Annotated in this window: 50 protein-coding genes, 1 tRNA gene, 2 pseudogenes and 1 riboswitch (1 of these 54 only partly in view); of the genes and pseudogenes, 28 read left to right on the forward strand and 25 right to left on the reverse strand. The window is 70.6% G+C overall.

Translation table 11 applies throughout. From position 1 onward, the window contains the following. The 8 genes from IEZ01_RS15225 to IEZ01_RS15260 form a co-directional block, all read left to right on the forward strand. On the forward strand, nt 1-767 hold a 767-nt coding region (locus tag IEZ01_RS15225; protein WP_229832968.1), incomplete at its 5' end, for a LysM peptidoglycan-binding domain-containing protein. 265 nt (nt 768-1,032) lie between these two features. Continuing rightward, nucleotides 1,033-1,204: riboswitch (cyclic di-AMP (ydaO/yuaA leader) on the forward strand. 3 nt (nt 1,205-1,207) lie between these two features. Then, nucleotides 1,208-1,906 (forward strand): LysM peptidoglycan-binding domain-containing protein, encoded by a 699-nt coding sequence (locus IEZ01_RS15230; RefSeq protein WP_019886960.1) that lies wholly within the window; start codon nt 1,208-1,210, stop codon nt 1,904-1,906. Nucleotides 1,907-2,279: 373 nt separating this feature from the next. Then, nucleotides 2,280-3,569 (forward strand): phosphopyruvate hydratase, encoded by a 1,290-nt coding sequence (gene eno, locus IEZ01_RS15235; protein ID WP_019886958.1) that lies wholly within the window; start codon nt 2,280-2,282, stop codon nt 3,567-3,569. Between the two features lie 112 nt (nt 3,570-3,681). Continuing rightward, on the forward strand, nt 3,682-4,149 hold the full coding sequence (locus tag IEZ01_RS15240) for an FtsB family cell division protein (RefSeq protein ID WP_019886956.1): 468 nt from the start codon (nt 3,682-3,684) through the stop codon (nt 4,147-4,149). A gap of 58 nt (nt 4,150-4,207) precedes the next feature. Beyond that, a complete protein-coding gene (locus tag IEZ01_RS15245) occupies nt 4,208-4,744 on the forward strand; it encodes a DUF501 domain-containing protein (RefSeq protein WP_019886955.1) in 537 nt (178 codons plus the stop codon). After that, nucleotides 4,741-5,658 (forward strand): Ppx/GppA phosphatase family protein, encoded by a 918-nt coding sequence (locus IEZ01_RS15250; protein WP_019886953.1) that lies wholly within the window; start codon nt 4,741-4,743, stop codon nt 5,656-5,658. Before IEZ01_RS15245 ends, IEZ01_RS15250 begins: the two co-directional genes overlap by 4 nt. A 380-nt stretch (nt 5,659-6,038) precedes the next feature. Further along, a complete protein-coding gene (locus IEZ01_RS15255; RefSeq protein WP_019886952.1) occupies nt 6,039-7,424 on the forward strand; it encodes an NAD(P)/FAD-dependent oxidoreductase in 1,386 nt (461 codons plus the stop codon). Nucleotides 7,425-7,586: 162 nt separating this feature from the next. Further along, a complete protein-coding gene (locus IEZ01_RS15260) occupies nt 7,587-8,888 on the forward strand; it encodes a class I SAM-dependent methyltransferase (RefSeq protein WP_028797617.1) in 1,302 nt (433 codons plus the stop codon). Between the two features lie 81 nt (nt 8,889-8,969). Here IEZ01_RS15260 and IEZ01_RS15265 read toward each other — a convergent pair whose 3' ends face one another. Then, nucleotides 8,970-11,501 (reverse strand): ABC transporter permease, encoded by a 2,532-nt coding sequence (locus tag IEZ01_RS15265; protein WP_189202110.1) that lies wholly within the window; start codon nt 11,499-11,501, stop codon nt 8,970-8,972. A 53-nt stretch (nt 11,502-11,554) separates the two neighbouring features. Next, nucleotides 11,555-12,325, reverse strand: coding sequence for an ABC transporter ATP-binding protein (locus tag IEZ01_RS15270; RefSeq protein WP_019886947.1), 771 nt, complete (start codon nt 12,323-12,325; stop codon nt 11,555-11,557). A 352-nt stretch (nt 12,326-12,677) separates the two neighbouring features. On the opposite strand from IEZ01_RS15270, the gene IEZ01_RS15275 reads away from it, so the two are divergent. Together IEZ01_RS15275 and IEZ01_RS15280 are read left to right on the forward strand one after the other, a co-directional pair. After that, nucleotides 12,678-12,759, forward strand: a tRNA-Leu gene (locus IEZ01_RS15275). A gap of 186 nt (nt 12,760-12,945) precedes the next feature. After that, a complete protein-coding gene (locus IEZ01_RS15280) occupies nt 12,946-13,851 on the forward strand; it encodes a Bax inhibitor-1/YccA family protein (protein ID WP_019886946.1) in 906 nt (301 codons plus the stop codon). A 95-nt stretch (nt 13,852-13,946) separates the two neighbouring features. On the opposite strand, the gene IEZ01_RS15285 is transcribed toward IEZ01_RS15280, so the two are convergent. After that, on the reverse strand, nt 13,947-14,177 hold the full coding sequence (locus tag IEZ01_RS15285; RefSeq protein WP_019886945.1) for a DUF4287 domain-containing protein: 231 nt from the start codon (nt 14,175-14,177) through the stop codon (nt 13,947-13,949). Between the two features lie 126 nt (nt 14,178-14,303). Between IEZ01_RS15285 and IEZ01_RS15290 the strand changes: the two genes are divergently transcribed. Next, complete coding sequence (locus tag IEZ01_RS15290) at nt 14,304-14,630, forward strand: hypothetical protein (protein WP_189202112.1); 327 nt, start codon at nt 14,304-14,306, stop codon at nt 14,628-14,630. A 233-nt stretch (nt 14,631-14,863) separates the two neighbouring features. Here IEZ01_RS15290 and IEZ01_RS15295 read toward each other — a convergent pair whose 3' ends face one another. The 3 genes from IEZ01_RS15295 to IEZ01_RS15305 form a co-directional block, all read right to left on the reverse strand. Further along, on the reverse strand, nt 14,864-15,772 hold the full coding sequence (locus IEZ01_RS15295; protein ID WP_019886940.1) for a hypothetical protein: 909 nt from the start codon (nt 15,770-15,772) through the stop codon (nt 14,864-14,866). 244 nt (nt 15,773-16,016) lie between these two features. Continuing rightward, nucleotides 16,017-17,237: an acetyl-CoA C-acetyltransferase gene (locus IEZ01_RS15300; protein ID WP_189202114.1), complete on the reverse strand. Its 1,221-nt coding sequence runs from the start codon at nt 17,235-17,237 to the stop codon at nt 16,017-16,019. A 147-nt stretch (nt 17,238-17,384) separates the two neighbouring features. Next, nucleotides 17,385-18,404 carry an SGNH/GDSL hydrolase family protein gene (locus IEZ01_RS15305; RefSeq protein WP_019886938.1) on the reverse strand — a complete coding sequence of 340 codons (1,020 nt, stop codon included), beginning with the start codon at nt 18,402-18,404 and terminating at the stop codon, nt 17,385-17,387. A 104-nt stretch (nt 18,405-18,508) separates the two neighbouring features. Here IEZ01_RS15305 and IEZ01_RS15310 point away from each other — a divergent pair, with 104 nt between their 5' ends. Beyond that, nucleotides 18,509-19,894 carry a cystathionine beta-synthase gene (locus IEZ01_RS15310; RefSeq protein ID WP_019886937.1) on the forward strand — a complete coding sequence of 462 codons (1,386 nt, stop codon included), beginning with the start codon at nt 18,509-18,511 and terminating at the stop codon, nt 19,892-19,894. A 434-nt stretch (nt 19,895-20,328) separates the two neighbouring features. Here IEZ01_RS15310 and IEZ01_RS15315 read toward each other — a convergent pair whose 3' ends face one another. After that, complete coding sequence (locus tag IEZ01_RS15315) at nt 20,329-20,730, reverse strand: hypothetical protein (RefSeq protein WP_189202116.1); 402 nt, start codon at nt 20,728-20,730, stop codon at nt 20,329-20,331. Nucleotides 20,731-20,873: 143 nt separating this feature from the next. Between IEZ01_RS15315 and IEZ01_RS15320 the strand changes: the two genes are divergently transcribed. Further along, the gene (locus IEZ01_RS15320) at nt 20,874-21,713 is read left to right on the forward strand and encodes a MurR/RpiR family transcriptional regulator (protein ID WP_189202118.1); all 840 of its coding nucleotides are present in this window, start codon (nt 20,874-20,876) and stop codon (nt 21,711-21,713) included. 24 nt (nt 21,714-21,737) lie between these two features. Here IEZ01_RS15320 and IEZ01_RS15325 read toward each other — a convergent pair whose 3' ends face one another. From IEZ01_RS15325 to IEZ01_RS15355, 7 genes are all read right to left on the reverse strand, one after another. After that, nucleotides 21,738-22,112, reverse strand: coding sequence for a hypothetical protein (locus IEZ01_RS15325; RefSeq protein ID WP_019886934.1), 375 nt, complete (start codon nt 22,110-22,112; stop codon nt 21,738-21,740). A 92-nt stretch (nt 22,113-22,204) separates the two neighbouring features. Beyond that, nucleotides 22,205-22,597 carry a roadblock/LC7 domain-containing protein gene (locus tag IEZ01_RS15330; protein ID WP_019886932.1) on the reverse strand — a complete coding sequence of 131 codons (393 nt, stop codon included), beginning with the start codon at nt 22,595-22,597 and terminating at the stop codon, nt 22,205-22,207. Nucleotides 22,598-22,688: 91 nt separating this feature from the next. Then, a complete protein-coding gene (locus IEZ01_RS15335) occupies nt 22,689-23,447 on the reverse strand; it encodes a hypothetical protein (protein ID WP_028797614.1) in 759 nt (252 codons plus the stop codon). Continuing rightward, nucleotides 23,444-23,842, reverse strand: a complete 399-nt coding sequence (locus tag IEZ01_RS15340) for a roadblock/LC7 domain-containing protein (protein WP_019886929.1) — start codon at nt 23,840-23,842, stop codon at nt 23,444-23,446. Before IEZ01_RS15340 ends, IEZ01_RS15335 begins: the two co-directional genes overlap by 4 nt. A gap of 141 nt (nt 23,843-23,983) precedes the next feature. Continuing rightward, entirely contained in the window at nt 23,984-25,342 is a 1,359-nt protein-coding gene (locus IEZ01_RS15345; RefSeq protein ID WP_019886928.1) for an APC family permease, read from the reverse strand. Nucleotides 25,343-25,453: 111 nt separating this feature from the next. Continuing rightward, on the reverse strand, nt 25,454-25,924 hold the full coding sequence (locus IEZ01_RS15350; protein ID WP_019886927.1) for an SRPBCC family protein: 471 nt from the start codon (nt 25,922-25,924) through the stop codon (nt 25,454-25,456). Nucleotides 25,925-25,997: 73 nt separating this feature from the next. Then, nucleotides 25,998-27,332, reverse strand: coding sequence for a type III PLP-dependent enzyme domain-containing protein (locus IEZ01_RS15355; protein ID WP_189202120.1), 1,335 nt, complete (start codon nt 27,330-27,332; stop codon nt 25,998-26,000). Nucleotides 27,333-27,447: 115 nt separating this feature from the next. Between IEZ01_RS15355 and hutU the strand changes: the two genes are divergently transcribed. The 6 genes from hutU to IEZ01_RS15385 all read left to right on the forward strand — a co-directional run bounded on the left by hutU (nt 27,448) and on the right by IEZ01_RS15385 (nt 35,077). Then, nucleotides 27,448-29,112: a urocanate hydratase gene (gene hutU, locus IEZ01_RS15360; protein WP_189202122.1), complete on the forward strand. Its 1,665-nt coding sequence runs from the start codon at nt 27,448-27,450 to the stop codon at nt 29,110-29,112. A 119-nt stretch (nt 29,113-29,231) separates the two neighbouring features. Further along, nucleotides 29,232-30,422: an allantoate amidohydrolase gene (locus IEZ01_RS15365; protein WP_019886922.1), complete on the forward strand. Its 1,191-nt coding sequence runs from the start codon at nt 29,232-29,234 to the stop codon at nt 30,420-30,422. Further along, a complete protein-coding gene (locus IEZ01_RS15370; protein ID WP_189202124.1) occupies nt 30,413-31,747 on the forward strand; it encodes a formimidoylglutamate deiminase in 1,335 nt (444 codons plus the stop codon). Before IEZ01_RS15365 ends, IEZ01_RS15370 begins: the two co-directional genes overlap by 10 nt. 17 nt (nt 31,748-31,764) lie before the next feature. Beyond that, nucleotides 31,765-33,012 (forward strand): imidazolonepropionase, encoded by a 1,248-nt coding sequence (gene hutI / locus IEZ01_RS15375; protein WP_189202127.1) that lies wholly within the window; start codon nt 31,765-31,767, stop codon nt 33,010-33,012. Nucleotides 33,013-34,015: 1,003 nt separating this feature from the next. Then, a complete protein-coding gene (locus tag IEZ01_RS15380) occupies nt 34,016-34,249 on the forward strand; it encodes a hypothetical protein (RefSeq protein WP_019886917.1) in 234 nt (77 codons plus the stop codon). Nucleotides 34,250-34,444: 195 nt separating this feature from the next. Further along, entirely contained in the window at nt 34,445-35,077 is a 633-nt protein-coding gene (locus IEZ01_RS15385) for a hypothetical protein (protein ID WP_189202129.1), read from the forward strand. Between the two features lie 132 nt (nt 35,078-35,209). Here IEZ01_RS15385 and IEZ01_RS15390 read toward each other — a convergent pair whose 3' ends face one another. The 5 genes from IEZ01_RS15390 to IEZ01_RS15410 all read right to left on the reverse strand — a co-directional run bounded on the left by IEZ01_RS15390 (nt 35,210) and on the right by IEZ01_RS15410 (nt 37,934). Next, nucleotides 35,210-35,617, reverse strand: a complete 408-nt coding sequence (locus IEZ01_RS15390; RefSeq protein ID WP_019886915.1) for a PIN domain-containing protein — start codon at nt 35,615-35,617, stop codon at nt 35,210-35,212. Continuing rightward, nucleotides 35,614-35,847, reverse strand: a complete 234-nt coding sequence (locus IEZ01_RS15395; RefSeq protein ID WP_028797611.1) for a type II toxin-antitoxin system VapB family antitoxin — start codon at nt 35,845-35,847, stop codon at nt 35,614-35,616. Before IEZ01_RS15395 ends, IEZ01_RS15390 begins: the two co-directional genes overlap by 4 nt. Nucleotides 35,848-35,879: 32 nt before the next feature. Beyond that, nucleotides 35,880-36,680, reverse strand: a complete 801-nt coding sequence (locus tag IEZ01_RS15400) for a helix-turn-helix domain-containing protein (protein WP_189202131.1) — start codon at nt 36,678-36,680, stop codon at nt 35,880-35,882. Between the two features lie 214 nt (nt 36,681-36,894). Further along, entirely contained in the window at nt 36,895-37,095 is a 201-nt protein-coding gene (locus IEZ01_RS15405) for a DUF397 domain-containing protein (RefSeq protein WP_019886911.1), read from the reverse strand. Continuing rightward, nucleotides 37,092-37,934 (reverse strand): helix-turn-helix domain-containing protein, encoded by an 843-nt coding sequence (locus IEZ01_RS15410; RefSeq protein WP_189202133.1) that lies wholly within the window; start codon nt 37,932-37,934, stop codon nt 37,092-37,094. Before IEZ01_RS15410 ends, IEZ01_RS15405 begins: the two co-directional genes overlap by 4 nt. Before the next feature lie 167 nt (nt 37,935-38,101). Here IEZ01_RS15410 and IEZ01_RS15415 point away from each other — a divergent pair, with 167 nt between their 5' ends. The 8 genes from IEZ01_RS15415 to IEZ01_RS15450 all read left to right on the forward strand — a co-directional run bounded on the left by IEZ01_RS15415 (nt 38,102) and on the right by IEZ01_RS15450 (nt 47,196). Further along, on the forward strand, nt 38,102-38,335 hold the full coding sequence (locus IEZ01_RS15415; protein WP_189202135.1) for a hypothetical protein: 234 nt from the start codon (nt 38,102-38,104) through the stop codon (nt 38,333-38,335). Between the two features lie 299 nt (nt 38,336-38,634). Next, a complete protein-coding gene (locus IEZ01_RS15420) occupies nt 38,635-39,996 on the forward strand; it encodes an FG-GAP-like repeat-containing protein (protein WP_229832970.1) in 1,362 nt (453 codons plus the stop codon). A gap of 293 nt (nt 39,997-40,289) precedes the next feature. Then, nucleotides 40,290-41,351 (forward strand): GNAT family N-acetyltransferase, encoded by a 1,062-nt coding sequence (locus IEZ01_RS15425; RefSeq protein ID WP_189202199.1) that lies wholly within the window; start codon nt 40,290-40,292, stop codon nt 41,349-41,351. 59 nt (nt 41,352-41,410) lie between these two features. Beyond that, nucleotides 41,411-42,658, forward strand: a complete 1,248-nt coding sequence (locus tag IEZ01_RS15430; protein ID WP_373287618.1) for a glycosyltransferase family 2 protein — start codon at nt 41,411-41,413, stop codon at nt 42,656-42,658. Beyond that, a complete protein-coding gene (locus IEZ01_RS15435; protein WP_229832972.1) occupies nt 42,655-43,464 on the forward strand; it encodes a polysaccharide deacetylase family protein in 810 nt (269 codons plus the stop codon). The genes IEZ01_RS15430 and IEZ01_RS15435 overlap by 4 nt, the downstream gene beginning before the upstream one ends. After that, nucleotides 43,464-45,635 (forward strand): hypothetical protein, encoded by a 2,172-nt coding sequence (locus tag IEZ01_RS15440; protein ID WP_189202139.1) that lies wholly within the window; start codon nt 43,464-43,466, stop codon nt 45,633-45,635. Before IEZ01_RS15435 ends, IEZ01_RS15440 begins: the two co-directional genes overlap by 1 nt. Beyond that, nucleotides 45,632-46,036, forward strand: a complete 405-nt coding sequence (locus tag IEZ01_RS15445) for a hypothetical protein (RefSeq protein WP_019886902.1) — start codon at nt 45,632-45,634, stop codon at nt 46,034-46,036. The genes IEZ01_RS15440 and IEZ01_RS15445 overlap by 4 nt, the downstream gene beginning before the upstream one ends. Beyond that, nucleotides 46,033-47,196: a glycoside hydrolase family 26 protein gene (locus IEZ01_RS15450; protein ID WP_019886901.1), complete on the forward strand. Its 1,164-nt coding sequence runs from the start codon at nt 46,033-46,035 to the stop codon at nt 47,194-47,196. Before IEZ01_RS15445 ends, IEZ01_RS15450 begins: the two co-directional genes overlap by 4 nt. On the opposite strand, the gene IEZ01_RS15455 is transcribed toward IEZ01_RS15450, so the two are convergent. From IEZ01_RS15455 to IEZ01_RS36265, 4 genes and pseudogenes are all read right to left on the reverse strand, one after another. After that, the gene (locus IEZ01_RS15455) at nt 47,193-47,672 is read right to left on the reverse strand and encodes a hypothetical protein (protein WP_019886900.1); all 480 of its coding nucleotides are present in this window, start codon (nt 47,670-47,672) and stop codon (nt 47,193-47,195) included. The genes IEZ01_RS15450 and IEZ01_RS15455 overlap by 4 nt on opposite strands. A 14-nt stretch (nt 47,673-47,686) precedes the next feature. Next, nucleotides 47,687-49,540, reverse strand: coding sequence for an RHS repeat-associated core domain-containing protein (locus IEZ01_RS36055; RefSeq protein ID WP_373287619.1), 1,854 nt, complete (start codon nt 49,538-49,540; stop codon nt 47,687-47,689). Next, nucleotides 49,532-50,053 (reverse strand): annotated as a pseudogene (locus IEZ01_RS36260) (type IV secretion protein Rhs); the annotation flags it as partial. The gene IEZ01_RS36055 and the pseudogene IEZ01_RS36260, both read right to left, overlap by 9 nt. 57 nt (nt 50,054-50,110) lie before the next feature. Further along, nucleotides 50,111-52,396 (reverse strand): annotated as a pseudogene (locus tag IEZ01_RS36265) (DUF6531 domain-containing protein); the annotation flags it as partial. A 354-nt stretch (nt 52,397-52,750) separates the two neighbouring features. Here IEZ01_RS36265 and IEZ01_RS15465 point away from each other — a divergent pair. Beyond that, nucleotides 52,751-53,323: a dihydrofolate reductase family protein gene (locus IEZ01_RS15465; protein WP_019886899.1), complete on the forward strand. Its 573-nt coding sequence runs from the start codon at nt 52,751-52,753 to the stop codon at nt 53,321-53,323. Nucleotides 53,324-53,424: 101 nt separating this feature from the next. On the opposite strand, the gene IEZ01_RS15470 is transcribed toward IEZ01_RS15465, so the two are convergent. Both IEZ01_RS15470 and IEZ01_RS15475 read right to left on the reverse strand, forming a co-directional pair. Then, the gene (locus IEZ01_RS15470) at nt 53,425-54,306 is read right to left on the reverse strand and encodes a glycosyltransferase family 2 protein (protein ID WP_019886898.1); all 882 of its coding nucleotides are present in this window, start codon (nt 54,304-54,306) and stop codon (nt 53,425-53,427) included. A gap of 207 nt (nt 54,307-54,513) precedes the next feature. Then, on the reverse strand, nt 54,514-56,101 hold the 3' portion of the coding sequence (locus IEZ01_RS15475) for a lipopolysaccharide biosynthesis protein (RefSeq protein WP_189202141.1). 584 nt of this gene lie beyond the right edge of the window; the window shows 1,588 of its 2,172 coding nt (coding positions 585-2,172); the start codon falls outside the window, past its right edge — the gene reads right to left on this strand; it ends in the stop codon at nt 54,514-54,516.

Raw genomic sequence — 56,101 nt, forward strand, 5'->3', positions numbered from 1 at the left:
CGCTCGCGGCGCAGGGCGTGGCGCCCTGGGCCACCTGCGCCCCGATCGCCGGGCTCACGGCCGGCGGTGAGGGGTCCGGCGCCGACGCGGGCGCCGAGGGGACCCTGCCCCTGCGGCCCGACGGCACCCCGGCCGAGCCCGGCGTGGACCCCAGCCAGGTGACCCCCAACGCCCCCATCGCCCCCGAGGCACCCACGGCCCCCGCCACCCCCTCCGCTCCCGCCGGCACCGGGAAGCACCGCGGTACGCCCGCCCCGGACGAGACGGCCGACAGCGGTACGGATCCGGGCAATACGCTCAACGACCGCGAATCGGGCCGCCACGCCTCGCGGAGTGACGCCCCGACACGTGAGGTGCCCCACACGGATGGTGGGACCGGTACGGGGCAGGAGGGGTCCGGAACCGGAGCGTCCGGTGACCCGGCGAACGAAAGCGGCGAAACCACCAAGAACCCTGAAACGCCTGAACCAACCGAAACTCCGGAAAGCGGCAACCTGCCCGAATCGGGCGAAAGCTCCGACAGTGCCGACAACTCCGGTACCGCCGAGGTGGACAACAAGGACAACACGGGCAAGTCCTCCGGCGCGTACACCGTTCAGCCCGGCGACAACCTCTCCGTCATCGCCGGCAAGCACAACCTCGACGGCGGCTGGACCGCGCTCTACGACGCCAATCGCCAGGCCGTGGGCGCCGATCCGGACCTCATCCACCCTGGTCAGAGCCTCGACCTCGACATCACCGTGGACGCCGGACAGGCCCAGAAGTAGCGGCGGTTCGCGGGCGTATGTCCGGTTCTGCGCGAATGAGACATGGGTCTCTTTGCCTCAACCGGCGTGTCTCGCCCGCGAACTCCTTCGTCCGCCGCTCCCACCTGCGTAAATGACCGGTCCTGGAAGGCAAGTAGGGGCGTTTTCTCCCAGATGTGCCTCTTTGAACTTCCGGGAGGTCTGTGTCTACGGTCTTCACCGCTCGCCACCGCGGGCCTCGTCGACCGGTCCGCCGAATCCTGCCGCCGGACGACGGGAACAGTCGTCGCGTCATGCGCCGAAGGCAGGAGCGGGGGACCCAAGGTAAGTGCCGGCCCCGGCCGTTGAGACAGACGGCCGACGCCCGGCTTGGGGTGAAGCCACGTGCTAGGACACGTGGCCGGGCACTCACAGCCCGAACCCGACAGCTCACCTCGTAGGCGTCGGTGAGGAGAAGTTCCATGCTGTTTTCCGGCAAGGGCAAGCACCGCCGTCCCACGATTCTCGACCGCACGACCCGTGTCGTCACGCTCGCCGGTGTCGCCGGCGCCGCGGTCGCCGCGCCGCTCATGACCGCCGGTAGCGCCTCCGCCGCCACCGCCGCCGAGTGGGACCGCGTCGCGCAGTGCGAGTCCGGTGGCAACTGGTCCATCAACACCGGCAACGGCTACTACGGCGGTCTGCAGTTCTCCGCCTCCACCTGGGCCGCCTACGGTGGCACCGCCTACGCGGCCACCGCCGACAAGGCCTCCAAGTCGCAGCAGATCGAGATAGCCGAGAAGGTCCTGGCCGGCCAGGGCAAGGGCGCCTGGCCGCACTGTGGCGTGGGCCTGTCCAACGCCGCGTACACCGGCGGCGAGGCCGCCCCGGCCGCCCCGAAGCCGGAGCGCAAGGCCGAGCAGCCGACCACCCGCAGCGAGCAGCGCACCACGCCGAAGGCCGCCCCCAAGGCCGAGGCGAAGAAGACCGTCACCACCCCGACCGGCAAGAAGGTCAAGAAGGGCGACGGCGAGTACAAGGTCGTCGCCGGCGACACCCTCAGCAAGATCGCCGAGGCGCACGGCGTCAAGGGCGGCTGGGAGAAGCTCTTCGAGCTGAACAAGGACGTCGTCGAGGACGCCGACCTGATCTACCCGGGCCAGCAGCTCCACCTGAAGTGAGCCTTCCGGCTCGCCGGGCGAGGCCTGAAGTGAGCCTTCCGGCTCCGCCGGGCGAGGCCGCCCGCGTGAGCCCGACGACTCTCCCGCGGTGACCCGGTGAGCCTGTGACCACCCCGGTCCGGCGCGTCTCCCCCGTACGCGCCGGGCCGGGGTTTCCCATGTGCGCGGGGCCTCGCACATGACGGTTACCGCACGGTAGAACTTGCGCCGTTTGCCCCGGAAAGCAGGCGCTCGGGTCCTTTTTCGTCCCAGCGGGCGGGCGCCCGGCGGACCCCGGTCCCCGCGCCGGTTAGGCTCTTGTCGCAAGGACAGAGCGACCCTGCAATGGCCCTGCACCGCATGCGTCACATCTAGCGTCACATCCCAGAAGGAGATGCTCGTGCCGTCCATCGACGTCGTCGTAGCCCGGGAAATCCTGGACTCCCGAGGCAACCCCACGGTCGAGGTCGAGGTCGGCCTCGACGACGGCAGCACCGGCCGTGCTGCTGTCCCGTCCGGTGCCTCCACCGGAGCGTTCGAGGCCATTGAGCTCCGTGACGGAGACCAGAACCGCTACATGGGCAAGGGCGTCGAAAAGGCCGTCCTCGCCGTCATCGAGCAGATCGGCCCGGAGCTCGTCGGCTACGACGCCACCGAGCAGCGCCTGATCGACCAGGCCATGTTCGACCTGGACGCCACCGACAACAAGGCGTCCCTCGGCGCCAACGCGATCCTCGGCGTCTCCCTCGCCGTCGCGCACGCCGCCTCCGAGGCCTCCGACCTCCCGCTCTTCCGCTACCTGGGCGGCCCGAACGCGCACCTGCTGCCCGTTCCGATGATGAACATCCTGAACGGCGGCTCGCACGCCGACTCCAACGTGGACATCCAGGAGTTCATGATCGCGCCGATCGGCGCGGAGTCCTTCTCCGAGGCCCTGCGCTGGGGCACCGAGGTCTACCACACCCTCAAGAAGGTCCTGAAGGACAAGGGCCTCTCCACCGGTCTCGGCGACGAGGGCGGCTTCGCCCCGAACCTGGACTCCAACCGCGACGCCCTCGACCTCATCCTCGAGGCGATCAAGCAGGCCGGCTACGCCCCCGGCAAGGACATCGCGCTCGCGCTCGACGTCGCCGCGTCCGAGTTCTACAAGGACGGCTCGTACCAGTTCGAGGGCAAGTCCCGCTCGGCCGCCGAGATGACCGAGTACTACGAGGAGCTCGTCTCCGCGTACCCGCTCGTCTCCATCGAGGACCCGCTGTTCGAGGACGACTGGGAGGGCTGGAAGGTCATCACCGACAAGCTCGGCGCCAAGGTCCAGCTCGTCGGCGACGACCTGTTCGTCACCAACCCGGAGCGTCTGGCCCGCGGCATCGAGGACGGCGCCGCCAACGCGCTGCTCGTCAAGGTCAACCAGATCGGTTCGCTGACCGAGACCCTGGACGCCGTCGAGCTGGCCCAGCGCAACGGCTTCAAGTGCATGATGTCCCACCGCTCCGGCGAGACCGAGGACGTCACCATCGCCGACCTGGCCGTCGCCACCAACTGCGGCCAGATCAAGACCGGCGCCCCGGCCCGCTCCGAGCGTGTCGCCAAGTACAACCAGCTGCTGCGCATCGAGGAGATCCTCGACGACGCCGCGGTGTACGCGGGCCGCTCGGCGTTCCCGCGCTTCCGCACCGCCTAAGCACGGCAAGGGCTGAGCACCGCCTCGAAAGCCCGGTTACGTACGTCCCCGCACTCGGTCCCGTACCGTGTGCGGGGACGTACGCACGTGAACAAAGGGGAGGCGGCAGACAGTGGCCCGGGACCGGTTCTCCACCGCGACCAGGATCCGGCTGCTCGGCGAGCAGACCGCGGCCCGTGTGTACCGCTCCCAGAACCGCAGACAGGCCCGCCGCTCCCGGCTCACCGGCCGCGCCGCCTTCCTGGCGCTGATCGTCTGCTCCCTGGTGGTGGCGCTCGCCTATCCGATGCGGCAGTACGTCTCCCAGCGCAACGAGATCGCCGAGCAGGAGCGGCGCGCCGCCGAGGCCGCCCGGCGGGTCGAGGAGCTGCGGGACGAGAAGGCCCGCCTCCAGGACCCGGCGTACGTCACCCGGCTCGCCCGCGAGCACCTGCACTACGTCTTTCCGGGCGAGACCGGTTTCACCGCGAACGACCCGGACCTGGCGCGCGAGCGCCACGGCGACCAGGGCGCGAGCGAGCGATCCTGGTACTCCAACCTCTGGGACGGCATCGACACCGCCGACCGTCCGGACAAGTAGCCCGGACCGTACCCAAGACCCTTCCCCCACGAGCCCCGACGAGAAGACAGACGCAGGCATGGAAACGCCCCCTCCGCAGACCGAACGCACCGAGCCCACCGAGGCGGACGTCGCGGCCTTCAAGGAGCAGCTCGGCCGCCCGCCGCGCGGGCTGCGCGCCATCGCGCACCGCTGCCCGTGCGGCAACCCGGACGTGGTCGAGACCGCGCCCCGGCTCCCGGACGGCACGCCGTTCCCCACGACGTACTACCTGACCTGCCCGCGCGCGGCCTCGGCGATCGGCACGCTGGAGGCGAACGGCGTCATGAAGGAGATGTCCGAACGTCTCCAGAGCGACCCCGAGCTGGCCGCCGCCTACCGCGCCGCCCACGAGGACTACATCGCGCGCCGCGACGCCATCGAGGTGCTGGAGGGCTTCCCGTCCGCCGGCGGCATGCCGGACCGGGTGAAGTGCCTGCACGTCCTGGTCGGCCACTCGCTGGCGGCCGGACCCGGCGTCAACCCGCTGGGCGACGAGGCGATCGCCATGCTGCCCGAGTGGTGGGCCAAGGGCCCCTGCGTCACCCCGTGCTCCGAGAAGGAGGACGCCAAGTGACCCGGGTCGCGGGCATCGACTGCGGTACGAACTCCATCCGCCTCCTCGTCGCCGACGTCCACCCCGAGACGGGTGAGCTGATCGAGCTGGACCGGCGGATGACGATCGTCCGGCTGGGCCAGGGCGTCGACAAGACCGGCCGGCTCGCCCCCGAGGCCCTGGAGCGGACCTTCGCGGCCTGCCGTGAGTACGCCGCCGTCATCGAGGAACTGGGCGCCCAGCGGCTGCGCTTCGTCGCCACCTCCGCCTCGCGCGACGCCGAGAACCGCGACGACTTCGTCGCGGGCGTAGTGGAGATCCTGGGTGTGGAGCCCGAGGTCATCACCGGTGACCAGGAGGCCGAGTTCTCCTTCACCGGCGCCACCGGCGAACTGACGCGGGACCAGGGGGAGTACCTGGTCGTGGACATCGGCGGCGGCTCCACCGAGTTCGTCGTCGGCAACGAGCACGTTCGGGCCGCGCGCTCGGTCGACATCGGCTGCGTACGTCTCACCGAGCGCCACATCCGCAACGACCCGCCGGCCGTGGGCGAGATCGCCGCGCTGCGGGCCGACATCAAGGCCGCCCTCGACCTGGCCGAGGAGACCGTCCCGCTGCGCGAGAAGCGCACGCTGGTCGGCCTCGCCGGCTCGGTGACGACGGTCGCCGGCCTCGCGCTTGAGCTCACCGAGTACGACTCGTCGGCGATCCACCACGCCCGTATCTCCCGCGACCAGGTCGCCGAGGTCACCGGACGGCTGCTCACCTCCACCCATGACGAGCGGGCCGCCCTGCCGGTGATCCACCCGGGCCGGGTGGACGTCATCGCGGCCGGCGCACTTGTCCTGCTGGAGATCATGGAGCGGGCAGGGGCCGACGAGGTGGTCGTCAGCGAGCACGACATCCTCGACGGAATCGCTTATTCCGTGGCCTGAGGGCCGTTCGAAGGCGGTTTCCATGGTGCTCCCGCCCCATCCCGCCGGAAAACTTCGTGAAGTTCTTCACAAGGAAAAGGGCCCTGACGGGTGCCACAACGGGGTTCCGGGCCCCCGAGGCACCGTGTCAGGGCTCTTCCGTACCTGCGAGGGACGGGCGTTGGGGTGTTTCGGTGGTGTGAACACCAGGGGCGGTCCGGCATGGAAAAGGCCTCACAGGGCCAGCTCACAGGGGGTGAACAACGTCCGTCGTTACACCCTGGTTCCTCTGCGGCGCCATGACCTCGGTCACGTGGGCGGCGGAGTGTAGCAGAGGTGCCCGAAGAGCTTGTGAAGGGGCGCACGAGCGACCCCCCCGAGGGGGGTGGATACTCGATGGCATGAGCACCACGGAGCGTCCCAGGATCCTCGTAGTAGGCGGCGGGTACGTAGGCCTGTACGCAGCTCGGCGCATCCTCAAGAAGATGCGCTACGGCGAGGCGACCGTCACGGTCGTCGACCCGCGGTCGTACATGACCTACCAGCCCTTCCTGCCCGAAGCCGCCGCAGGCAGCATCTCGCCGCGCCACGTCGTCGTCCCGCTGCGACGCGTCGTGCGCGGAGCCGAGGTGCTCACCGGTCGCGTCACCACCATCGACCAGGACCGCAAGGTCGCCACGGTCGCGCCGCTCGTCGGCGAGGCCTACGACCTGCCGTTCGACTACCTGGTCATCGCGATGGGCGCGGTCTCCCGCACCTTCCCGATCCCCGGCCTCGCCGAGCAGGGCATCGGCATGAAGGGCGTGGAGGAGGCCATCGGCCTCCGCAACCACGTCCTGGAGCAGCTGGACAAGGCGGACTCGACGACCGACGAGGAGGTCCGCCGCAAGGCGCTGACCTTCGTCTTCGTGGGCGGCGGCTTCGCCGGCGCGGAGACCATCGGCGAGGTCGAGGACATGGCCCGCGACGCGGCGAAGTACTACACCAACGTGAAGCGCGAGGACATGCGCTTCATCCTCGTCGACGCCGCCGACAAGATCCTTCCCGAGGTCGGCCCGGAGCTGGGCCGCTGGGGCAAGGAGCACCTCGAGGCCCGTGGTGTCGAGATCTACCTCTCGACGTCGATGGACTCCTGCGTCGACGGCCACGTCGTGCTGAAGAACGGCCTGGAGGTCGACTCCAACACGATCGTGTGGACCGCCGGCGTCAAGCCGAACCCGGCGCTCTCCCGCTTCGGCCTCCCGCTCGGCCCGCGCGGCCACGTGGACGCCCAGCCGACCCTCCAGGTCACCGGCACCGACTACATCTGGGCCGCCGGCGACAACGCCCAGGTCCCGGACGTCGCCGCCCGCAAGGCCGGCGTCGAGAACGCCTGGTGCCCGCCGAACGCCCAGCACGCGCTGCGCCAGGCGAAGGTCCTCGGCGACAACGTGGTCTCCGGCATGCGGGGCTTCCCGCAGAAGGAGTACAGCCACTCCAACAAGGGCGCGGTCGCGGGTCTCGGCCTGCACAAGGGCGTCGCGATGATCGTCATGGGCAAGATGAAGATCAAGCTCAAGGGCCGTCTCGCCTGGTACATGCACCGTGGCTACCACGGCATGGCCGTGCCGACCTGGAACCGCAAGATCCGCGTCTTCGCCGACTGGACCCTTGGCATGTTCCTCAAGCGTGAGGTCGTCTCCCTCGGTGCGATGGAGACGCCGCGCGAGGAGTTCTACGAGGCCGCGAAGCCGGCGCCGGCGCCCGCCGCGCAGTCCTCGGCCCCGGAGAAGGCCAAGGCCTCCTAGCCCAACCGCAGTACCCCGCAAGGGCCGTCCGCCATCCGTGGTGCGGACGGCCCTTCGCGTGTTTTGCCGAGTCGTTGCGTGCCGCTGGGACTGCAACGGCTACTTACGGTGTTTACGTGGTGACGAGCATTGCTGGGGCACGACATCACGGAGGTGTGCACCATGGCCGACGCCGCGCTGCGGCTGACCACTCTTGCCGAAGATCTGCTGGGAACTCCGCTCCCCGTGCGTCTGCGGGCCTGGGACGGCAGCGAGGCGGGACCCACCGGCGGCCCCGTCCTCATCATCAACCAGCGCCGGGCGCTGCGCCGACTGCTGTGGAAACCGGGCGAGCTGGGCCTCGCGCGGGCCTGGGTGGCCGGGGAGATCGACGTCGAGGGCGACCTCTACGACACCCTGGACCGGCTGGCCGGCCTGATCTGGGAGCGCGGGGGCGACGACGCGGCCGTGCATCCCGTACGCGACCCGAAGCTGCGGGCCGCCGCGAAGGCGCTGGTGAAGCTGGCAGGCCCGTGGCCGCCGCCCGCACCGCCGGCCGAGGAGATGCGCCGGCGCACCGGCCCGCTGCACACCAAGCGGCGCGACAAGGAGGCCATCAGCCACCACTACGACGTCGGCAACGACTTCTACGAGCTCGTCCTCGGGCCGTCGATGGTCTACTCCTGCGCCTACTGGTCCGAGAACGGCACGCTGGAGGAGGCGCAGCGCGACAAGCTCGACCTGATCTGCCGCAAGCTCGGCCTCAAGGAGGGCGACAGGCTCCTGGACGTCGGCTGCGGCTGGGGCTCGATGGCCATCCACGCCGCCAAGGAGTACGGCGCCGAGGTCGTCGGCGTCACCCTCTCCCGTGAGCAGGCCGCCTACGCCCGTAAGCGGATCGCCGAGGAGGGGCTGGCCGACCGGATCGAGATCCGCGTCCAGGACTACCGGGACGTCAAGGACGGGCCGTTCGACGCCATTTCGTCCATCGGGATGGCCGAGCACGTCGGCTCCGTGCGCTACCGCCAGTACGCCGACACGCTCTTCGCCCTCCTCAAGCCGGGCGGGCGGCTCCTCAACCACCAGATCGCCCGCCGCCCCGAACGGGACGAGGCCGCCTACAAGGTCGACGAGTTCATCGACGCGTACGTCTTCCCCGACGGGGAGCTCGCGCCGGTCGGACGGACCGTCACCCTCCTGGAGGAGGCGGGCCTTGAGGTGCGGGACGTCGAGGTCATCCGCGAGCACTACGCGCGCACCCTGCGCGAGTGGGTGGCCAATCTGGAGGCGCGCTGGAACGAGGCCGTCCGGCTCTCCTCGCCCGGCCGGGCGAGGATCTGGCGGCTCTACATGGCCGCCTCCGCGGTCTCCTTCGAGCGCAACAGGATCGGTGTCAACCAGATCCTGGCCGTGAAGACCCCCGAATCGGGGACCTCGGGCGTCAACTTGCGTCCGCGGGCCTGGACCGAGGTCGCGAAGGCCTGACCCCGGGGCCGGTGCCGACACGGCGAAGGGCCGGGCTCCCCGTGCGGGGAGCCCGGCCCTGGCCGTCGTCGAGACCGCGCGCTACTCGGTCTTGATGGCGGAGAGCATGTTCAGCTTCGCGGCGCTGCGGGCCGGCCACATCGCGGCCAGCACACCCACCAGGCCGGCGAGCAGCAGGCAGATGCCGATGGTGTCCCACGGCAGCACCAGCGCGTAACCGGGCAGGCTGTTCTTGAAGGTCTGGCCGATCGCCCAGCCGAGGAACGCGCCGAGCCCGATGCCGACCACCGCGCCGAACAGCGAGATGACCACGGCCTCCAGACGGACCATCCGCTTCACCCGGCGCCGGTCCAGACCGATCGCCCGCAGCATGCCGATCTCCTGCTGCCGCTCGAACACCGACATGGCGAGGGTGTTGACGACACCGAGGACCGCGATGAGCAGGGCCATCGCCAGCAGGCCGTACATGATGTTCAGCATCATGTTGATGGCACCGCCGAAGGTGTCCTTGATGTCCTTCTTGTCGAGGAAGGTGATCGCCGGGTTGTCGCCCAGGGAGGTGATCAGCGCCTTCTCGTTGGCCGCCGACTCGCCGCTCTCCATCTTCACGAAGATCTGCGGGATGTACGGCCGGACGTCATGGGCGTCGAGGATCTTCGCGTCGATCAGGACCGGCGAGACGAACTCGCTGTCCTTGACGATCGCGCCGACCGTCAGCTTGCCGGTCTTGTCGTCGCTGAACTTCACCGGCAGCGAGTCACCGACCTTCCAGCCCTTCTTCTCGGCCGTCTTGTCGGCGACCGCGATCTTGCCCTCGGCGAGCGAGGCGAGGCTGCCGCTGCGCACGTCGAGGTTGATGACCTTCTCGATCGCACCGGGGGTGACACCGGAGGCCGACGCGAAGTCGCCCTTCAGCTCCAGGTATCCGGCCTGCTGCGGCGAGACCGCGCTCACGCCCGGCGCCTTCTCCAGCGCGGTCAGCGCCGTCTTGTCCAGGCCCTCGCCGCTGGCCATGGTGACCATGTAGTCGGCGCGGATCTGGTCCGTGGTCGTCTTGTCCAGGGCCGTGCCGACCGTGGCGCCCAGCACCGACAGACCGGTGACCAGCGTCAGGCCGATCGCCAGCGCGGAGGCGGTGGCGCCGGTACGGCGCGGGTTGCGCACCGCGTTCTGCCCGGCGAGCTTGCCCGCCACCCCGAACGGGCCGGTGAGCAGCGGACGTACCAGCGCGATGACCGGGCGGGACAGCAGCGGGATCAGCACGATCACACCGACGAGGGTGAGGAACGCGCCCGCGCCGATGGTCATCCGGCCGCTCTCGCCGCCGGCGCCCGCGCCCATCACGATCGCCGCCGCGCCGAGCGCGGTCAGCACGCCGCCGATGGAGTTGCGCAGCACCAGCGACTTGGTGGTGGCCACCGCGTGGACGCTGCTCATCGCGGCGACCGGCGGGATCTTCGCGGCCCGGCGGCCGGGCAGCCAGGCGGCGAACATCGTGATCAGTACGCCGACGGCGAGGGCCGCGATCACCGGGGTGGCGGTGAGGACCAGCGGACCGCCGGGGATCTTCATGCCGAAGGCGGACATCCCGGAGCGCAGCGCGACCGCCAGGGCCACACCGAGGCCGAAGCCTACGGCGGAGGCGACCAGACCGACCACACCGGCCTCGGCCAGCACCGAGCGCGTGATCTGCCGGCGCGAGGCGCCGACGGCGCGCATCAGCGCCAGCTCCTTGGTGCGCTGGGCGACCAGCATGGTGAAGGTGTTGGAGATGAGGAAGACACCGACGAAGAGTGCGATGCCGGCGAAGCCGAGCAGTACCTGCTTGAGGGTGCCGAGACCCTCCTCGATCATCTGCGCCTGCTCGTCGGCGAGCTCCTGCCCGGTCCGGGCGTCGGCCTCCTCGGGCACCAGCGGCTTGACCTGGCCGAGGAGCTTGTCCGCGTCGGCGCCCTTGGCGGCGGCGACCGAGATCTCCTGGAAGTAGCCGGCCTTCAGGTAGAGCTTCTGGGCGACGGGCGTGTCGAACAGGACCAGGCTGCCGCCCGCGTTGACGGCGCCGTCCTCGGTGGTGAAGACACCGGAGAGGGTGTACTCCTTCACCGGGCCGTTGGTGGCCACGCGCACCGTGTCACCGGTCTTGTAGCCGCCCTTGTCGGCGGTCTCCTGGTCCAGGGCGATCTGGTCGGCCCGCACCGGGCCCGAGCCTTTGGCGAAGTCGTACGCCGGGTCCTTGCCGTCCTTGCCGGGGCTGAAGTTCGTGCCCTTGTTGGACCAGCCGGCACCGATCAGCTTGCCGTCCTTGTCCGGGACACCGGCGAAGCCGCTGACCCGGCCGGTGGCCTTCTCGACCCCGTCGAGCTGCCCGATCTTCGTCAGGGCCTGCTGGGAGAGGCCGGGCACCGACTTGGGGTCGTCCGGGTTGGTGACCAGGGTCACGGCGACCGCGACCTTGTCGTAGCTCTTGGCCGACTGGTTGCGGAAGGCGTTGGAGAGGGTGTCGGTGAACACCAGGGTGCCGGAGACGAAGGCCACGCCGAGCATGACGGCGAGAACGGTCATCAGCAGCCTGGCCTTGTGCGCGAGCACGTTGCGCAAGGCGGTACGGAACATGAGGAGTCAGTCCTGGGAGTGGGAGCCGGGAAGGATCGGAAGGACCGGGCGGATCAGCTCGTGCGGCCCTTGGCGTCGAAGGCCTTCATCCGGTCGAGGACACCGTCGGCGGTGGGGGAGAGCATCTCGTCCACGATGCTGCCGTCGGCGAGGAAGATCACGCGGTCCGCGTAGGAGGCGGCCACCGGGTCGTGGGTGACCATGACGACGGTCTGGCCGAGTTCGCGGACGGAATTGCGCAGGAAGCCCAGCACCTCGGCGCCGGAGCGCGAGTCCAGGTTTCCGGTCGGCTCGTCACCGAAGATGATCTCCGGTCGGGAGGCCAGGGCGCGGGCCACGGCCACGCGCTGCTGCTGGCCGCCGGAGAGCTGCGCGGGTCGGTGGGAGAGGCGCCCGGACAGGCCGATCATGTCGATCACGCGCTCCACCCACTCCTTGTCGGCCTTGCGGCCGGCGATGTCCATGGGGAGCGTGATGTTCTCCATCGCGGTCAGGGTCGGCAGCAGGTTGAAGGCCTGGAAGATGAAGCCGATCTTGTCGCGGCGCAGCTGGGTCAGCTGCTTGTCCTTGAGGGTGGACAGCTCGGTGTCGCCGATCCGTACGGAGCCGCTGGTGAAGGAGTCAAGGCCGGCCACGCAGTGCATCAGCGTGGACTTGCCGGAGCCGGACGGGCCCATGATCGCGGTGAACTCGCCCTGCCGGAAGTCGACGGTGACCCGGTTGAGCGCGACCACCTGGGTCTCGCCCTGTCCGTAGACCTTGGACAGATCCTGGGCGCGGGCGGCCACCGCGGTGGCGCGGTGGGCGTAGGAGGTGGTGGTCACGGAAGCGACTCCTGTCACAGGTGCGGTGTCTGGAAGAACACCTCCATCCTCATCGCGGAATCCGCCCGGGACGTCCGTCCGCATGCCCGTTCCTGGGGCCCTCTGGAGTCGGACCGGGGGGCTCGCCCCTCCTCCTTTGGTATGACACCGACCCCGAGAGGCGACGACTTTCCGTCATTCCCCCGGGTACGCATTTGCGGCTGCGAGCCCGGCCATCCTCCGGGAGAACGCGCTCCATCAGCGCTGACGTACCCTCAGTCGTCAATAAAATAAGACAACATCGGGCTGGTGTTCCGCTGATCGGGGGATGCGTCCGGATAGGCTCATGTGCCAACGCAGAGCCGCGCGCCATGCCCGGATGGTGGAATGCAGACACGGCGAGCTTAAACCTCGCTGCCCTCGCGGGCGTGCCGGTTCAAGTCCGGCTCCGGGCACTCATGAGCCGGGCGGAAGATCGCCCGCAGCCGACCAGGACGCACCGCCCCGGCCCCGGGGCCCGTCCCCTCCTCCCGCCGCAGGGTCACGATCGCGGAAAGATCCTCCCCGAGCACTAGGGAGATTCTTTTGCTTCCCTATTACTCTTGACGCAAGGCCGCGCAGTGCGGCCATGGAGGAGTGAGATGAGGAGCAGCAACCCGGTCTTCTCGCGACGGGGGTTCAGCCGCGACAACGGCTACGCCGGCTTCAACGCGCAGCAGCCGCAGGCCGGGGGCCCCGCCGTTGGAACCAACCCGTACGCGCAGGGCACGGCCAATCCGTACACGGACGGGGCCACGAACCCGTACGCCACCAACCCCTACGCCCAGGACGCCCAGCTCGGCGCCCCGCAGCAGGCCCGCGGCAATGTGATGACGATCGACGACGTCGTGAGCCGTACGGCCATGACGCTCGGTACGGTCGTGCTCACCGCGGTCCTCTCCTGGATCCTGCTGCCGGTCGACCCGGGCAACCTCGGCAAGTCGTACGGCATCGGTATCGGAGCCGCGCTCGTCGCGCTCGTCCTGGCGCTTGTCCAGTCCTTCAAGCGCAAGCCGTCGCCGGCGATCATCCTGGCGTACGCGGCGTTCGAGGGCGTCTTCCTCGGCGTGATCTCCAGCGTGGTCTCCACGTACATCGCCGACGGTGTGGTGCCCCAGGCGGTGCTCGGCACGATGGCGGTCTTCGCCGGTGTGCTCTTCGCGTACAAGATGCGCTGGATCCGTGTCACCCGCCGTTTCTACGGCTTCGTGATGGCGGCCGTCATGGGCTTCATGCTCCTGATGGTGGCCAACCTCCTGTTCGCCGTGATCGGCGGCGGTGACGGTCTCGGCTTCCGCAGCGGCGGCCTCGGCATCCTCTTCGGTGTCATCGGTGTGGTGCTCGGCGCCTGCATCCTGGCGCTGAACTTCAAGGAGGTCGAGGACGGCATCACCTACGGCGCTCCGCGCGAGGAGTCGTGGGTCGCGGCCTTCGGTCTCACCGTCACGCTGGTGTGGATCTACCTGGAGATGCTGCGTCTGCTCTCGATCCTGCAGGGCGACGACTGACGCGCGTGTCACGCGTCCGACGCTGACGAAGGGCCCGTCCGGCTTCCGCCGGGCGGGCCCTTCGGGGTCGGGGGCTGGTGTCCTTGGGTCGCGGGCTAGAGCAGCTTGCGGGCCGCCCGCCTCAGGTCGTACTCGTGGATGATCGCCTTCGCGTGGCCGTACGCGAGGTTGTGCTCGCCCCGGAGCCAGCTGACCTTCTCCTCGAAGCGGAAGAGGGACGGGCCTTCCTCGACGGCGCGGAGCCAGTCGGACACTTCACGACCGGTGCAGTGGGGAATGCGGGCGAGCAGATTGCGATGGGTCTCTTCGGAGAAGACGTGGGACATCGGCGCCTCCGGACGCGTATTGCTTGCGCGTTGCGTTGGGTTCCGCATCGTTGAGTTCCTTCACGCCACCGTGCCCGAGCGTTCGCCCGTTGGCAACAGTGCGGGGACGGCGCATAGGGTCGCACCGTGCTTGATACGAGTGAACTGACCGCCGCCGCAGAGCGGTTCGCCGACCGCCTGCGGGCCGCCCCGCAGAGCCGCCTCCAGCGCGGCGCGGCCGCCGAAGGGCTCGCGCTGGCACGGGAGTTGGCGGTCAGGGCGCAGCGCGTCGAGGAGCCCGGGACGCAGCCGCGGACCATGCCCGACGCGGGCGTGTTCGCGGTCGCGGACCAGCTTCTGGTCGCCGCGCACGATTGTGCCGAGGCACTGAGAACGGCCCCGGCCGGCTCCCAGGAGGAGCTGGACGAGGCCGTACGGGCGGTGCGGGAGGCGATGGCGCGGTCAGGGCTCTGAAGCCCTGAGGGAGGCTCTGGGGGGCGCCTGAGGCGCCTGCTGGGCCTGCGCGCGCGGGCGGAGCGGCCGACTGGTCACGGCGGTGCCGGCTGGTCCCGGACCTGAGGGCGCCGTGGACCGAGGCCCCCGCCGGGCCTGCTCGCGCGAGCCGGGCGGCCGGCTGGTCGTGGACCCGGCGACCGCCCAGGCGGTGGCCGACGCACCGCCGCCGGGCGGGCCCGGACTGCCGGGCGCTACAGCGACGCTATGACGCGGTCGGCGAGGATGTAGACGTTGTCGTCGCCGCGCTCGTCGGAGCCGCCGCAGGAGAACGTCAGGGCGTACGCGCCGGAGACACCGGAACCGCCGAGCAGGACCGGCGTGCGGCCCGCCCGCAGCGCCTCGGCGAGACGTTCGGCGGTCTCGCGGTGGCCCGGGGTCATGCAGAGCGTGGTGCCGTCGGCGAAGACGTACACGTCGAGCGTGCCGAGCGGGCCGGGCCGGACGTCGGCGAGGGCCGTGCCGGTCTCGGCGAGCTCCTCCAGCCGGGCCACAGTCCGCTCATGGTCGGTGGCGACCGGGGTCTGGACCGGCACGAAGTCGGGGTGCGAGGGGTGGCGGCGGCGGGCCGCGGCGAGCTCGGGGGAGTCCTCGGCGAACTCGGTGTACTCGGCGAACTCGGCCGTCTCCGGCTGGTCCGTGAAGTCGGCGAGGTCCGCCAGCTCGGCCAGCTCCGCGAGCTCCGCCAGGTCGTCGAGGCGGCCGTCGGCGTCCGGGCCCATGGACTCCAGGCCGGCGAGGTCGGCCTGACGCGGCACGAAGTACGGGCCGCCGTCCTCGGCCGGTCCGCCCAGACCGCTGAGCAGGGAGGGGGCGTCGGCGGCGTCCCGGGCCTCCTGCGCCGCCCAGAAGGCACGCGCCTCGGCCAGTTCGCGCTCCCGCTCCTCGGCCAGGGCCTCGGCGACCGCGGCGCGGATCTCCTCGGCGGGGGTCACGGACTCGGCGTCACGGGCGTGCGGCACGCTGACCGTACGGCCCGCCTCGGCGGCCGCCAGTTCGGTCCGCAGGGCGACGATCTGCTTGCGCAGCCCGTGGGCGGCGTGCAGGGCAGCGGCGCCCACGGCCGTGGCGGCGGCCGTGGTCAGCAGCAGGGCAAGAGGCATGGCGCTCACTGACGTACTCCCGGTTCCGAGTCGATCCCCCGACTTCCTACATCAGCTTGTCGTGGACCTGCGCCCCCTGTCAGTGCATTACGTCACGAAATGGACAGGTATTTGGGCCTGATGTTTAACCCCATAACTGCTGTGACCTGGGAAAACGTCTCTCCCCCGGGATGTAGGTCACATCCTGGGGGAGATTCGGTCACGGCTGGGACGCGGCGCGGTTAGGAGACCCGCTCGGGGCTTTTCAGCTCATCCGCTCGATGACCATGGCCATGCCCTGGCCGCCGCCCACGCACATGGTCTCAAGACCGAACTGCTTGTCGTGGAACTGGAGGCTGTTGATCAGCGTGCCGGTGATCCGGGCGCCGGTCATGCCGAAGGGGTGGCCGACGGCGATGGCGCCGCCGTTGACGTTCAGCTTCTCCAGCGGGATGTTCAGGTCCCGGTAGGAGGGGATGACCTGGGCCGCGAAGGCCTCGTTGATCTCGAACAGGTCGATGTCGTCGACGGTCAGGCCGGCCCGCTTGAGCGCCTGCTTCGACGCCTCCACCGGACCCAGGCCCATGATCTCCGGCGACAGGCCGGTGACACCGGTCGACACGATCCGGGCGAGCGGGGTGAGGCCGAGCTCCCGGGCCTTGGTGTCGCTCATGATGACGAGGGCGGCGGCGCCGTCGTTCAGCGGGCAGCAGTTGGCGGCCGTGACCAGGCCGTCGGGGCGGAAGACCGGCTTGAGGCCCTGCACGCCCTCCAGGGTCACGCCGGCGCGCGGGCCGTCGTCCGTGGAGACGACGGTGCCGTCCGGGGTCGTGATCGGGGTGATCTCGCGCTCCCAGAAGCCGTTCTTGATGGCTTCCTCGGCGAGGTTCTGCGACCGCACGCCGAACTCGTCCATGTCCGCGCGGGTCACGCCCTTGAGCCGGGCCAGGTTCTCGGCGGTCTGGCCCATGGCGATGTACGCGTCCGGGATCAGGCCGTCCTCGCGCGGGTCGTGCCAGTCGGTGCCCTCCTGCTGGGCGCGCTCGGCGGTGCGGGCCTCGGCGTCGGCGAAGAGGGGGTTGTGGGTGTCCGGCAGTCCGTCGCTGGTGCCCTTGACGCTCCGGGACACCATCTCGACACCGGCGGAGATGAAGACGTCGCCCTCGCCGGCCTTGATGGCGTGCAGCGCCATCCGGGAGGTCTGGAGGGAGGAGGAGCAGTAGCGGGTGATGGTGCAGCCCGGGAGGTGGTCCATCCCCATCTGCACGGCGACGATCCGCCCCAGGTTGTGCCCCTGCTCGCCGCCGGGCAGACCGCAGCCCAGCATCAGGTCGTCGATCTCGCGCGGGTCCAGCTCGGGCACCTTCGCGAGCGCGGCCTGGATGATCGTGGCGGTCAGATCGTCGGGCCGGACGTCCTTGAGGGAGCCCTTGAAGGCCCGGCCGATGGGGGAACGGGCGGCAGAGACGATCACGGCTTCGGGCATCACGGCTCCAAGGGGGCGGGATTGCGGGACTGACTGGGAAGTTACCCGCACGTATCGCGTTGGTCACGGTGCTGGGTGTGTGATGCGGGCCTCTTTTCTAAGCGAGCGCTCAGTGGGTGCGGGCCAGGGGACGTCCTGGGCCCCAGGCTACGACGCACCCCCGGTCCCCCGGCGGGCCTCCTCCTCCGTCGGCACCGGGGCCTCCGCCGTCGCGGGCAGGCGCCGACGGCGCCGGTGCTTCAGCAGTGCCCAGGGCGCACGCGCACCCGTCACCTCCGTGCCCGCCTCCTTCACCGCCTCGGCCGCCGCCTTCGCCACCGGCAGCATGCCCTCCCGGCGGTCCGCCTCCAGCCGGTCCGCCTCCGGCCACAGGCCCAGCACCGCGCACACCGTCGGCAGCACCGCCATCGCCGCCGTCGCATAGCCCTCGGCCGACGGGTGGTAGTTGTCCGCCCCGAACATCTCCCGGGGATTCGCCGCGAACTCAGGTCCCAGCAGATCCCCCAGCGACACCGTCCGCCCGCCCTGCTCCACCACCACGATCGTCTGCGCCGCCGCCAGCTGCCGCGACGCCCGCCGCGCCAGCCACCGCAGCGGCTGGTACACCGGCTCGATCGTGCCCAGATCCGGGCACGTACCGACCACCACCTCCGCACCCGCCGTCCGCAGCCGGCGCACCGCCGCCGCCAGATACCGCACCGACTGCGTCGGCGGCATGCGATGCGTCACATCGTTCGCACCGATCATCACCACACACACATCCGGCTGCCACGGCATCGCCAGCAGCAGCGACACCTGCCGCTCCAGATCGTCCGACCGCGCCCCCGGCAACGCCACGTTCCGCAGCTCCACCGGCCGCTCCCCGACCGCCGCGAGACCCGAGGCCAGCAGCGCCCCAGGCGTCTGACCCGCCCGGCGCACCCCCTGCCCCGCCGCCGTCGAATCGCCCAGCAGCGCCAGCCGCAGCGGCTCCGCCGGCCCGTACCCCTTGCCGTAGAGGCCGTCCGCACCTGGCGGCAGCGGCGCCACACCGCCCCCCACCGACCGCTTCGCCAGCTGCACCTCGGCCAGCAGCACACCGACCGCCGCGGCACCCAGCAGCCCGATGCTCCCGCCGCCGTACGCCGCGCCCGCCGCGATCCGCCGTGCCACCCTCGCCCTCGACATAGGGGCCGCCACCTCCTCTTCGCCGTTCAAGAGCTAACTGCCCCGTAACCGCCTCCGACTACGCATACGCTGGCGGCACCATTACGGAGACCCCGGAGATTACGGTGCAATTCCACGACTCGATGATCAGCCTCGTCGGCAACACCCCGCTGGTGAAGCTCAACAGTGTGACGGAAGGCCTCCAGGCCACCGTCCTGGCCAAGGTCGAGTACTTCAACCCGGGCGGCTCGGTCAAGGACCGCATCGCCGTCCGCATGATCGAGGCGGCCGAAGAGAGCGGCGCGCTCAAGCCCGGCGGCACCATCGTCGAGCCCACGTCCGGCAACACCGGCGTCGGCCTCGCGATCGTGGCCCAGCAGAAGGGCTACAAGTGCATCTTCGTCTGCCCCGACAAGGTCTCGACCGACAAGATCAACGTGCTGCGGGCGTACGGCGCCGAAGTCGTCGTCTGCCCCACCGCCGTCGACCCCGAGCACCCCGACTCGTACTACAACGTCTCGGACCGGCTCGTTCGCGAGACCCCCGGCGCCTGGAAGCCCGACCAGTACTCGAACCCGAACAACCCCCGTTCGCACTACGAGACCACCGGCCCCGAGCTCTGGGAACAGACCGACGGGAAGATCACCCACTTCGTCGCCGGCGTCGGCACCGGCGGCACGATCTCCGGCACCGGCAGGTACCTCAAGGAGGCCTCCGGCGGAAAGGTCCGCATCGTCGGCGCCGACCCCGAAGGCTCCGTCTACTCCGGCGGCTCCGGACGCCCGTACCTCGTCGAAGGCGTCGGTGAGGACTTCTGGCCCACCGCCTACGACCCCGAGGTCACCGACGAGATCGTCGCCGTGTCCGACAAGGACTCCTTCCAGATGACCCGCCGCCTCGCCAAGGAAGAAGGCCTCCTCGTCGGCGGCTCCTGCGGCATGGCCGTCGTCGCCGCCCTCCGCGTCGCCGAAGGCCTCGGCCCCGACGACGTCGTCGTCGTCCTCCTGCCCGACTCCGGCCGCGGCTACCTGTCGAAGATCTTCAACGACGAATGGATGGCCGACTACGGCTTCCTCGAGGAGACCGGCACCCCCACCGTCGGCGACGTCCTGCGCGACAAGGAAGGCGACATGCCCTCCCTCGTCCACATGCACCCCGACGAGACCGTCGGTCAGGCCATCGAAGTCCTCCGCGAGTACGGCGTCTCCCAGATGCCCATCGTCAAGCCCGGCGCCGGCCACCCCGACGTCATGGCGGCCGAAGTCGTCGGCTCCGTCGTCGAACGCGAGCTCCTCGACGCCCTCTTCACCAAGCGCGCCGACCTCGAAGACCCGCTCGACAAGCACATGAGCTCGCCCCTGCCGCAGGTCGGCTCCGGCGAACCCGTCGCCGACCTCATGTCCGTACTCGGCGCCGCCGACGCGGCGATCGTGCTCGTCGAAGGCAAGCCCACCGGCGTCGTCAGCCGCCAGGACCTCCTCGCCTTCCTCGCCAAGGACGGCGCCAAGTAGGACCGACGTGAGATTCGCGCAAACGGTACGAGCGCGACACGTACCCGCAGCACCCGCTTAACACGCGTCCGGCAGATTGATCCCTGTCGGCGTCACGGACCTCCGGAGCGGCTCCCGGACCTACGACGCCCAGGACGCGGAGACCGGCCCTGACCCGGGCCCGTGTCCCCCACGGGAACCGCCGTCGTCCCGCCCCCCGGCAACGGGGGTGCGGCGGTTCCCGTGCTTTTTTGAGGGCTCGGTTCTCCCCCTGGCTTCGCCGGGGGGACCCCCACCGGGGCGCTTTCAGCGTGCTCCGACGGTCGATCGTGCTCGGCCCCCCCCTCGTTCCTCGGGGGGCCTCCGCGCGTTCTCCCTTTCGGCGCCCGCGCGCCCCTTCGGCTCACTCGCCGAGGCGGTCGTTGTTGCCGTCAGGCAGGCGGGTCGGGGGCGTCCTAGCCGTCCGAGCCGGGGCGGCGCGGACGGCCTCCGCGGAACGCGTGGACGAAGTTCACGCCCACGATGCCCAGCCACGTCACGATCAGGCCCTCCAACTGCGCCTGATGCGCGGCGATCGCCGAGATCGGGATGGCCAGCACCAGCGAGATGATGCCGAAGCCATAACGCTCGCCCCAGTTCTCGCCGCCCGGCCCCGGCGGGCGGCCGCCGCGGGCCACCACCATCTGGTGCTCTGCCGTCTGACGCCGCACCTGGCGCTCCACAGCCCCGTCCAGACGCTGCTCGACCTTCTCCAGGAAGGACTCGATCAGCGCCGACTCGTACTCCGTACCCAGCTCACGGCGCGCGTGCAGTGTCGCGTCGAGGTCGGACTTCAGTTCGGTGTCGCGGGCATCCATGCCGCTACGGTACGAAGCCCGCCGGAGCGCTGTCAGTGGGGCTAACCCCCCACTTCGCGTCGTCCGCCCCCCGGACACTTCTTGCCCGGCTGCATATCCTCATGCAGAGTTTTGGGTGAGTGAATAGGACGAAGGGGGACGGCATGAGCGACAGCCCGGCCGGGCGGCTCCAGGAGTTGTTCGAGGGGCACCGCCTGACACCGACGCAGCGCCGGATCGCGCACTGCATGGTGCGCCGAGCCGCCGACGTGCCGTTCCTGTCCAGCGTGGAGCTGGCCGAGCTCGCCGGGGTCAGCCAGCCGTCCGTCACCCGCTTCGCCGTCGCCCTCGGCTTCGACGGCTACCCCGCCCTCCGCAAGCACCTGCGCGAGGTCACCCCCGGCGAGCCCGCCCCGACCACCGGGACCCCGTACAACGAGTACCAGCAGGCCGTACAGGCCGAGATCGAGAACCTCCGCCATCTCTGCGAGCTGCTCGCCGACCCGGCGCCGGTCGAGCGGGCCGGGCGGCTCCTCGCCGCGTCCCGGCCGCTGCCGGTCCTCGGGCTGCGCGCCGCCTCCTCGCAGGCCCGCGGCTTCGCGTACTTCGCGGGCAAGGTCCACCCCGACGTACGCCTGCTCGACGAGGGCGGCTCGATGCTCACCGACCGGATCGACGCGGCCGTACGGGCCGGGGCCTCGGCGCTGCTCTGCTTCGCGCTGCCCCGCCACCCCAGGGAGGTCGTGGAGTCGCTGCAGTACGCCCGCTCGTCCGGGCTGACGGTGGTGACCGTCGCCGACTCGGCGTTCGCGCCGGTCGCCCGCCACAGCGACCTGCTCATCCCGGCCGCCGTCGGCACCGGCCTCGCCTTCGACACGGCCTGCGCGCCGATGCTGCTGGGCCGGGTGCTCCTGGAAGCCATGTGCGACGGTCTGCCGGACGCGCAGGCGCGCCTTGAGGAGTTCGACGCGGGCGCGGCGGCGCGGGGCCTGTTCGTCGAGTAGGCCCCCACGCCGCGGCCGCCCGGCTCAGACCTCCAGCTCGGCCTCGATCTTCTTCAGCTGGTGGCGGGCCATCGCCAGGTTCGACCGGCCCTTGTCCAGCGCCAGGTAGAGGAAGAGCCCGCCCGTGCCCCGGCCCTTGAGCAGCCGGATCAGGTGGTACTGCCCGCCGAGGGTGATCAGGATGTCCTCGATCTCGTCGTTGAGGCCGAGCATCTCCATCGTGCGGACCTTGGCGCGGACCACATCGGTGTTCCCGGCGGCCGCGACCGCCAGGTCGAGGTCCTTGCCGCCGCCCGCGATACCGAGCGCCATACCGCTGCTGTAGTCGACGAGGGCGGCGCCGATCGCGCCGTCGATGGCGGTGAGGGCTTCCTTGAGGGAGGTTTCGGTGTTGGCCATGGGTCTCGCACTTCCTTTTCGTCTGCCTGTTGTCCGTCTGTCTGAGGTCCGTCTGCCTGTTGTCCGGTGGTGTCGTCGGTGCGCGGCTGGGGTCAGGAGGGCTCCTTGCGTTCAAGGGCCCCGTCGACCAGCTCGCCGATCCGTGCGCTGGAGCGCCGGGCCTCCAGATGGAGCCGGCCCACGTTGATCCGGGGCTCCGCGAGCAGCGTCAGCACCGCCGAGGCGCCCGCCGCGTACGTGGCGACGTAGCCGTGCTCGCCGCGTACGAGGAGCTCGCGGAAGCCGCCCTGGCCGGTGGTCTCGGCGAGCCGCTGTGCGACGCCGAGCGCCGCCGCGGTCAGCGCGGCCACGGACTCCGCCTCGGTGTCGACGGTGTCCTGGGCCAGGACCAGCCCGTCGGCGCTGGCCGCGAGCGCCCCGGTGAGCTGCGGCAGCCTGGCCCGCAGCCGTCTGAGCTCGCCGAGCACCTCGGTTTCTGCCGTCATCAGCTGTCTCCTCTCGGCACGCATGCGCAGGGCGCGCCTCATGACGGCGGACGGAGTGCCTGGAGGGCCGGGCGGGGGGTGGGGCGGTGGATCACAGATGTGCCTCCAGGGCGTCACGAAGCCTGCGGAGCAAGGCGATGTCCGGGTCCGCCGCCACCTCGCCCACCCAGGAGGGGAGCGCGGGCGGAGCCTCCGGCAGCGGGTCGAACGGGGTCTCGACGAGCCCGGCCGCTGCGAGCCGCCGTACGTCGAGCAGGGTGTGGAACGCCGGCCGGCCGAGGAGACGGGCGATGCCCGCCGGGGTACGTAACCCGTCGGCGGCGGCGAGCAGGGCGCGCTGACGCAGGCTCACCGTCTGCCCGGGGGCGGCCGGGCGGGGCACCACGGGCGCGGTGTCGACCGCCGCGTACGGCCAGACGCTGTCGAGGAGTTCGCGGCGGCGCAGGGTCTCGCGCTCGACGGCTGCCGTCGAGACCGGCCGTACGGTGCCGAACCAGTGCCCGACGCCGTACCGGAAGCGGGTCGGCCCGCTCGCCGGGGCCAGGGCGAAGAAGGCGGCGTCGAACACCGCGCCCAGATGGCAGATCTCCAGCTCGCCGCCGCCGAGCCGGCCGCTGTCGACGAGGAAGCGGCCCACCGCGCTGCGGGCCCCGGCCTGGTCGACGGCCTCGTCCCAGCCCTCCTGGGCGAGCCGGCCGCCGGCGGTCAGCAGGACGTCCAGGCTCGGGGAGGCGGGGCTCTCGGCGTGCACGACCCGGCCGTCGACGAGGTAGAGGGTGCCGTGGTCGCGGAGCAGGGCGCCGGTGGCGTGCTCGGCGGCGAGCCGGGCGAGCATGGGGGAGACGGTCATCCGAGGACCAGTCTCTCGGCGAGGTCGCCCAGGCGTATGCGGGCGAGGGCGAGGTTGCCGACGGAGCGGTCGAGCCAGAGATGGAGGAAGACGCTGCTGTCGAAGGACGTCTCGACGAACCTGATGACGTGGTAGCCGCTGCGGGTGGTGACGATGACGTCCTCGACGGGCGGGCCCTTGGGTAACTCCTCGCCTTCGGTCGCGGCCGCGAACGATTCGTACTCGGCCGCCGCGCGCGCCAGTTCGGCCGTCTCGGCGGCGGTGGTCTCGTGGTTGCCGACCGGCGAGTCCCCCGCGGTGCCGAGGGCGAGCCCGCTGGTCCAGTCGACCAGGGAGGCTCCGCGCGCGCCGGGCAGGGCCATGGCCTCGTGCAGGCACTCGTCGATTCCGGGCACGCGGGTTCCCCTCCCGATGAAGCGTGCGGCGTGTCGGCAGTGACGGTGACGTTACTGAACGTTTCCGCCAGGGAGGGGAGTTCTGGCAATTTCCATCGGAACATGCCCGGGAATGATTGGATGCGGCCCCGCTTCCCGGGCCTACTCCTCGCCGCGCACCTTCAGCACAATCTTGTTCACCACCCAGAGCCCGATGCCGATGGCCAGCAGGATTCCGGCCCGGATGTAGACGTCCGCGGCGCGCTCGGCCAGCGGGCTGGCCAGGATCACGGAGGTGATGGCGCCCAGGATGGGCAGAGCCGTCGGTGTCCGGAAGTGTGCGTGCGGCACCCGGTCCTTGCGCAGCACGAGGACGGTCACGTTCACCACGGCGAAGACACAGAGCAGCAAGAAGGCCGTGGTGTCGCCGAGGCCTTCGATCTCGCCCGTGGAGACCAGGGCGATGGCGATGAGGGTGACGAAGACGATGCCCGTCAGGGGCGTGCGGCGGCGCCTGAGGACGTGGCCCATGATGCGCGGCAGGACCCGTTCGTTGGCCAGGCCGTAGCAGAGCCGCGAGGCCATCATGATGTTGATGAGCGCGGAGTTGGTCACCGCGAACAGGGCGATCAGCGCGAAGAGCTTGGGCGGGAAGTCCACCCCGCCCGCCTTCACGACCTCGAGCAGCGGCCCGCTGGACTGCTCCAGCACCTCGTAGTGGACGAGCAGCGAGGACACCAGGGCGACCAGGACGTAGATCGTGCCGGTGATGGTGACGCCGAGGAAGATGGCCCGCGGGAACGCGCGGACCGGGTCACGGGTCTCCTCCGCCATGTTGACGGAGTCCTCGAAGCCGACGAAGGCGAAGAAGCCGAGCGCGGTCGCCCCGAGGACGCTGGTGATCAGCGCATAGCCGGTGCCGGACGCCTCGAACTCGCCCAGTCGCGACGGCTCCCCGTCGCCGGTGATCACGGCCCAGGCGCCGATCCCCAGGATGATTACGAGACCGGTGAGTTCCACGAGCGTCAGGACGACGTTGGTCTTCACCGACTCCGACACACCGCGCAGCGCGAGCGAGGCGAGCGCGATGATGAAGACGATCGCGAGGAGCGTGGGCGGGACGGCGTCCGTGAACTCCTGGAAGTAGTCGCCGCTGAAGGCCCGCGCGGCGGCGCTCGCGGACGACAGGCCCGAGCACATCACCATGAAGGCGACGATGAAGGTGATGAAGGGGACCTTGAACGCCTTCTGGGTGTAGAGCGCGGCGCCGGCGGCCTTGGGGTACTTGCCGACGAGCTCCACGTACGAGGCGGCCGTCAGCAGCGCCACCACGAAACCGATCACGAACGGCAGCCACAGCGCGCCGCCGACCTTTCCGGCGACCTTGCCCGTGGTGGCGTAGATGCCGGTGCCCAGGATGTCGCCGATGACGAAGAGGAGCAGCAGCTTCGGGCCGATGGCCCGTTTCAGTGGCGGCTGCTGCTCCGGTGCTGCGCCGGACGTGGACGCGGTGGTGGCCATGTGACACCTTTCCCGTTTGCCGATGGGAAGGTACCTGCCCGGCGGACGGCCCGGGATGCCCACCAGTCACCCGTACGGCCAGGTCCGGCGGGGGCGTGTGGTGCCGTGGGGTCAGCCGCCGCGGCGCTCCACCGAGGCGGCGACGTCGTCGAGGTCCTTGGCGATGGCCCGGCTGACGGCCTTGGCGCCGAGGCCGCCGAGCACCTTGGCGACCATCCCCATCGCGCCGCCGGGCGGGGTGGCCGTGAACACCATCCGCACCTTCGTCGCCTTCCCGTCGGGCCCGGCGGGCCGCAGCGTGAACTCCGATACGTATCGGGTGCGGTGGGACTCGGCCTCCACCACATAGCGGTCGGGCGGGACGCTCGCGGTCACCCACATCTCCTCGGTGGCTTCCTTGCCGAACATCCGCCGGGTCTCACGCCAGCGGGTGCCCACATCGAAGCCCCCCTCGGTGAGCACCTCGACCTTCTCCACCCCGCTGAGCACCCGCTCCATGCTCTGCAGATCCGTCAGCGCCTCCCACACCGGCCCGGGAGGCGCCTGGATCAGTCGCTCGACGACGACGCTCTTGGTAGCCATGGGTCCATGGAAGCACCGGGGTGTGACAACCGCCCGTGGTGCTGGGCCGGACCGGCACCCCTCGCCCCGCCCCCTACGGCCGCCTGTCCGACTGGTCGAGCAGCGCGTCCGGTTGGCCGCCGCCCGCCTCGGCGACGATCTCGTCGAGGCTCTGCGCGGCCCGTACGACCGAGAAACGGACGCTGCCGTCGGGGTCGATCGTGAAGCCGTGCACGGCGGGGCGCGGCAGGCTGTTGTAGCCGTAGTGACTGGAGAAGTAGTACGCGCCGGTGTCGAGGACCGCGACCACGTCCCCCTGCTCCAGCAGGGGCAGCGGACGGCCGGTGGCCAGCAGGTCGCCTGCGAAGCAGGCGGGCCCGGCCACGTCCTGGACAGTCTCCGTGCCGGACTTGGGCAGCCCCTTGGCGTCGTACGCGGCGATCCGCAGCGGCCATGAGCGGGGGTCGTGGACGGTACGGGTGGCGACCTGGACGCCCGCGTGGGTGACGGCGATCGGGCGACCGCCGGAGCTCTTGGTGTACTCCACGCGCGCGAGGATCGTGCCGTGCTTGGCGAGCAGGGCCCGTCCGAACTCGGTGACCAGGGCGTACCGCCCGTCGAACAGACCGGGCACGGTCTGCTTCAGCAGCCGTGCGTAGTCCGCGAAGGTCGGCGTCTGCTCCTCGGAGGCGAAGTTCACCGGCAGGCCGCCGCCGATGTCCACGGTGTCGATCTGCTGCCGGCCGACGGCCGCGTTGATCTCCTCGGCGAGCTCGTAGGCCTCCTGGACCCCGGACACCATCAGGGGCAGCAGGAGGCCCTGAGAGCCGGTGTGGGTGTGCAGCCGGGTCAGCCAGGGCCGGTCGGCGTAGGTCCGTACGACCTCGGCCCGGGCGCCCTCGTCGCGCAGCCCCACCCCGAACTTCGAGGTCGAGGTGGCGGTCGACAGCGCCCCGATGCTGCCGGCCCCGACCTGCGGATTGACCCGCAGGCCGAGCGGCGAACGGGTCGGCGCGGCGCCCACCAGGGCGTCGATGCGGTCCAGCTCCTGGGGGTTGTCGGCGTTGACCGCGATCCCGAGGGCGAGGGCGTCGCGCAGTTCGGCGGGGGTCTTGGCGGGAGAGTCGAGGACCGTACGGTCCGGCGGGATCCCCGCGGCGCGGGCCAGCGCCAGCTCCCCGGGGCTGGCCACCTCGGCGCCGAGCCCGGCGTCGCGCAGCAGCCGCAGGACGGGCACGAGCGGGCACGCCTTCACGGCGAAGGCGTGCAGGACGGGCGCGTCGGTGATCTCCCCGAACGCCTCGGTGAGCGCCGTGGCCGAGGCGCGGATACCGGCCACGTCGAGCAGAGCGGTGAGCGGGACGGCGGGCGGCAGGAGTCCTTGTTCGACGGCCGCGTGCACGGCCTGATCGCGACGGTCGGAAGCCATGTCGGCCAGCCAATCATCCGACGGACACCACCGCAGCTGTTGACTGAAACTATTCACCCCAGCAGTATGTGAATAACAGAACCAACAATGGATTGTCGACGGAGGAGGCACCGCCATGTCAGGACCCCGCCCCGTACGGGCCCCGCGCGGTACGGAACTGAGCGCCCTGGGATGGCAGCAGGAGGCCGCCCTCCGCATGCTCCAGAACAACCTCGACCCCGAGGTCGCCGAGCACCCCGACAAGCTCGTCGTCTACGGCGGCACCGGCAAGGCCGCCCGCGACTGGCGCTCCTTCGACGCCATGGTCCGCACCCTGCAGACCCTCAAGCAGGACGAGACGATGCTCGTCCAGTCCGGCCGCCCCGTCGGCGTCATGCAGACCCACGAATGGGCGCCGCGCGTCCTGATCGCCAACTCCAACCTCGTGGGCGACTGGGCCAACTGGGAGGAGTTCCGGCGCCTGGAGCAGCTGGGCCTGACCATGTACGGCCAGATGACCGCCGGGTCCTGGATCTACATCGGCACCCAAGGCATCCTCCAGGGCACGTACGAGACCTTCGCCGCCGTCGCCGCGAAGAAGTTCAACGGCACCCTCGCCGGGACGATCACCCTCACCGCCGGCCTCGGCGGCATGGGCGGCGCCCAGCCGCTCGCCGTCACCATGAACGACGGCGTCGCCATCTGCGTCGACTGCGACCCGCGCGCCATCGAGCGTCGGATCGAGCACCGCTACCTCGATGTGAAGGCCGACAGCCTGGAGCACGCCCTCCAGCTCGCCGTCGAGGCCCGCGACGCCCGCCGCCCGCTCTCCATCGGCCTCCTCGGCAACGCCGCCGAGCTGCTGCCCCGCATGCTGGCCGAGAGCGCCCCGATCGACATCGTCACCGACCAGACCTCGGCCCACGACCCGCTGTCGTACCTCCCGATCGGCATCGACTTCGACGACATGGCCGACGCCGCCGCCAAGGACCCGGCGGGCTTCACCACCCGCGCCCGCGAGTCCATGGCCAAGCACGTCGAAGCCATGGTCGGCTTCATGGACGCCGGCGCCGAGGTCTTCGACTACGGCAACTCGATCCGCGGCGAGGCCCAGCTGGCCGGCTACGACCGTGCCTTCGCCTTCCCCGGCTTCGTCCCCGCCTACATCCGCCCCCTCTTCTGCGAGGGCAAGGGCCCCTTCCGCTGGGCGGCCCTCTCCGGCGAGGCCTCCGACATCCACAAGACGGACAAGGCGATCCTCGACCTCTTCCCCGAGAACGAGTCCCTCCACCGCTGGATCAAGATGGCCGGCGAGCGCGTCCACTTCCAGGGCCTGCCCGCCCGGATCTGCTGGCTCGGCTACGGCGAGCGCGACCGCGCCGGCGAGCGCTTCAACGACATGGTGGCCTCCGGCGAGCTGGCCGCGCCGCTCGCCATCGGCCGCGACCACCTCGACTGCGGCTCCGTCGCCTCCCCGTACCGCGAGACCGAGGCCATGCTCGACGGCTCCGACGCGATCGCCGACTGGCCCCTCCTGAACGCCATGGTCAACGTCGCCTCGGGCGCCTCCTGGGTCTCCCTCCACCACGGCGGCGGCGTCGGCATGGGCCGCTCCATCCACGCGGGCCAGGTCACGGTCGCCGACGGCACACCCCTGGCGGGCGAGAAGATCCGCCGCGTCCTGACGAACGACCCGGGCATGGGCGTGATCCGCCACGTGGACGCGGGCTACGACATCGCGGAGTCGGTCGCGGACACCAAGGGCGTCCGCGTCCCGATGCGGGAGGGTGACCAAGCGTGACCGGGGCCGACGACGGGCTTGTGGGCAATCGTTCCGCTGGGCAAGGGGGGCACCTCCCAGGCGAAGCTCTGGGGGCGGGTGGGCGCCGCCCGGCGGAGCCGGGCCCCGGCTTCCACACCATGTGGGCGGAGCTCCAAGAGATCGGTCGGCACCCCGACACCCGCGGCTACCGCCGCTACGCCTGGACCGGCGCCGACGCCGACTGCCGGACCTGGTTCCAGGAGCAGGCCGAGGCCCGCGGGCTGACGTACGAGACCGACCGCAACGGCAACCAGTGGGCCTGGCTCGGCGACCCCGCCCAGGGGGACGCCGTCGTCACCGGCTCGCACCTGGACTCCGTCCCCGACGGCGGCGCCTTCGACGGCCCCCTCGGTGTGGTGTCCGCCTTCGCCGCGCTCGACGAACTCCGCCGCAGGGGAGCGGAGTTCACCCGGCCCCTCGCGCTCACCAACTTCGGAGACGAGGAGGGCGCCCGGTTCGGCCTGGCCTGCGTCGGATCCCGGCTCACCGCCGGACAGCTGACCAAGGACAAGGCGTACGAACTCCGGGACGCCGACGGGATCACCCTCCCGGCGGCGATGGAGGCGGCCGGGTACGACCCGGCCGCCATCGGCCCCGACCCCGAGCGGCTCGCCCGCATCGGCGCCTTCGTCGAACTCCACGTCGAACAGGGCCGCGCGCTCGACCTGAGCGGCGACGCCGTCGGCATCGCGTCCGCGATCTGGCCGCACGGCCGCTGGCGGTACGACTTCCACGGCGAGGCCAACCACGCCGGCACGACCCGGCTCGTCGACCGCCGCGACCCGATGCTGACGTACGCCGAGACCGTCCTCGCCGCCCGGCGCGAGGCCGAACTCGCCGGCGCCGTCGCGACCTTCGGCAAGATCTCCGTCGAGCCGAACGGCGTCAACGCCATTCCCTCCCTGGTCCGTGGCTGGCTCGACTCGCGCGCCGCCGACCAGGCCACCCTCGACACCGTCACCGCCGGCATCGAGGCCGCCGCCCGCGACCACGCGCAGCGCCACGGCGTCGACCTGACCGTCGTCCGGGAGTCCTTCACCCCCGTGATCGAGTTCGAGCACGCCCTGCGCGACGAGCTGAACAAGATCCTCGGCGGGGCCGTCCCCGTGCTCGGCACCGGCGCGGGACACGACGCCGGTATTTTGTCCGGCTCCATCCCCACCGCCATGCTGTTCGTACGTAACCCCACAGGCGTCTCCCACTCCCCGGCCGAGTTCGCCGCCGAGGACGACTGCGTCGCCGGGGTCCTCGCACTCGCCGACGTACTGGAGGGGCTCGCGTGCAGGTGACGTACTGGCTGGAACACGCCTGGCTCGGCACACACGTCGAGCCGGGCGTGACCCTGAAGATCACGGACGGCCGGATCGCCGCCGTACGGACCGGGGCCCAGTCCCCGCCGCCCGGCGCCGAGATCCTGCGCGGCCTGACCATCCCCGGCCTCGCCAACGCCCACAGCCACGCCTTCCACCGCGCCCTCCGCGGCACGGTCCAGGTCGGCTCCGGGACCTTCTGGACCTGGCGCGAGGTCATGTACAAGGTCGCCGCCCGGCTGACCCCGGACTCGTACCACGCGCTCGCCCGCGCCGTGTACGCCGAGATGGCGCTCGCCGGCATCACCAACGTCGGCGAGTTCCACTACCTCCACCACGCCCCCGGCGGCACGCCCTACGCCGACCCCAACGCCATGGGCGAGGCGCTGATCGCGGCGGCCGGCGAGGCCGGCATCCGGATCACCCTGCTCGACACCGCCTATCTCTCCTCGGGCTTCGGCGAACCGCCCACCTCCCACCAGCGGCGCTTCTCCGACGGCACCGCCGACGCGTGGGCCGAGCGGGCCGCCCAGCTCAAGGACCGCGAAGGCGTACGGATCGGCGCCGCCGTCCACTCCGTGCGGGCCATCCCCGCCGACCAGCTGGCCACCGTCGCCCGATGGGCCGAGGACCGCCAGGCCCCGCTGCACGTCCACCTCTCCGAGCAGACCGCCGAGAACGACGCCTGCCACGCCGCCCACGGCCGCACCCCGACCCAGCTCCTCGCCGACCACGGCGTCCTGGGCCCGCGCACCACCGGCGTGCACAACACCCACCTCACCGACGCCGACATCGCCCTGCTCGGCACCACCACCACCGGCACCTGCATGTGCCCCACCACCGAACGCGACCTCGCGGACGGCATCGGGCCGGCGGTCGCCCTCCAGCGGGCCGGATCCCCCCTCTCGCTGGGCAGCGACAGCCACGCCGTCATCGACCTCCTGGAGGAGGCGCGGGCGATGGAGCTCGACGAGCGGCTGCGCTCGCGCACCCGCGGCCACTGGACGGCCGCGGCCCTGCTGCGCGCCGCCACCGCCGACGGTCACGCCGCCCTCGGCCTGCCCGACGCGGGCCGCCTGGAGGCCGGAGCGCTCGCCGACTTCACCACGATCGCACTGGACTCCGTCAGGACAGCGGGACCGCAGCCGCGTCTGGCAGCTGAGACAGCGGTATTCGCCGCGTCGGCGGCAGATGTCCGGCACACCGTCGTGGCCGGTCGCCATGTCGTACGGGACGGGCACCACGCGCTGATCCCGGACGTCCCGCGAGCACTGACGGACTCGATCGCCGCGCTGCACGACTGAAGGAGACGTTCCACACCATGAACAGCGCCCCCGAGACCACGAACACCCCCGCGGCGACGCCCGGCCCCGCGACGGCGAACAGCGCCGTCGCGGCGGCGGCCACCGTCATCACCAACATCGCCAGTCTGGTCACCAACGACCCCTCCCTCGGTGACGGATCCCCTCTCGGCCTGATCCAGGACGCGGCCGTCGTCATCGACGGCGACCGAGTCGTCTGGGTCGGTGAATCAAGCAAAGCACCCGCCACTGACAATCGCGTCGACGCCGGCGGCAGGGCCGTGATCCCCGGCTTCGTCGACTCCCACTCGCACCTCGTCTTCGCGGGCGACCGCACCGCCGAGTTCAACGCCCGCATGTCCGGCCGCGCGTACACAGCGGGCGGTATCCGTACGACGGTCGCGGCCACCCGCGCCGCCACCGACGAGGCGCTGGAGGCCAACCTCACCCGCCACCTGGCCGAGGCCCTGCGCCAGGGCACGACCACGTTCGAGACCAAGTCGGGCTACGGCCTCACCGTCGAGGACGAGGCCCGCGCACTGCGGATCGCGGCCCGCCACACCGAAGAGGTCACGTACCTCGGCGCGCACATCGTCTCCCCGGACTACGCCGACGACCCGGCGGCCTACGTCGCCCTGGTCACCGGCGAGATGCTGGACGCGTGCGCGCCGTACGCCCGCTGGGTCGACGTCTTCTGCGAGAAGGGCGCGTTCGACGGCGACCAGGCCCGGGCGATCCTCACCGCCGGGCAGGCCAAGGGCCTGATCCCGCGCGTCCACGCCAACCAGCTGTCGTACGGGCCCGGTGTCCAGCTCGCCGTCGAGCTCGACGCGGCCAGCGCCGACCACTGCACCCACCTCACCGACGCGGACGTGGACGCCCTGGCGAACGGCCGTACGGTCGCCACGCTGCTCCCCGGCGCCGAGTTCTCCACCCGCGCCGAGTGGCCCGACGCCCGCCGCCTCCTGGACGCGGGCGTGACGGTCGCCCTGTCCACGGACTGCAACCCGGGCTCGTCCTACACCTCGTCCGTCCCCTTCTGCATCGCCCTGGCGGTACGCGACATGCGGATGACCCCCGACGAGGCCCTCTGGTCCGCCACGGCCGGCGGCGCGGCGGCCCTCCGCCGCACGGACATCGGCCACCTGAGCCCGGGCGCCCGCGCGGACCTCACCATCCTGGACGCCCCGTCCCACGTCCACCTCGCGTACCGCCCGGGGGTCCCGCTGGTGAGGGAGGTCTGGCGCAAGGGGGAGCGGGTTTCGTAGCGGGGTCGGGGCGGGCCGGACCCACCAGGAGCTCAGGACCTCCGGCCCGCGCGACCGTCGAAGAGACCATTCCGCCCGATTCGGCAGCGGCGTGCGCAGCACTGTCTCCGACAGGATCGTACGGAAGACAAGCGCGTTGGCCCCTGAGCAGCGCTTGTCGCCTCAAAGGGCGTTTCGTCCTGGCGGACGAGCAGCGGGATCAGGAGGAGGGCAGGCTGCTTCACGCGGTCGACGGTACGGAGCGGGTTGATCGGGCGCTTGAGTACGCGTTCTCGACGTGTGCCGTGGTGTCCCTCTCCGCGAGCCGCGCCCAGGAACTGTCCTGATTCCGCCAGGTGGTCGAGACGAACCGGGCCGGACGGGCCCTCCTGTCCCTTGTGCCTCGGCGATCGGGCCCAGACTCCCGGAGCCGGGACGAGTTGGTTAGCTCTTGTGCCGGGGCGGTCCCGGCTGCTACGGCCGGGGAGGCCGATATCGGTCTCTGCGATGTTTGCGCTTGCGTAGAGGGATGCCGTGCCCGTTAGCGTGTCGCTGAAGGAAGTGGGCACGTCTGGGACATCGGGGGGTGACATGACGTCGGGGCCGCATTCGGAAGCATGGCAGCGGCTGTTCGAGCAGCCCGGGCGGAGCCGGGACGGTTCGACGGCGCCGCGCATGTCGCTGGCATCGGCGGGCGGCGAGGGCGCTCCCGGCGACCTCAAGCACAGCGACGGGCCATGGACGAAGGCGGCGGGTGTCGCGGAGTCGTTGCTGACGAGCATGACGACCGCGAAGCATCGACTGACGGCCGCGCAGTCACTCCGGGAAACGAGGGACTGGCGAGTGTGGGCGTGCTGAAGTCGGTGCTCACCTCCTGGGAGGAGCGAATCGGCGCGGTCAAGGACGAGTGCGGCTCCCCCGCCCCGAACCTGCGTCTCGTCGCCAGGGATTAGGGCGAGCGGGAGATCAGGGTGAAGGCGTCCTTCAGCGGCGTCGGCGGCTCGTCCTCCGCCACGAAGGAGAAGTGACGGCCGTGCTGACGTGGCAGCAGCTGCGGAACCTCAAGCTGACAGAGCTTCAGGACGCGGCCGACGGCTGGGGCGAGGTGAGCAACCGCGCCGACGCGGGACGGGACCGGGTGAGCAACGAGATGACCAACCGGCTCCAGCAGACGCAGAAGGGGGAGGCGGCGTCGGCGGCGCTCGGTCGGCTGAAGCAGTTGGACCGGAACGGAGAGTCAGATCTACTACGGAACTGACCCGGCGCACGAGGAGTTCGGCGCGCGGCGCTTCAAGACCTCGGCCGGGCCCCTGCCGCTGGTCGAGGGCGAGGGGCCGATCGACGCGCATTCGAACTACTTCAACCCGGAAAGAGGCAAGGACCCAGAGTCCGCCGACGCCATCGCGCGGATCATTTCCGGACACGGCCACACGATCACGACTCAGGAGCACCGATGAAGACGCCGCGTATGGTGCTGGCCGTCGCGCTGCTCACGTGGGCGTCGGCGTGCGCTGCGCCGGGGCCGTCGGAGGAACGCGGAGCGAGGAAAAACGTGTCGAGCGAGATCAGCCTGCAGAAAGCCGCGGAGATGGCCGACGCGATCATGCTGGATACCGTTTCGTCGGCGAAGCCGCCGCTGAATTGGGTGCACGACGCGTCAACGGAAAGTGGTTGCGGCGCCCACACCATAGACGGGAAGAAGACGGCTTCGGCCACGCGGCGGGCCGCGGTGATGACCGTGGTGTCGGAAGCGCGACGTGGAAGCCTGCTGGGTGTGGTGGAGCGACAGTGGAAGAAGCGTGGCTACGAGATCACGGGAACGAACTCGGACAAGCAGTTTCCGGCGATCTTCGCGCGGACGTCCGACGACTTTCGGATGAGTGTGGTCGTCGGCGCCAAGGGTCAATTCTTCTTCGAGGTCATCACCCCGTGTTTCGTTGATTCCGAGGTGGAGCCGCCCAAGACCGAGGACAACGGCACGCCCTTCGAGGGTTCCACCGTTCCCTCCCTATCCCTCCGTCCGCTCCGACTTCTGGTCCCTGGACACCCCTGTTTCCTCCACACCCTGACCGGCGGGTGCCGCTGAGGAAGGGCGACGTTGGCTGAGAGTCGCCCCCGACTCCCCCCGCGATCCGCCGCCGCCGCCCTGGACAGGCGGCTACGGACTGCTGAGCCACGTCGATGGATCGAGGCTGAGAGACCCGGTCGGCGGGGCGGGTCACGCCCTGACGTTCTGCTGGCGCAGCTCCTTGACCACGCGGCTCACGGTGGCGAAGTCGTCGTCGACGTGGAGCACGGTCAGGTCGTGGTGTACGGCGGTGGCACACAGCAGCAGGTCGATGGGGCCCGTGGAGCGGTGCTGACCGTGTTGCGTCAGCTTGTACTGAGCCGTCTCGACCCAACGCCAAGCGTTCTTCGGGACGGAAGCGGGACGGCACAGCGTGTCGATGCTCTCGGCGAGTTCGTCCCGATGGGCCGGGCCCGTCGCCGAGTAGAGGAATTCGGCTCGTGTCGGCTCACACAGATGGAACGCGCCCGCGCCGATGTAGGCCTCCCATGCGCTGATGGCCGTCGGCGTGCGGAACAGGTACCACAGCGCCGACGCGTCCAGCAGGTACGAGTTCACGTGCGCCCTGCCCTCCGGGCCTTCTTGGCTGCCTCGTGCGCGGCGGCCGCTTCGTCGAACTCGCCCCGCGCGCCGCGTGCCGCGAGGTCTTCCGCCGCCCTGATGCGCTCGATGCGTTCGACGTACTCGCGAAGGGCCGTGTTCACCGTCTCCTTCTTGGTGCGCGTCCCCATCAGCTTCATGGCGGCCTCCAGGAGTACCTCGTCGAGGTCGATCTGAGTGACGGCCATGGCGTCTCCCGCGATGTTGGTGATGTTTAGCATCAATGTACATCGCCCTTGCAGTCGCGGCAGCGGCCTGGTTCGTCGCTGCGGAAGGCGCGGTCGCAGCCCTCGCAGGTCTGCATGGGGGTCTGCTTGGGGCCCTCCGGCTCCGGCGGGAGCTCCGGCGGCAGCCACTCGCGGAGGCGGTGCTCCAGCAGTCGTCCCGGCCAGCGGATCGTCCCGGCCGGCAGCTCGCCCGCGAGGGTCCGCGCGGCGGCGGACGGGGCGACCCCGCGCTCCAGCCAGCGCTGTACGCCCGGAGCGAGGCGCCGGACGTCGGTCTCGGAGAGCAGCAGGCGGGGATCGAGCTGTCGCAGCCGGGCCAGCAGCGCGGCGGCGGGCTTCAGCTCGTCGGTGAGCTCGGGCACCACCCGGGGCTTGGGTTCGGTGCGCGTCTTGGCGGGCCGCTCGACGGGCCGCGCCGCGGGCGCCTTCACCTGTTCGGCGGCGTGCGGATGTTCGTACCAGCGCGTACGGGTGACAATACGCGCCCCGCCCAGCCGCTCGACCTTCCGCTCCAGATAGCCCGCCGCCTCCAGCTCCCGCAGTGCCTTGGAGATCCGCGCCTCGCCCTCGGGGAAGCGGGCCGTCAGCACCTTTACGCCGATCAGGGCGCCGTCGGGCAGCGACTGGATGTAGACCCCGATCCCGATCGCGCAGGCGGAGAGCTGCCGGTGCTGGGCGAGATGGTTGCCGACGACGGTGAACTTCTCGTCGTGGCGGTGCCGGACGTGGGTGACCCCGGCGACGGACGAACCGCCGCGCGCGGGCGTCCGCGCGCTAAACTGCGCAACAGTCATAGGGAAGCTGTTCTCTTCCTGATGATGAGGCCCTCGACCGGGATGCCAGTCCCGACCGGGGGCCGAAATCTTTTATGGGGCTTGTGAGTTGGCGCGACCGTACCGTGCCAACCAGCCGTTCTGCCACCTTGTCACCCGAACGTGTGAGACGTCTGGTTTGGGTAGGAGTGGTTTCACTCCCGTTCTTTGAAACGGGATGTCGTGGATCGTCGGTTCACACACCACCGGGTCGCAGAAAACCACGACCCACGGCGGTGACGAAGGCGCCCCAGGCGGCCGATTCGAAGATGAGCGCGGGGCCGGCGGGGTTCTTGCTGTCCCGGACGGGGACGAGGGGGAGGTTGTCGGCGACCTCCAGGCAGGCCCCGCCCTCATCGTTGCTGTACGAGCTCTTGCGCCAGGTGAAGGTACTCATATCGACGGCTCGCACTGTGCTTCCTCCAACGTCTGCATGATGAACTTCCTTGAATCCGCCGGGGAAAGGGCCAGATCGCGAGCGCGATCGTAGCGGAGCTGTAAGAGGTCCACATCGGTCGTTCCGTCGATGCGGTTCCCGGAATAGCTGGTCTCCACCCAGGCCACCACACGGCCGTCCGCGAGCCTGAGGAACGTCACGTGGGTGCCGTTCAGCGCGTACAGCCCAGCGGAGTGCGGTACCACCTGGATGGTGACGTTGCGGCGGTCGCCTACCGCGAGGAGATGCTCCAACTGCTCCTGCCATTGCGCCGGATCCGGCAGCGGCGTACGCAGTGTGGTCTCCGACAGGATCGTGCGGAAACCAAGGGCGTTGGGCCCTGACAGCAGCTCTTGCCTTCCGATGCGTGCCTTGACCTGGCGGTCCAGCTCCTCGCCTTCAAGGAGCCCCGTCTCCATCAGAGTGCGCGCGTACGCCTCCGTCTGGAGCAAGCCCGGCAGCACGGAGGCCGCGTAGTGCCAGAGGCTCACCGCCTTCGCCTCCAACGCCATGTACTGGCGGTACTTTTCCCGGAACTGCGTTTGGTCCCCCACCGCCAGCTCCCACAACGCCAGCAACAACCCCGGCGTCCCGTAGTACGTGTCCAGCGCCTGGACCACCTCCGGGCCGCCCACCGTCTCGCCGTTCTCCATCTTGCCGAAGAGCGACCAGTCCCAGCCCAGCGTCTCGCCCAGCCGGCGCAGGCTCTCGCCCCGTTCGGTCCGCAGTAAGCGGAGCTCCTCCGCGAAGCGCTTGCGTGGCTCCTGGCTCCGGCCCGTGATCACCCGTCTCGGTGGCATGGGGGTTCCTCCGTGGAAGGTGTGGAACTACCGGTGCCGGGCGGGGAAGTACAGCCCGTCTCGGTCTTCGTTCCCTGTTCCCCGGGCCATTCTCGTAGCGCCCGGAACGCGCACGGTAGTCGAATTCCGGTGCCTCGCGCTGATGTTGGATGCAAGGAGCGGAACGTATGGCGAGTGAACGACAGTCCGCCCCCGAATGCGGGGACCAGGTCTACGACCCGGTCGCCCGTCGGGTCGGGGAGTACCGGGGTGAGGCGGGGCCGTACGTGATGCTGCGCCCCCTGGGCGGCGGCCTTGAGTGGGAGGCCGACCCCGCGCGGCTCCGCCCGGCCACCTCCGCCGAGCGCCTGAGCGCCGGGGTGAAGGCCGCCAACGAGCGGGCCTCGCGGGCGGCCCGATGAGGCCCGAAGACTTCGATGTCCCCCGCCCGCCGACCCCCACCCCCGGCTGCCCGACCTGCCGCGCCCTCGCCGACCGCCGCGAAACCGCCCGCCTCCGCCGCGACGGCAGCGCGGAAACGGACGCCAACGTCCTCCTCCGCCGCCACCAGCGCTCGGCTCACGGAAACCGCGAACAAAGACAGGCGAGGTGACGGCGTCAGTCATACGATCATGCAGTCTCGCCGTAGGCGCGAATCGGGAGGGGAAACAGGGTGGGGAAAGCAGAAAGAAGGAGCGGCAGAGTCGCGACCGCGGTTGCCGTGTCGTGCGCAGCCGTGGTCGGCCTGGTCGTCATGCCCGCGGGGGTGGCGACGGCCAAGCCGATTGCCACGCCTGCGGATTTCAACGGGGACGGGTTCGCCGACCTGGTCATCCCCGCGCCGGCGGCCAAGGTCGGCAAGGCGGAAGGCGCGGGAGCGGTCGTCGTCATGTACGGAGCCCCGCAGGGGGTTTCCGTCACGCGTAAGGCCGTCATCACGCAGAACACCGCCGGCGTGCCCGACACCGCCGAGGCCGAGGACCTCTTCGGTTCTTCGACGGCCTATGCCGACCTGGACAAGGACGGCTTCAGCGACCTGATCGTCGGTACGCCCGACGAGGACCTCACCGGAGCCGTGGACGCCGGTCTGGTCACCGTGCTCTGGGGCGGCAGGAGCGGCCTCGCAGCGGCGAGCACGCTCCCCGTTCCGAAGGTCACGCGCGGGCGGTACGGCCTGGATGTCGCCGCGGTGCCGGACAGCGGGGGTCCGCGGGTGCTGGTCGGCGGTTACGACGGGGCGATGGAGTTCAGTGGCACCTTCAAGCGGAACGGTTCGGTCAGCACAAAGGCGCGTATCGACTTCGGACCCTCAGTCGCCGTCGCCGACTTCGCGGACACCAACCGCGACGGGAGGGCGGAACGGATCACCACCACCGTCCGGCTCGGTGGCCGCACGGGGGGCCTCGTCTACGTCGACCCCGATTGGGACCGACCTCACCTGCCCCTCGACGGCACCACCACGGCCGTCGGGGATGTGAACGGGGACGGCTACCAGGACCTTGTCATCGGAGATCCCGACGAACCGGCCGGCGGCACCAACGCCCACCTGGGCGGTGAGATCAGCCTCTGGTACGGCGGCCGGGACGGTCTCACGGCGGTGTCCGCGCGCATCAGCCAGGACTCGGCCGGTGTCGTCGGTACGTCGGCGAGGTACAACGCGTTCGGCGCCGCGGTCGCCGTCGCCGACCTGAACCGGGACGGGCTGGGCGACATCGTCGTCGGTGTGCCTGGCCAGGCGGTGAGCGGCAAGGCCAACGCGGGCGCCGTCGTCGTCATCCCGGGGAGGAAGACCGGTACCCCGGGCGCGGGCTCGTACCAGCTCACTCAGGACACCGCGTCGGTGCCCGGGGTGTCGGAGCCTGGCGACGGGTTCGGTCACACACTGGCGGTCGGCGACGTGAAGGTCGACGGTCGTCCCGATCTGATCGTCGGCGCGGAGGGCGAGGACAGCTTCCGCGGCGGACTGTGGGTCCTGCCCGGCTCCGCCACCGGACCCACCGGCACCGGCAGCGTGCGACTGACCGCCGGGGCGCTCGGAGTGACCGGGACCCTCCCGCGGGTTGGCGGCGTTCTGCCCTTCTGAGCCCTGCCGGGCCGCGGGCCCTGCCGGGTGGCGTGCGCCCCGCCGCCGTCCGGGCCTCGCCCCTCGCGGGTCCCGTCCCTTGCCGGACATGACCGGCGGCCTACCCGCCGGTCATGTCCCATTGGTCTCAGGATCACCCCCCATCACCCGCGTGCCCACTCCTTCACGGGTAGGTCACAGAATCGACGGGTTCCCCTATCATCGAATGATTTCGGCCGGTACCGTCCTGTAGCGGCAAGACTCAGGGGGAGACCGGGGGGTCCGAGTTGAGCGCTGTGCGAATTCGTGTCGTCATGCCCGGGGAGCTGAGCGACAGGGAGACAGAAGCCTGGCGGGAGCTGCGGGCCAAGTCCGGGGCGCCCGCGAATCCGTTCATGGAGCCGGAGTTCACCCGCGCCGTCGCCGCCGTGCGGCCGCGCGCGCGGGTGGCTGTGCTGTGGGAGGACGGGGAGCCCGTCGGGTTCTTTCCGTACGAGAGGGGGGCGCTCGGGCACGGGCGGGCCATAGGGCTCGGGGTGTCCGACTGCCAAGGGGTCGTCCTGCGGCCGGGGCTGCGGACCTCGGCGCGGGCGCTGCTGCGGGCCTGCGCCCTCGCCGCCTGGGAGTTCGACAACCTGGAGGCCGGGCAGAGCACCTTCACGCCGCTCGCCGCCGAGCAGGTCGCCTCGCCCGTCATCGACGTAGGGGAGGGATACGCGGCGTACGAGAGCCTGCTGCGCGCCCAGTCGCCCAAGTTCCTGCGCACCACCCTCGCCAAGGAGCGCAAGCTGGCCCGCCTGGGTGGCGGCGAGGTGCGGTTCGTCTTCGACGAACGGGACCCGAAGGTGCTCGCCACCCTCATGGAGTGGAAGTCCGCGCAGTACCGCAGGACCGGCCGCCGCGACCGGTTCGCCAAGGAGTGGATCACCACCCTCGTCCGGCGGCTGCACGAGCTGCGCGCGCCCGGCTGCTCCGGCGTGCTGTCCGTGCTGTACGTCGGCGACCGGCCGATCGCCGCCCACTTCGGGCTGCGCTCGGCGACCGTACTGTCCTGCTGGTTCCCGGCGTACGACCCGGACTACGCCAAGTTCTCGCCCGGCCTCATCCTGCATCTGCGGATGGCGGAGGCGGCGGCCGCCGCCGGGATCGGGATGCTCGACCTCGGGCGGGGCGACGCCGAGTACAAGGACGCGCTCAAGACCGGGGAGCTGCGCGTCTACGAGGGGTCGGCGGTCCGGCCCGGGATAAGGGCCGGGCTGTACTGGCTCAGCCGCGAGCCCGCCCGCCGCACCCACAGCTTCGTCCGCAGCAGGCCCAGGCTCGCCGGCTACGGACGCCAGGCGCTCAACCGCATCGGCCGCATCCGGGGCATCTGACCGGCCACGTAGGGCAGTTCTGTCGCGCAAGCCAGTTCTGGGGGGAACGCATGAAGAGCATGCACGTCGTCGAGATCGACCTCGACGCGCCCGACGGCGGGATCATCGCCTTCCGGGCCGGGCCCGGCGGCCCGCCCGTCGACGCGGAGACCGCCGGGGACCTCTACGCCCTCGTCCGCCTGCGCGGCCGGCCCGCCGCTACCGTCGTCGGCCACGTACCGGCCGGTGAGGACGCCGCCGCCGTCCTCGCCGCCCTCGCCCGTGAGCGTCTGCGGGCCGCGCCGCCGCCCGTGCCGGAGGCCCGCGGCGACCTGCCCCGTACCAGCGTTGTCGTCGCCACCCGCGAACGCGCCGACCAGCTCGCCCGGGCCCTGGACTCGCTCCTCGACCAGGACCATCCCGACTACGAGATCGTCGTCGTCGACAACGCGCCCCTCACCGGCGCCACAGAAGAGCTTGTGACCCGTAAGTACCAGGGCCGCGTCCGGTACGTACGGGAGGACGTGCCCGGTCTCGCCGTCGCCCACAACCGCGGGCTGGCCGTCGCCGACGGCGCCGTCATCGCCTTCACCGACGACGACGTCGTCGCCGACCCGCAGTGGCTGACCGCGCTCACCGCGCCCTTCGCCCAGGACCCCCGGCTCGGCTGCGTCACCGGCCTGATCCTGCCCGCCCGGCTCACCACCCCGGCGCAGATCCTGCTCGAAAGCCACGGCGGCTTCGCCAAGGGCTTCGCGCCCCGCCACTACGACCCCGCCCGGCCACCCGCCGACGAGCCGCTGTTCCCCTTCACGGCCGGCAGCTTCGGCTCCGGCGCCAACATGGCCTTCCGTACCACCGCACTGCGGGCCGTCGGCGGCTTCGACCCCGCCACCGGCACCGGCACCCCCGCCAAGGGCGGCGACGACCTGTACGCCTTCGTCGCCGTCCTCGCCGCCGGGTTCCGGCTGCGGTACACCCCCGACGCCCTGGTCTGGCACCACCACCGCGAGACCTGGCAGGACCTGCGCAACCAGGCCTACGGCTACGGCGCCGGACTCACCGCGTACCTCACCGCCCTGCTCGTACGCCGCCCGGCGCTGCTGCCCGCGCTGCTCGCCCGGCTCCCACGCGGGCTCGTCCACGCTCGGAACATGACCGCGCGGCGCGAGGGCACCCCCCACGTCCCAGGCACGCACGCCGAGCAGCACCCGTGGCCGCGCAGCCTGTCGCGGCTGGAGCGGCGCGGCATGCTGTACGGCCCCCTCGGGTATGCCAAGGCCCGCCTGCGCACGTGCCGCACCAGAAGCTGCCTGGAGGCGCGATGACTCCTCGTACCCCAGCGCCCCGCATTCCCGTGCTCCTCTACCACGCCGTGATGGAGGACCCACCGGACTGGATCGCCGAATTCACCGTCACACCAAGGCAGTTCGAGGCACAGCTCGACGCGATCGTGGCCAGCGGGCGCACCGCCGTGCCCATCAGCGTCCTCGCCGACCACCTGGCGGGCAGGGGCGACCTGCCCGAGCGGCCGGTGGTACTGACCTTCGACGACGGCTTCGCCGACCTTCCCGGCCCGACCGCCGAGGCGCTCGCCTCCCGCTCCCTGCCCGCCACCGCCTATCTGACGACCGGCGCGATCACTCCGGGCCGGGCCTGCCTTCTGCCGCCCGCGCCGATGATGGCGCTGGGGCAGGCGCCGCTGCTGGAGCAGTACGGCCTGGAGGTCGGCGGTCACACCGTCACCCATCCGCAGCTCGACACCCTGTCCGCCGGGGCCGTACGCCGTGAATTACGGGAATCCAAGGCGATGCTGGAGGACGTCCTCGGGCACGAGGTGGAGCATCTTGCCTATCCGCACGGCTACAACAGCCGGGCCGTGCGACGGGCCGCCCTCGATGCCGGATACGCCTCAGCGGTCGCCGTACGCCACGCCCTGAGCTCCCGGCGCGACGAGCCCTACCGCATCGCCCGGCTCATCCTGCGCCGCACCCACACCGTCGCCGACATCGAGACCTGGATGGAGGGGCGCGGCGCGAAGGCCGCGCCGTACCCCGACTCGCTGCCGACCGTCGGCTGGCGGCTCTACCGGCGGACGCGCGCGCTGGTGCGCGGAGTGGAGTTCGCGGGGTGATGAAGCGCGGGGTGGTGAAGCGCGTGTCGGAGGGGTTCGAGGGCCGGGCGCTGGTGAGCGGTGGGTCGGTGAGCGGTGGGTCGGTGAACAGCGCGCCGGCGGGCAGCGGGTCGGCGACGAGCGTGCCGCCGGGGCCCGCCCCGCACGGCGGCGGCACGCCTCCGCCACACGTGCGGCGTACCGCTGTGCCCGACCTCGCCTGGCTTCCGCCGGCCCTGCTGCTGCTCGGCCTCGGCCTGTGGGCGTACGCCCTGCCCCGGATCGACTTCCGCACCATGGACGACTACGGGCTCCTCGACCGGCTGCCCGCCGCCTTCTACGCCTCCCTGCTCGTCCTCACCGCCGGGTTCCTGGTGTCGCTGCGGCGCGCCGGGACCTCGCCGGGCTGGCCGCTCGCCCACTGCGTCGCGCTGCTCGTCGCGCTCAAGGCGCCCCCGGCCGTGCTGTACGACTCCGTGCGCTACCCGTGGGCGTCCAAGCACGACGCCGTCGTCAACACCATGCTCGGGGTCGGCGAGTTGCGGCCGAACGCGGCCCTGTCCGGGAACATGTCGGCCTACGACCAGTGGCCGGGCTTCTTCACGCTGAACGCCGCGCTCGTCCGCGCCTTCGGCGTCGAGTCCACCGCCGTCTACCTCAACTGGGCGCCGATCGTCCTCGGCCTGATCACGCTGCCCGTGCTCGTACTGATCTACCGCACCTTCACCGAGGACTGGCGGCTGGTGTGGACGGCCGTCTGGATCTTCCAGCTCGCCAACTGGGTGGGCCAGGACTATCTGGCGCCGCAGGGCTTCGCGTACGTCCTGCACCTGAGCGTACTCGCGGTCGTGCTGCGGCACTTCGTACGGCCCGGCTCGGCGGGGCGGCTGCGCGACCGGGCGTATCTCGACCCGGCCGCGGCCGCCGTGCCGCCGCCGACCGGGCCGCGGCAGCGCGCGGTCTGCGTGCTGATCCTCGCCCCGCTGATCGCCGCGATCAACGCCGCCCACCAGCTCACACCGGTCATGCTCTGTGCCGCACTCTTCGTCCTCAGCCTCACCCGCCGCTACCGCAACTACGGTCTCCTGGTCGTCTCCGGGCTGCTGATGCTCACCTGGGACCTGACGATGGGGCGGCCGCTGTTCCTGGAGACCCTCGGCACGCTGCGCGAGTCGATCGGCGAGCTGACCGAGAACTCCCGCGCCGGGTACGCCGGCCAGCTCACGGGACCCGGCCCCGAGCTGGCCGGCCGGGCCAACATCGCCATGGTCCTCGCCGTCGTCGCGCTCGCCGGGATCGCCGTGCTCGGCCGCCGCCGGCTGACCCGTAGCGCGCTGCCGCTGCTGCTGGTCTCGATCGCCCCGGTCCCGCTCTTCGCGGTCAACGACTACGGCGGCGAAATGCTCTTCCGGGTCTACCTCTTCGGGCTGCCCGGCGCCGCGTTCTTCGCCGCGGCGGCGCTGGTGCCCGCCACCGCCGGCGCCCACCGCAGCCGCGGCGGCCTCGCCCGGCGCCGGACCGCGGCCGTCGCCCTGCCGGTCGTCATCGTCGCCCTGGCGGCCGGTTTCCTGCCCTCGTACTACGGCAAGGAGACGATGTACTACACCCCGCCCGCCGAGACGGAGCTGGTCACCCGCGCCATCGACCGGCTGCCCAAGGACGGTCTGATCCTCGCCACCTCCGGCTCCTTCCCGCAGGCGCTGCACCGCTACGACCAGGTCGAGCACTGGTTCTTCGCCGAGCAGGAGCTGCCCGAGAACGAGAAGATGCTCGTCGACCCGGCGCGGTATCTCGCCGACGGGATCCCGCCCGGCACCACCGCCCATGTCGTCCTCACCCGCACCCAGGACATCTACACGGCGGGCGAGGGCCTGCTACCGCCGGGCGGCTTCGCGACCCTGCGCGCCCGGTTGAAGGCCTCCCCGCTCTTCACGACCGTCGAGGAACACCCGTACGGGATCGTCCTCGCGTACACCCCGGCGCCGGCGGCGTCCCGCCCGGCCCCAGCCACCCCAGCTACCTCAGCGCCGGGCGCGGCCCCGGCGACCCGCGCAGCCCCAGCGCCCCGCGCGGCCTCGGTCACGTCAGCATCCCGCGTGGCCTCAGCGGCCGCAGCGACCCGTTCAACCCCAGCCACCCCAGCCACCCCAGTGGCCCCCGCAGCCCCAGCGACCTCAGGCGGTACACCGTGAACCTCGCCCAGAACCGGATCAGAGGAGCCGTCGCCGTCTCCGGCTGGGTGGCCCTCGCGGCGAGCCTGCTGCCCGGCGGCTCGCCCCTGCGCTGGCTGCCCGTGCTGCTCTTCGTCTGCTTCGGACCCGGCCTCGCCCTGCTTCATCCCCAGCCGCACGGGCTGCGCCCCGGCGCCCGTCTGGAGGCGTTCGCGCTGGCCGCGCCGATCAGCCTCTCCCTCGCCACGCTCACCGCCACCTCCCTCTTCCTGGTCGAGTCGTTCTCCGCGACCGCGTTCCTCGTTCCGCTCGCCGCCTTCGCCACCGTCGTCGCCCTGATGCCCGGCCTGCCGCTGCCCGCCGCCACCCGCGGCGCGGTGGAGCGCACCCGCGTCAAACGCCCGTCCGGCGGTGGCCGATGAGCGGACGCCACGCCCCGCGCCGACGGCTGCCATCCCGCCTGTCGTCCCGGTTTCCGTACCGGCCGGCGTACACCGCCGCCGTGCTGATCGCCGTCGCCGCACTGATCGCCGGGCTCGGCCTGTGGGCCACCAGCTCGGGCGGAGAGGGGGACGACGCCCGCCCCGCGGCGGGCGAGTTGCCCCGCAACGCCGTCTCCGGGGAGCCGCCCGAGGGACCCTGCGCCCCGGACGCCAAACTCGTGCCGCCGTGCGGGGCCTGGTGGGGCGCGTACATCCCGTACGACGGAGACGGCTCGCTCACCGAGCCCGTGTACGCCTTCGAGAAGAAGATCGGCCGCCGGCTGGACCTCGTCTACACGTACCACGACATGTCCGGCAACGAGCTCGACGGAACGCTCCTCACCCCCGACGAGCAGGTCCTCGGCCGGGACCGGATGCTGATGCTGGCCTGGGAGTCCACGGTGTGGAAGGAGCCGCACCACGCCGGGTACACCGAGACCCAGCTCGGCTGGAAGAACATCGCCTCCGGGCGGTACGACACGGAGATCCTCGACCCGCAGATCCGCCGCATCAAGGCGTACGGCAAACGGGTCTTCCTCTCCTTCGACCAGGAGGTCGACGCCCGGATCAAGGAGGGCGCGGGCACCCCGGCCGAGTACGTCGCCGCCTACCGCCACCTCCACGACCGGTTCAAGCGGATCGGCGCCGACAACGTGGTGTGGGTGTGGACGGTGTCCGGTTATCTCGGCAGCGCGGAGCTGATGAAACAGCTCTACCCCGGGGACGCGTACGTCGACTGGATCGGCATGGACCAGTACAACTACTTCGTCTGCCACGACACCACCGACTGGAAGGACTTCGACCGCAGCCAGCGGCCCACGTACGACTGGCTGCTGGCCAACGTCTCGGCGACGAAACCGGTGATGATGGCGGAGTTCGCGACCGTCCCGGACCCGGCGGACGCCGACCGGCAGCGCGACTGGTACACCGCCATCCCGGAGGTGGTCCGGACCCTGCCGAAGGCCCGGGCGCTGGTCCACTGGAACCGCTCGGTCCCCGGCCGCGGCTGCGACCTGACCGTCAACAGCGGCCCGGGACTGGAGGGCTACCGCACCGCCGGACAGGACCGGTATTTCGCGCAGCCCGTCCCCAACCGCTAGGGGTAGATCTGGTCCGAAACCAGGGCGTAGTCGTAGTACAGCGGGGCGCCGGTCTTGGGATCTTTGGGATATTCGTAGCTGCTCGCGTTGGCGAGGATGAGTTTGAGGTCCGGTACGGCGTCGAAGCCGATGCCGTCGTAGTCGAGGGGGTGGCCCTGCTCTTCCAGGTGCTGCCTCAGGCGGCGCTTGGGGGTGCGGAAGATGTCAGTCCCTTCGAGTGTGATGCGGACATCCGCGTCCTCATCGCGAAAACGCCAGGCTTCCACGCTGTTGAGCGTTTCGTTCTCGCGGAAGATGAGCACAACCTCGAACTTGAACTGCTCATGCGCGACAACGTACTTGCCAGGAGGTCGCTCCCCGGCCGGGCTGTGCTTGACCGCGCCCCATTCTGGGACGGCTGCCATGGCTTCGTCGAAGGTCATGCCGATACGGAACGGTCCGAGTCCGACGTGCGGCAGGACTTCGATTTCCATCATTGCTCCTTGTTGAGTCACTGCAGGAGTGCATCCCCGTCGATGTTCCAGCCCCTCTTGTTGAGCATCGCTTGGAGGGGCTTGTTGTTCTTCAGACTGGCAACCATATCTTCGATGTGCTGGTCGTACGTCCCGGGGAATTTATGCTTGATGTCGTCGATGTCCATTCGCATCGCCTCCGTGACGCGTCCCTGGCTGACCAGTTCCCGCTGCCACATCTGCCAGGCCTGTGCCTGGAGATCGAATCCTGTGCTTCGTAGTTGCCGGTGGTGGTCGTACTCCATTCGAATCGCGGGCCCTCGACGCACTTCTTGTTCGTCGTGCGGCTTTCCCGCTCGGTAGAAGCCCGGGTCCGTGATGTCCTTCCAAGCCGACTTGGGAGGTATGTGGTTGATCTCCATGTCGACAGGGGTACGGCGAAGGCCGTTGTCCTTGAGGTTGGACGGCTTGAGGCCGGCGTACCATCCGCCGCTCTCGGTGCAGCCCTTGGCGATCAGTCCCTCGGGGTCCATCCGCGTGTGCGGATTGGTGACGTAGGCGGCCGGATTGGGGGACGGACCCAGTCCCAGAGGGTCGCCCGAGATGTATCTGGCTGTCTCGGGGTCGTAGTGACGATGGTAGTTGTAGTGCAGCCCGGTCTCGGGGTCGTCGTACTGGCCCGGGAAGCGCAGCGGGGTGTAGGCCTGGGCGTTGCGGTGCCAGGAGGTGACTCCCCACAGTGTGGAGCGCTTGTGCCAGGCGATCTCGCCGGTTTCGTCCACGAGCTCGGTCGGAGCACCGATGAGATCGGTGACGATCGCGAAGAAGCGGCGGTCGACTTCCGGCTGGTCCGTGCCCGAGCCGAGTCTGCGTTCGAGCTGGGACAGAGGGCGATAGCCCTCGTAGTCCCAAGTGAGGGTGAGGCCGGTTGCGGGGTCTGTCTGCTCGGCCAGGCGGCTGCCGTCCCAGCTGAAGTGGACGGTGGCCAATACGGTCAGCCCGTCGTCCGCCACCTGCTGTTTGGAGGTGCGGCGGCCGAGCGGGTCGTAGGTGTATCGCCACGTTGTGCCGTCCGGAGTGATACAGAATGAGAGGCGATCCTCGGCGTCCCATATGTACCGCCAGGTATCGGGTTTCTTGGACAGCCGTGCCTTTTGCCGGAGTACGACGCGTCCCGCAGAGTCGTACTCGTAGCGGACTTGGCCCGCGCTGATCAACCGTGTGCCTTGATAGGTGCGGGCGCCGCGGCTCTCAGCGCGTTGCGCGGTCTCGGGCCAATCCGCCTGGGTCTGGTTGCCGACGGCGTCGTAGGCGTAGGTTTCCGACCAGTCTGTGGCAGTGACGCTCAAAGGGCGCCCTGTCGGGTCGAGGTCGATGTGCGTTTGCAGGCCAGCGGGTTCTTCCGTGGTGGCGCTGAGGAAACCGTCGCTTCGATAGCTGTAGCTGCGCGAGCGCAGCGTCCGCATGGGGGTGGAGAGGGACTGGGAGGTCAGGCGTCCGGTGTCGCTCCAGCTGGATGCGAGGGTGACGAGGGCGTGGGCTGGGCCGAAGGTGCGCAGAAGTTCGTGGCCCAGTGCATCGCGGGTGAAATCCAGAGTGTGGCCGCTGTTGGAGACATGGATGCGATTGCCCACAGCGTCGTAGGCGAAGTTGGTGACAGCGCCGGTGGGTGTCGTGCGGGAGCTGAGCTGGCCATCGGGATCGTAGCCGTAGCGCATGGTGCGGCCATCGACCGTTTCCGACACGAGCCGTCCCATCGCGTCCCGCTCGAAGGTGATGGTCGAGTTCTCCGAGGCGGCCTTGGTCAGCCGGTCAGCGGCGTCGTAGAAGTAGTGCGTCACGGCGCCGTCGGCGTCTTTGGAGACAGTGTTGCCGATGGCGTCGAAGGTCATGGATAGGCGCTGGCCAAGCGGAGTGGTCCGTGTGGTGAGCCGACCGGTGGCGTCGTACTCGTAGGTGGAGGTACGGCCGTCGAAGTCGGACTCCGAGGTGAGCAGGCCCGATGGGCCGTACTCGTATGTCCAGGTCAGTCCTTGGGGGCTGTGGACCTCGGTTAGACGCAGTTCGGTGTCGTAGGTGAAGTCGTAGCGTGTCCCATCAGCGCCGGTACGTGCGCTCAGCTGATCGAACCACGTGTACTCGAAGCGTGCTGTCGCGCCGCAGGTATCGGTGTACGAGAGGCAGTTCCCCTCGTCGTCCCAAGTCCACGAGTCCGTCGCTCCGTCTGGTTGCGTGCGACGTGAGAGCCAGCCCTCCGGAGTCCATTGGAGTCGCGTGACTGCTCCCGCGGGATCGGTGCACTCGACCGGCCGGCCGAAGGCGTCGCGCTTGACCGCATAGGTGTTGCCTTGGCTGTCGGTGACCGAGAGAGCGACGCCCGCCGGATCGTTGACGCGGTGTTCCATGGCGCCGTTGGGATGGGTGGCTGTCACCAGCGCCCCTGCCGCGTCGTAGGTGAAGTTGCTGGACGTCCCGTCGGGGGCGAGGATGCTGGTGCGGTTGCCGCGCTCGTCGAACGTCTGGCGCCATGTCGTCCCGTCCGGGCCGGTCAGCACTTCGGGAAGGTGTTGATTGTCGTAGCCGGCTGATGTCTGGCGGCCGTCCGGAAACTGGATGGTCGTCAGGTTGCCGTTGTCGTCCCATGTGAATCGGGCAGTGTGGCCGAGTTGGTCGGTGCGTGATAGCAGGTGATCCCAGCGGTCCCATTCGAAGCGGACGGTGTGGCCGAGGGGATCCCTCTCGGCGACGACCTGGCCGAGTTCGTTGAAATGGGTTGTCGTGACCGCGCCGGTGGAGTCGGTGAAGCTCGTGGTGCGGTTGGCGGTGTCGTAGGAGAAACGGGACGAGAGCGCGCCATCCGGGCCGATGGTCTGCGTGACTCGGCCTGCCGCGTCGTACACGTACTGGTAGGTGTGGCCATTGCGGTCGGTCCAGGAGGTGACGCGCCCTGCGCCGTCGTAGGTGAACCGGAGCGGAGAACCGGAGGAGTGGGTGATCGCGTCCAGGTTGCGGTCGCTGTCGTAGCCGTAGGAGGTGACTTGGACGGGACCTTCGGGGGTATGCAGCGCGAGTGCGGTGATCCGGCCGAGGCCGGGGTCGCTCGTGGCCAGGATGCGGTAGCCGCCTTCGTGGAGGACTGTGGTCGGCAGTCCTTCCTCGTCTCGGCTGATCTGGATGGCGTTCCCGTTGCGGTCCTCGATCTCACGCAGCCAATGAAGGCCGCCTGAGTGATAGGGGTTGCCGGTGAAGCGCCGGATCGTGCCGGAGCGCGTGTCGTTGACCGCGTAGGTGATGTCTCCCAGAGCCGTTTGCTCGACATAGGTGAGGGGGAGCCTCTCGCCCTCCACGGGCCAGACCTGTTCTTCCGTGCCCCGGGGAAGGCTTGGGTAGACGAGCAGTGAGCCGTCTTCCCGAGCCCACACCGCGCCGTTGCCGGTCACCTCAAGGCGCTCGTCGAGGGTGGATGCCCAGCTTCCGCCGAAGCAGTGACCGTAGCGATAGGTGGAGATGTGCGTACGGCGCAGCACCACGGGCAGCACGCCGGGCAGGCAGAGGTCGGTCTGGGAGAGGACCATCTCGCCGCTGACCACGTCGACGGGGTCAGTCTTGCAGCGGCGGCTGAAGAGGGCTATCGCTTTCTCCCGAGCACGACTCAGTACCTCCCGTAGCGATGTGGGGCGTCTCCGCTGCCGGTGGTCTGTGCGACTTCCTTGAGGGGCGAGAGGCCCGCCGCGTCCGCTGTCATTGCCGTCGTCGTTGTTCTTGCGTTCCCGGGCGAGGCGTTCGCGGGTGTCGTCGTCGTTGTTCTTGTGGTCGGTGGATATCTGTTTCACGGCCTTGGGCAGGGTCTTGCCGACGTGGTCGCCCATGGTCTTGGCCGACTTGACCAGCGCGCCCATGGCCTTCTCGATCACCGGGTCCAGCGCGTCGGCGATGTCGTCGCGGCCCTTGTTCCGCCCCTGGGCCGTCTTCGCCTTCGACAGCTTGCCCGCGGTCTTGCCGTGGATCCCGACGCTGACGCCGTTCAGCTTGGTGCCGGCGTTGTCGTGCTCGTCGTGCTCGATGTGGAACCCCGGGCCCTTCCCGCCGCCGGGGCCACCACCGGCGGAAGCCAGGTTCATCCCGTCCTTGCCGGCCTGCTTCGTCTGGTTCAGGTCCACACCGTCCTGGACCCCCAAGGCGTCCATGCTCACCTGGACCACCAGGTCCGCGGCCATGTTCTCCAAAGCCGCCACCGCGGGCTCGGTCATCACCGCGACGATGTGGCCGACCGCCTCTTCCATCGCGCCCGTGATGAGCTTCAGCAGCTGCTTCTTGGTGAGCGCGATCGCTCCGGCACCGAGCAGCGCCGACAGGCCACCGGTCACCGGGATCAGCGCCATGGCGAGGCCGGTCTGCCCGGCCAGGACGCCCAGCTCCGCGACCGCCTTCCACTTCATGGCCTCGATCGCCCCGGCCGCCATGTCCAGCGCACCGGCGATGGTCCGGGCCGCGGACACGATGTCCTTCAGATGCTTGCCCTTGACCTTGCCCCAGTGCTCGTTCAGCGCGTCCAGCGCCTCGCCATGCCCTGACGAAAGCAAACGCTCCATATGGTTGTTGGCCAGCTGACCGTCATCGGCGAGATCATCTGCGAACTCCCGCAGCGCGTCCGCCATCTCCCGATAGGCGTCCTCGTCGACGTTGGGCCAGTCCACCCCCACCAGATCCAACAGCGTGTCAGCCCAGTCCGGCACCGTGACAGCCATGAACCCACTCCCCCGCGTCACTTATCAAACAAGCCGATAGTCGTACCACGCGTCGATCTTGGTGGCTAATCAGCAGATGCAAATTGAGACGCGGCGTGACTGTGAGCGGGTTCAGTGCCGAAGCAGTCGCTGAGGTTGCGACAGGGCCTTGTGCTGAGTTGCATCTGCCCCGGAGATCTGGCCCCCTTCTGGGGCAGGCGGGGTGGTGAACTCCGCGGCATCGGTGGACGTGCAGTTGCCTCAGCCGGAGGAGGCGGGCGCGCCGATGAGTTTTCCCGCGACCGGCGGTCTTAGATCATGCGGGTACCCGCAGAAACTGCCGAGAGCCGGCCACGAGACACCGAGGAACCTCCCATGCGTACGCTGATCAGTTCCGCCTTCATCTCCCTCGACGGCGTCATGGAGGCTCCGGGCGGCGAGCCCGGCTACCGCAACTCCGGCTGGACCTTCAAGGACGTCGACTTCCTCCCCGAGGCCTTCGAGATCAAGGACCGTGAGCAGAGGGAAGCCACCGCGATTCTGCTGGGCCGGACCAGCTACGAGGCGTTCAGCCCGGTCTGGCCCGACATGGAGGACTTCGCCGACTACAAGGTGATGCCGAAGTACGTCGTCTCCACCACCATGACCGAGGCCGACCTGGTGACGAACTGGGGCGAGACCACGATCCTGCGCTCGCTCGACGAGGTCGCCGCCCTGAAGGAGACCGAAGGCGGCCCGATCATCGTCCACGGCAGCGCCACCCTCAACCACGGCCTCTCGGACGCGGGCCTGATCGACCGCTACCACCTGCTCGTCTTCCCGCTCCTGCTGGGCGCGGGCAAGCGCCTCTTCAGCGCGACGGACAAGGACACCCAGAAGCTGAAGCTGGTCGAGCACGAGGCCTACGCCAACGGCCTGCAGATGAACATCTTCGACGTCAACCACTGACGCCGGACGCGCAGCGTCCGCCGACGTGCGGCCGCCCGGCCGTGCAACGGCTACGCCAGGTGTTCTGCCGTAGCGCGTGAGCCGTACGCGCACATCGGTGACTAGATGACGGGTGGCCGGCCCAGCCTGGTGAGGCGTCCGACCGTCCGCCAGCTCATCGGGCGCCGAGGACCGCCGGACGTCCGGATGCCCTCGGCGAATCCGCCGAACCAGGCCCGCAGGCCGGCCAGGGACCTGGTGCGGGCCACGGTCAGCGCCACCCACACGCCGAGGTAGACGGGAAGGAGCGGGGCGGGCAGGTGCCGCTTGGCCAGCCAGACCCGGTTCCGGGCGGTCATGCGGTAGTAGACCGCGTGCCGGGCCGGGGAGGTCTTGGGGTGCTGGAGGACGAGCTGCGGCTCGTACAGGACGTCCCAGCCGTGGTCGATCGCCCGCCAGGCCAGGTCGGTCTCCTCATGGGTGAAGAAGAAGGGGTCCGGCCAGCCCCCGGTCTTCTCCAGCATCGGCATCGACAGCGCATGACCGCCGCCCAGGAAGGTCGTCACCAGGCCGCGCCGCATCGGATCCTTCGCCCGCAGGCGGGGCACATGGCGGCGCTGGGTGGCGCCGGTCTCGTCCGCGATCCGGAAGGAGACGATACCCAGGCGGTCGTCGGCCTCGTACAGGTCCGCGATCCGGCGGAACACATCGGCTTCGACGAGCAGGCCGTCGTCGTCCAGATCCACCAGGACATCCACGTCCCCGAAGTCCCGCAGTCGACGCCAGGCGACGTTCCGGCCACCGGACACGCCCAGATTCTCCGACAGCTCCACCACGATCACGCCGTCCGGCAGGCCCGCCAGCGCCGTGCCGTTGCCGACCACCACGATCCGTGTCGCGGGCTCTTCCTGCCTGGCCACGGATTCCAGCAGGGCCAACAACTCCGGCATCCGGTCGCCCATGGTCAGCACGGCGACACCTACACGCGGCCGAGCCACGACCATCACCACTTCCCTCATTCGGCAACAGGAGAACGGCGAGCGTACCGCCGCCGCATCCCCCCGCCGTCGCCTCCGCCGGCTGGCCCTCCCCGGCGGAACCCGCGGGGCCGGAACCGTCCTCGTAGCCCTCTGCCTGGAGCCTGTCGTCGGCTGCTTCCTGCCGCGCGTGGCCGTCCGGCTCCCCGCCCCCGTCGCCCCCGGCAGGCTTGATCACGTACGACGTGCCGACCGCGCCCGCCCTGTCGCCACGGCGACCACAGCCACCCCGAACAGCGCCACGAACACCGGCAGCGCCGCCGCCGCGAACGCATGCTGGGCCGTCCAGCCCGCGACCATCAGGAGCCACACCGCGCATGCCGTCGTCCGCTCGCCCGCGCCGAGTGCCCGCAGGGCCACTGCGACCAGGCCCAGGCACAAGACCTGGAGGGCGAGCGGCAGGGCTCGCAGGACGCCCGCGGGGGAGTCCAGGCCCGCCGCCTCGGCCAGGAAGGCGGCGAGTGGGCCGGTCAGGGGGCCCGAGGCCGGGTCGGGGCGGATGCCCAGGAGGAGGGGGGCGGTGTGCAGAGCCAGGAAGGTCACCAGCAGTACGGCGGAGACCAGCACCGGGCGTACCCGCTGGAGCGAGACGGCCGCGCTGTGGACGACGATCAGCAGGATCCCGGCGGTGAGCGTGATCGGGGGCAGCGCCTCATGGAGCTGGACGCCGGACAGGTGTCGCTCGGACAGGTCCTGCGCCCGGGACAGCGGGATCCAGAACAGCCCCGCCGACAGCGCGAGCAGCAGCCACAGCCAGCTGGTCAGCCGGCCCTCGTCGCTGTCGGCCTCCGCGCGGCCGGTGGAACGCGGCGGTTCGGGGACGTACACCGGAATGCCGAACGCGGGCGTCGCCGTGTCGTGCGCCCCGCGCAGATACGCGGTCTGGCGGGCCCAGTCGGTGCCGTAGATCTCCTCGGAGGACGCGGCGCGGCCCTCGGCGGCCCGGCGCGCCCAGCTCGTGCCGTACTCGGACGCCGCACCCTTGCGGGGGCGGCGCCGCCGCGGCTCCCGCCCGGCGAGCGCGGCGCGCAGCCCCGGCGCCGACACCGCCGCCATCAGCGTCATCGAGGCGAGCATGGCCAGGCCCGCGCCGGAGATGCCGTGCGGACCGAGCAGGACGGTGGCGCTGCCCAGGACCAGCAGGCACATGGCGCCCTGGAGGACGGCGAGCATGCCCGTACGGCCCTGGACGCGCAGCACCCCGATGTACAGCTCCACGGCGACCCGGGGCAGCGCGGCCGCGGCGAGCAGCCGCAGCACCATCGTGCCGTGCTCGGCGTAGTCGGCGCCGAAGGGCGCGAGGATCTGCGGTGCGAAGACGATCAGGACGGCGACGACGGGGACGAGCAGCAGCGCCATCCGGCGCAGCGCGCCACGCACGCCCTGGGCCAGACTGTCGGGGCTGTGGGAGGCGTGCGCGGTCAAGGAGGAGGCCATGTTGATGGCCATGAACTCCATCGTGCCGCCGACGGTGTACGCGGTGTAGAAGAAGGCGTTGTGGGCGGCGTCGAAGCGGACGGCCACCATCACCGGCAGCAGGTTGATCATCGCCAGGCTGAAGAGCGCGCCGACCGAGTCCCCGGCCATGAAGCGGCCGATCTCCCGCATCGCGGGCGGTTCGCGGTCGTGGTCCGCGCGCGCCTGCCGCGGGATGAGCCGGCGGAACACCAGCCAGGCCAGCGGCAGCACGGACAGCGCGATCGCCGCCGACCAGGACACGAAGACGCCGAGAACGGGCAGGGCGGTGGCGCACGCGACGAGC

Source organism: Streptomyces purpureus, from assembly GCF_014648195.1.
GTDB classification, from domain to species: Bacteria; Actinomycetota; Actinomycetes; order Streptomycetales; family Streptomycetaceae; genus Streptomyces; species Streptomyces purpureus.

What these genes read in the sequence shown, in the direction of transcription:
- IEZ01_RS15230 (WP_019886960.1), top strand. Translation starts at nt 1,208, where the DNA reads ATGCTGTTTTCCGGCAAGGGCAAGCACCGCCGTCCCACGATTCTCGAC.
- eno (WP_019886958.1), top strand. Translation starts at nt 2,280, where the DNA reads ATGCTCGTGCCGTCCATCGACGTCGTCGTAGCCCGGGAAATCCTGGAC.
- IEZ01_RS15245 (WP_019886955.1), top strand. Translation starts at nt 4,208, where the DNA reads ATGGAAACGCCCCCTCCGCAGACCGAACGCACCGAGCCCACCGAGGCG.
- IEZ01_RS15255 (WP_019886952.1), top strand. Translation starts at nt 6,039, where the DNA reads ATGAGCACCACGGAGCGTCCCAGGATCCTCGTAGTAGGCGGCGGGTAC.
- IEZ01_RS15260 (WP_028797617.1), top strand. Translation starts at nt 7,587, where the DNA reads ATGGCCGACGCCGCGCTGCGGCTGACCACTCTTGCCGAAGATCTGCTG.
- IEZ01_RS15265 (WP_189202110.1), bottom strand. Translation starts at nt 11,501, where the DNA reads ATGTTCCGTACCGCCTTGCGCAACGTGCTCGCGCACAAGGCCAGGCTG.
- IEZ01_RS15280 (WP_019886946.1), top strand. Translation starts at nt 12,946, where the DNA reads ATGAGGAGCAGCAACCCGGTCTTCTCGCGACGGGGGTTCAGCCGCGAC.
- IEZ01_RS15285 (WP_019886945.1), bottom strand. Translation starts at nt 14,177, where the DNA reads ATGTCCCACGTCTTCTCCGAAGAGACCCATCGCAATCTGCTCGCCCGC.
- IEZ01_RS15295 (WP_019886940.1), bottom strand. Translation starts at nt 15,772, where the DNA reads ATGCCTCTTGCCCTGCTGCTGACCACGGCCGCCGCCACGGCCGTGGGC.
- IEZ01_RS15300 (WP_189202114.1), bottom strand. Translation starts at nt 17,237, where the DNA reads ATGCCCGAAGCCGTGATCGTCTCTGCCGCCCGTTCCCCCATCGGCCGG.
- IEZ01_RS15305 (WP_019886938.1), bottom strand. Translation starts at nt 18,404, where the DNA reads ATGTCGAGGGCGAGGGTGGCACGGCGGATCGCGGCGGGCGCGGCGTAC.
- IEZ01_RS15315 (WP_189202116.1), bottom strand. Translation starts at nt 20,730, where the DNA reads ATGGATGCCCGCGACACCGAACTGAAGTCCGACCTCGACGCGACACTG.
- IEZ01_RS15320 (WP_189202118.1), top strand. Translation starts at nt 20,874, where the DNA reads ATGAGCGACAGCCCGGCCGGGCGGCTCCAGGAGTTGTTCGAGGGGCAC.
- IEZ01_RS15325 (WP_019886934.1), bottom strand. Translation starts at nt 22,112, where the DNA reads ATGGCCAACACCGAAACCTCCCTCAAGGAAGCCCTCACCGCCATCGAC.
- IEZ01_RS15330 (WP_019886932.1), bottom strand. Translation starts at nt 22,597, where the DNA reads ATGACGGCAGAAACCGAGGTGCTCGGCGAGCTCAGACGGCTGCGGGCC.
- IEZ01_RS15335 (WP_028797614.1), bottom strand. Translation starts at nt 23,447, where the DNA reads ATGACCGTCTCCCCCATGCTCGCCCGGCTCGCCGCCGAGCACGCCACC.
- IEZ01_RS15345 (WP_019886928.1), bottom strand. Translation starts at nt 25,342, where the DNA reads ATGGCCACCACCGCGTCCACGTCCGGCGCAGCACCGGAGCAGCAGCCG.
- IEZ01_RS15350 (WP_019886927.1), bottom strand. Translation starts at nt 25,924, where the DNA reads ATGGCTACCAAGAGCGTCGTCGTCGAGCGACTGATCCAGGCGCCTCCC.
- IEZ01_RS15355 (WP_189202120.1), bottom strand. Translation starts at nt 27,332, where the DNA reads ATGGCTTCCGACCGTCGCGATCAGGCCGTGCACGCGGCCGTCGAACAA.
- hutU (WP_189202122.1), top strand. Translation starts at nt 27,448, where the DNA reads ATGTCAGGACCCCGCCCCGTACGGGCCCCGCGCGGTACGGAACTGAGC.
- IEZ01_RS15365 (WP_019886922.1), top strand. Translation starts at nt 29,232, where the DNA reads ATGTGGGCGGAGCTCCAAGAGATCGGTCGGCACCCCGACACCCGCGGC.
- hutI (WP_189202127.1), top strand. Translation starts at nt 31,765, where the DNA reads ATGAACAGCGCCCCCGAGACCACGAACACCCCCGCGGCGACGCCCGGC.
- IEZ01_RS15385 (WP_189202129.1), top strand. Translation starts at nt 34,445, where the DNA reads ATGAAGACGCCGCGTATGGTGCTGGCCGTCGCGCTGCTCACGTGGGCG.
- IEZ01_RS15395 (WP_028797611.1), bottom strand. Translation starts at nt 35,847, where the DNA reads ATGGCCGTCACTCAGATCGACCTCGACGAGGTACTCCTGGAGGCCGCC.
- IEZ01_RS15400 (WP_189202131.1), bottom strand. Translation starts at nt 36,680, where the DNA reads ATGACTGTTGCGCAGTTTAGCGCGCGGACGCCCGCGCGCGGCGGTTCG.
- IEZ01_RS15405 (WP_019886911.1), bottom strand. Translation starts at nt 37,095, where the DNA reads ATGAGTACCTTCACCTGGCGCAAGAGCTCGTACAGCAACGATGAGGGC.
- IEZ01_RS15410 (WP_189202133.1), bottom strand. Translation starts at nt 37,934, where the DNA reads ATGCCACCGAGACGGGTGATCACGGGCCGGAGCCAGGAGCCACGCAAG.
- IEZ01_RS15415 (WP_189202135.1), top strand. Translation starts at nt 38,102, where the DNA reads ATGGCGAGTGAACGACAGTCCGCCCCCGAATGCGGGGACCAGGTCTAC.
- IEZ01_RS15425 (WP_189202199.1), top strand. Translation starts at nt 40,290, where the DNA reads ATGCCCGGGGAGCTGAGCGACAGGGAGACAGAAGCCTGGCGGGAGCTG.
- IEZ01_RS15430 (WP_373287618.1), top strand. Translation starts at nt 41,411, where the DNA reads ATGCACGTCGTCGAGATCGACCTCGACGCGCCCGACGGCGGGATCATC.
- IEZ01_RS15435 (WP_229832972.1), top strand. Translation starts at nt 42,655, where the DNA reads ATGACTCCTCGTACCCCAGCGCCCCGCATTCCCGTGCTCCTCTACCAC.
- IEZ01_RS15440 (WP_189202139.1), top strand. Translation starts at nt 43,464, where the DNA reads ATGAAGCGCGGGGTGGTGAAGCGCGTGTCGGAGGGGTTCGAGGGCCGG.
- IEZ01_RS15450 (WP_019886901.1), top strand. Translation starts at nt 46,033, where the DNA reads ATGAGCGGACGCCACGCCCCGCGCCGACGGCTGCCATCCCGCCTGTCG.
- IEZ01_RS15455 (WP_019886900.1), bottom strand. Translation starts at nt 47,672, where the DNA reads ATGATGGAAATCGAAGTCCTGCCGCACGTCGGACTCGGACCGTTCCGT.
- IEZ01_RS36055 (WP_373287619.1), bottom strand. Translation starts at nt 49,540, where the DNA reads ATGACCTTCGACGCCATCGGCAACACTGTCTCCAAAGACGCCGACGGC.
- IEZ01_RS15465 (WP_019886899.1), top strand. Translation starts at nt 52,751, where the DNA reads ATGCGTACGCTGATCAGTTCCGCCTTCATCTCCCTCGACGGCGTCATG.
- IEZ01_RS15470 (WP_019886898.1), bottom strand. Translation starts at nt 54,306, where the DNA reads ATGGTCGTGGCTCGGCCGCGTGTAGGTGTCGCCGTGCTGACCATGGGC.